This is a genomic window from Arcticibacter tournemirensis (assembly GCF_006716645.1).
Lineage (GTDB): Bacteria > Bacteroidota > Bacteroidia > Sphingobacteriales > Sphingobacteriaceae > Arcticibacter > Arcticibacter tournemirensis.
The window spans coordinates 3,630,859-3,688,529 of sequence record NZ_VFPL01000001.1; the positions used below are offsets into that span (position 1 = coordinate 3,630,859).

The window sequence follows — 57,671 nt, forward strand, 5'->3', positions numbered from 1 at the left end:
TCCTGTCCATTAAAAGTATTTTCACCAGCCAAACTATAATTAAAAGAAATCTTTTGGTACCACTTTTGTTCACCCACGCGGTCTTTCGAGTCGAATGGGTTGATCTGCTGCGTCAAACCGAGGTTAAACTGGGGTAATGTTAAGTTAACGGTTTTACTGGTCAAATCCTGTCTGTGACTCAACGAGGTAGAAAAGTTAAATAATCCATCGAACAGGTTGGTGGAATAGTTGATACTTGATGACATGGTATTCTGCACAAGGTTTCCGTAATTATACGTTCCACCGACCCGGGAGTTGGTGTTATAGGCGCTGGTTCCAAAATCGACGGAAGCCCCAAAGTTCGAACCAGGGCGGGCGGCCTGATCCTGTGTATGATGCCAGCTCACTCTAAAATCCTTGCTAGCCCGATTACTGGGAGTTCCCTCAATGCCATTCGGATCTTTTGTAGATGCATAATTAAAAGTCAGGCTGCCATTATACTTATAGTTCTTTTTATATCTTCCTACAGTGCTTATATCATAAGAGCCCTTGCTGTATAGGGTCCCGGTTATATCGGCGTCCCAGTAATCATTTATCCCGAGATACCATCCTATGCCCTGCATGTAGAAGCCACGGGTGGCATCTTCTCCAAAGGTAGGAAACCTGAAACCCGAAGAACGTTTATTGGTTTTAGGGAAGAATCCAAACGGCAGATAGGCGAAATAGATCGGAATATGTTCTATCTCCAGGTATGCCGATTTGGCAATAACCTGTTTCTCGGTAATTATACCTTTATCTATATGTATACCAAAATGGGTATATGGCTCGGGTAAACTGCAGGTGCTGTAAATACCATCTTTAAGGAAACCTTCGTTGAACTCATTCTTTTTAAACTGTCTGGCCTGGATATATCCTTCATCTGCTGAAGTTGCCGTGCCAAACGCTTTTCCTTTTTTTGTTTCAAAGTTAAAAATGAGTGAATCCGTGGTCACCGGAGCGTCGCTCCCCTGTTTGAAGATAGGCCGACCGCGATATACTGAATACTTATCTTTTTTTCCGCTGGCAAAAAGCATCTTACTTTTTTGTTCAATGCGGATATAATCGGCATCAAGCTCTAAATCTTCATAATAGATCCGCCCTTTCCCGTACAAATAAATAATACTTCCGTCAATACTAAACTTTATTGAATCTTCTGCCGTATACTTGATCTCAGAATTCAGGCCCGTAGCTGTTTTTACAGAAACCGAATCCATTCCAGCAGTATCTCTTTTAACAGAGTCTGTTTTTATGGTATCAGTGATGGAAGTGTTTAATCTTGATGGCGTTTGCTGAGCTGCGAGATTTAGTGCCGCAGACAATAACAAAACCAGAAATGTATTTTGCACAAAAAAGCTTCTGACTGATTTCAAAATTGATGATGAATATTATTTTTGCAATGATATATTACAGTCCAAAATTAATGAAAATAATGCCATTGAAAAGATTAGTTTGTGGTTTGACAGCTATGTTTCTTGTTTTTGCCCTTGTTTCATTCACTAATAACTCTGAAATCCCCCCCTATCGTATAAAGACCATAGTTATTGATGCAGGACATGGCGGAAAAGATGGCGCTACACGCGGACTGATAGCCAGGGAAAAGGATGTTGCACTGCAGGTGGCCCTCCGTTTAGGCAAGGCAATCTCAGAAAATATTCCGGATATAAAAGTTGTATATACCAGAACAGAAGACGTTTTCATTCCTTTATATGAGCGCATCGGACTTGCCAATAAGCTAAAAGCAGACATGTTTATTTCTATTCATTGCAACTCTATGCCTGCTAGTATGAGGAACAGGACCGCCACACGCGGTGTAGAAACCTTTGTTTCGGGTTTTGGACGACTGGGGGAACAGAACACCGCGATCCTTGAAAATGCTTCCATTCTTTTGGAGAAAGATTATGAGGAAAATTATGAAGGGTACGATCCTAAAGACCCGGAAAGTATTATTATTTTCTCTTTACTTAAAAATGCGTACAGGGATCAAAGCATCAGGCTGGCTACTATGATTCAAAATGAGTATGTAGCAACCGGGCGGATAGACCGGGGAGTTAAAGAACAAAGTCTCGCTGTGCTTGCCAAGGCTGGGATGCCCGCTGTATTGACAGAAATTGGTTTCATTAGCAATCCCGAAGAAGAAGAATATATGACTTCGGAGAACGGACAAAATGAGATTGTTACCTGCCTTTTAAAGGCGATACAGACTTATAAAAAACAGGTGGAGATTAATTAATTACGCACATTTGCCCTAACCGCGTAGTACCACGGTATTTTACATCGATTTTGGAGTAAGATACACCCAAACAAACCTTTTTTATCTCTGTATGATTCGTTCTTTTTGCGCAAAATTATTTCTTAATAATCAAAATGAACAAAAAGACATTAATCACAGCAGTCGTTCTTACCTTGTCAGTTCTTTTTTCAGGGAAGTTAATTGCCCAGTCTACTGGTACCGCAACATTAAATATTAAACTGGCCGATGCAAGAGCCATAGCGATTACCAACAACAAAATTGATCTGAACTTCGCGTCCACATCTGATTACGAAAATGGTGTCACCACGAACGTAATAAACCAAATTCGTGTAATCAGCTCGGGATCATTTCAGGTCAACGTAAAAAGTGCAACTGATAACCTCTCTCTTGGAGCAGACTTAATTCCGGCGAATACCATTACTGTAACGCCTACATTGAGTACTGGTGCTATTTCAGAACTTTCCTCGTTCTCTCAGAAATTAAGTTCAGCAAATCAGCAGATCATTAAATGTACAAAAGGTACAATGCCAATCTCCTTCAATATGGAATATAAGACCGAAGGCGGAGCTTATATTGGCAAGGCTGCCGGTACTTACAGTACTACTGTAACATACGAGATCTTACCTCTTTAAATTTATCTGGCTTAAGCTTTTGCAGCCTGGGACAGGTTGCAAAAGCTATATTGCGTTTATATGCTCACAAGCTGGAAGACTAGTTATTTACTGCTCTTTTTTTCTTTATGGTTTGTATCTCCCGCCCATTCGCAGGTGGGAATTACAGTAAGCCCAGGAAGGTTGTATTACCGTTTGCCGCCCGGCAGCCGGGGTTCCCAGAAAATCAATGTCGGCAATCCCACAACCAGGGAACTTGAGATAGGCATTTCGATAGGCGACTGGGATTATGATTCGCTGGGCAATAATATAAGTTATCCGGCAGGCTCCATTGCTAAATCGTGCTCTCAATGGATTCAGGTGATGCCTGGCTCGTATTTTTCTTTGCCTCCAAACCAGCAACAGAATCTGGACATCATGCTTTCTGTACCGGCAGATGCCGATGTATCTGTTCCCGTTCATACGGCAATGCTCTATATTACGCAACTGAATCCGTCGAGTGCAGGTTCTAATATAAACGGTGCTTCAATTAACATCACCGTAAGGATGGGCGTTAAACTATATCACTCTTTCGAACAGCAAGACAATCGTGATATTGAAATAATTGATTTCGCTGACAAAACCGTAGCCGCAGATAATAAAACAAAGACGCCCTCTTTGAGATGCCTTGATCTTTTGTTCAATAACACGGGAAAAACGTGGATCGAAGGAAAGATAAAATGGGAACTCCTCGATGAAAAAACCGGCGATAAGACAAAATTAGAACCTCTCGATTTTTATTCTATTCCGGGCGACAAGCGGACAGTAAGAAAAGTACTTCCGGGAGACTTAAAGAGAGGACGGTATAATGCAACTGCCATCATTAACTACGGCGAACGCGATGAACTGAAAGTGGCAGAACTTGAATTTGATTATTGAAAACTTTAAAACGCTTCTTCACAAAGATCAGTCAGCCATGCCTGGCATATCTGGCAGTGGCCCAGATGCTTTTGTTTGCTTCAAAAACTGACGCTCAAAGCCTCGCCGGATACTTGGGTGCACCGTGTACGCTGGAAACATACGCGGATATTATGAGCCCGTGTACGGCCAATAACTATATCTTCCTTCAGTATAATTTCGGTACAGGCAAGAGCTATTCAAACTGGACGTTAAAGGTAAAAGCAAAGGGCGATTTCACCAATGCCAAACATTCCGTTCCGGTTGAATATGTATCCCTGCGGTTTAACCGGGTGAGTACCGGAAATCCATCAGCATCCGCGATGGGAGTATCTTCCAATCCCCTTCCCCTGAGTACTTCCGACGTTACTGTCATCAATCGGTCCCCCGCTCCCTTGAATAGCTATACGGAACATGTGTTTGATATGATCCTGCAGGGAGGAAACCACTTGCTTGTTGAACCGGGAACCTATAGCACCACTATCACCTTCAGTGTAGTTGACGACAGAAATAAAACAGTTGCATCGAAGGACTTCCTTATATCATTCGTAATTAATTACAATAACAGTTGTTCCGGAATTAGTTTAGGGTCTTACTCTGGTAACCAGGTCTCGTTCTCTACTCTCAATGAACTAATGGCAGGAAAGACGGCGCAGGAATATCTTACTGTTCAATATGGAGCTTCGAATTCTACATGCCAGGGATGGAGTTTAAAAGTGCGGGCTCTCGGCAGTTTCAGCAACGGAAGCTATCAAATCGAACCGGAGCATGTGATGCTTCGTTTTAACAGGGTAAGCAGCGGCGGACCGTCGGCTTCTGCTATCGGCGTTTCTACAAATCCGGTAGCCTTAAGCACATCAGACGTTACCCTGATTGATCATTCACAGGCCGGATTCCAGAAAACCTATACGACACATACGTTTGATATGATTGTAGAGGGCGGGAATCATTTACTTACAGCATCCAACGGCGCTTACTCCGCCTATCTTCTTTTTACGTTGTATAATGAAAACAACCAGATAGTTTCTGAAACTCAAGTGAGAGCAATCTTTCAGGTCCAGTCGACAATGAACTATAGCTTTACTCTTCTGCTTCAAAATACAGCAGATCAGGTTTCCCTTGCTTTCAATACAACATCAGATATTGTTAACGGAATTTCTTTAACCAAGCTAAACGGACTAAAGATCACGGGATACTCGCCCTACCAGGTGATTGTGAAAACATCTTCAGAAGGATACAGTTCGGGCTCTTCCTCCTATATTCTCCCTGCAGAAGTTATTAAACTTGAGGTCACCCCTCCTGCCGGATATGCCGATATTGCATGCTATACTCATAATTTGTCGCCAACCGGGCAGGTATTCATTTCTAATCCAATGAGTAGTTCGACTTACCAGGTGGTGCAGTACAATCTTAGGTATTTTACCGACCCTTTAGATTCAAGGATTGTGTCGGTGCCGGAGGGTACCTACTCAAGTAACGTATTGTTTATAATAGTTCCGCAGTGATGGGTTACTCCTGATGAAAAAGATTGCAAGGAGACTTTTTCTGAGTTGCATACTGCCGATAAGCACGTGCAGCCTCTTCGCACAGCCAGGCGACGAAGTTATTATTATTCCTGATCATGCGATAACAAAGACAGCCGGAAATGAAGTTATCTCCTTTATATTAAAAATAAAGAATCAGCGGAAAAATGCCATCGACGGTACCCTTAACTGCTTACTCCCCGAAAAAGGCTTATCATTAATAACCAGACAGGGCATACGGGTGACAATTCCAGCCACCGACAGCATATTTGTTCCCGTGAAAATATATGCCCCGTCGAAAATCAGAGCAGGAAAAGAATATATCGTCCGTTTTTCTCTGAAAGAACAAAGCAGCGGGCAAATTCTAAGCGAGGGACATTGCAGCGTCATGATGAACACCAAAAGGAGCGTTTCGCTCTATGCATTGAGTACAGCCATCCAACTCGAAAACAACTCTGATTCGCTGATCATACCGGTCAGGGTTGTCAATAACGGGAATACAGCCGAAAATGTAACCGTGATAAGCTCACTGCCTTACACCACAGGTGGAGACGCATTTTATGCTACACGGCAATTTAACATAGCAGCGTTTAGTGATACGTTAGTTTACTTCAGAAAAAGAGTGACTCGAAGGATGCTGCAGGCCGAAGGTTTCGACGCTTCTATTAAAGGGTTCTATACTAACGGTGAACTGTTCGGAGTATCAGGCATAAAGATACAGAGCCCGCGGGTAGTGAGACGATTTAATGAAAGTGAATATCAGGATTCGTTTAACGGGAACTATCTATCACTCAGTGCAGAAAACACATTAAACCCATATAAGTCGTATGTCCTTGGAGCATATGGGAGCGCTTTGACCGAAGGAGGAAAGTTTATGTATAGTTTTAATGCTACTACATGGCGAAATTCGGGCAATACTCCTTTACTTCGCAATACATGGATAAACTATCAGACGGCAACAGTAGGACTAAAAGCAGGTAATATAGACAAAAGCGCTGAAATAAATCTGAACGGCAGAGGAGCGTCTTTCTTTATTTCCGATTCGTTGCACACCAACACCATTGAAGCTGGCTATGTCGAGAAGAACTATAACCTTATAGGGATATCAAACAAGGGAAGACTTGCTCCGGGAAACGCAGGGTGGTTATCATTTAGTCATAATAAGGACAAGTTTCGTTTGAACAGCTCTCTTATGTACGATAACAGTCCGTATACTTATTCAAAGAGTATCCTTTCAAGTAATACGGCCATTTATCAGGTACGGGGCAAGTTTAGAATGTCGGCGTCCCTTCATGGCGCGTATTCCGATTATTCGCTGATAAACGAACGGAGTAAGATCAGTGCAGCGGGCGACATCTTAGTGAACGGCAGAGTCAAAAAGTTTGAGTTTAGCAGCAGTAACTTCTTAAGTCTTCCATCTTACCCCGGAATGCGCAAGGGCACCACATCCCTCTCCGAGCGCGTAAACTGGATGTCGGGAAGCTTTTCAGTGTGGGGAAACTTGAATTATAATCGATTTGCTCCGCAGTATCCCTCAAACAACACCTTTAGTCCCAGGTATGAAAACCTGAAAACGGAGATGGGGATTTCAGGTCCGATTTCGCAGGGCGTGACCTTGTCTTTCGCACCGGCTTATGCACAGGATAAAAGCAATTCGTACTTCGTCGGCAACGAAAATACAGCTTCATCGCTAAAATCGTGGAATCTTAACACCACCCTCAACTGTGTTATTTCATCGAATCAGTATATTTCTTTGAATTCCGAATCAGGGATCTATCGTTCATCGTACAGCCCCGGGATGAAATATCATCTTAAGACTAATGTAAATTACAGGTACAAAGAGCTCGGAATTTTTTCTTCATTCCAAAAGGGAGCCTTCTACTTTGGAGAGCTGGTTAACGCTTATTCTATGAATAAAAACGACTATACGATGCTTAGTATTGGTCCGTCAATCCAGAAGGACCTGTTTCATGAAAAGTGTATGGTGACAGCTTCTGCTTCCTACATAAGAAGTAACATTTCAGGAAGCAGTCTTGCAGCAAACAGCAGAGTAGAATATGACGTTTTGAAGCATACCCGTTTATTCGCAGGGCTGGCCTATAACAGGCTTTCATACAACAATGACCATTATCAAACGAATAACCTTCAATTAGGTCTGGTACAAAAGCTGCCAACTCCTGGTATCGCTTTAAAGACGAATGTGCTGGATGTCTTTCTATATAAGGACGTTAATCAGAATAATACGTATGACGCAGGGGATTCGATTGCAGTCAATCAGCCACTGCTCATCAATCAGATCATGTTTCTTACCGGAAAAGACGGGAATATTCACTATAAAAACCTTCCCGCAGAGACCTATACTATCTCGACCCCTTATTTAAAGGGCTGGTACGCAGCCGACAGCAGGATTTACTTAAACAAAGATACCAGAACAGAGATAGCACTTCAAAAGACAGGAGCGCTGAGAGGACAGATTACGCTTTCGTTTTCAGAACTCAGTTTTGAGATACCACGCAGTAAGGCCGGGGTGGTTATCACGGTAACAGACAAAGAGGGACGCTCATATAACACGAAAACGAATGAGGACGGCGAGTTTAGCTTTTATCTTCCTGCCGGCAAATTCACAGCCAGCATAAACCCTGAGAACTTAAGAGCGGAAATCGACTGCCTGAATTGCCAGCAGTATGTGGATGTATCCCCCGAAAAGAGTACAACAGTTTCGTTTGTCCTCAAGGTAAGGAACCGGAAACTGGAGACAAAGAAATTCAAGTCTCCTGGTTTGAAGTAGAGCTCGCAACCCGCTAAGCGGAAATTGCTTCAGCTCTCAATTTATGCGAGACTTCTTTACCAAGGACTCTGTCGACTACTGAATGAACGATGTATAATACCGGTGTCATTAGCAGGGCGACAACAAATTTATAGCTGTAATTTACCAGGCCGATAGCGGCTACCATCTTCCAGCTCCAATGATACTGGGGGTTCAGATAAAATGCAATAAATATCACGACAAAGCTATCTACGAATTGCGAAACAACAGTAGAACCAGTTGCCCGAAGCCATAAAGATTTCTCGCCCGTTATCCGCTTTATGCGATGAAATATCAGAACATCGATAAGCTGTCCAAACAAAAAAGCAATAATAGAGCCAACAATGATCCACATGCCCTGACCAAAAATCCCTGCAAAAGCGAGGTTCATATTTAACGTACTCCCATCAATTTCCTGGTTAATCCAAAAATCGGCGGGAACAAGTTGAAGAGCAAACGCGATAATCAGGAATGCGTAGGCAATCAATATCGCCGTCAGCAACGAGAGAAAACGTACTTGCTTCAGTCCAAAATACTCATTAATGATATCCGTAGAAATAAAAACAAGCGGCCAGGTGAGTACGCCCGCCGACATGTTAAAAGACAATCCGGGAACGCCAAATAAGTCAATATCAAGCTTATTTATACCCAGTGAACCTTCTACTGTAAAAATCTTCACTCCAATAAATTCAGAAAGAAGAGCATTGCTTACAAAGAATGTTGCTAGGATGAGTAAAAGCCGGCTTTCAGCACTTTTGAACGTCATATTATTGAGAATATACCTCAAGATCGCCTTTTATAGCAACAAGAAGAAATTCATTTGGAATAATTTACTGATTGCCGACAAAAAAGCTCTGCTAAACTTCATTCTTAATGCAACTTTATTCGCCTGTATCCGTAAAAAGGGACGCAGTTTATATCCCGGAAGGCCGCTTGATTTTAGTAAGGAGAAATAAATTAAACCTACGAAAACAAAAAACAGGAAAACAAGCGTTATTACAATAATATAACCTGACATAAAAAACTCAATTAATGAGCATTTTAAAAGTTACTACTTTCCAGGCTTATTTGTTTTGGGAGAATATTGAAAAAAACCTTAATAATCTCGCCCTTCGGCTCTCTTCCATTCGCGAAAAAACGGATCTCATTATCTTGCCTGAGATGTTTAATACGGGGTTTACTATGAATGCCTCCTCTCTTGCAGAAGAAATGGGCGGTAAATCAATGCAGTGGATGAGACAACAGGCCAATCGCTTTGAATGTGTTGTTACTGGAAGTCTTGCAATAAAGGAAGAAGGGAAATATTATAACAGACTGATCTGGATGCGGCCCGACGGCACTTACGAAAAATACGATAAGCGGCACTTATTCAGGCCTGGAAAGGAGGATCTGGTATACACGGCAGGAAAAGAAAAACTAATTACAGAGCTTAACGGCTGGAAGATTTGTCCGGTAATTTGCTACGATCTTCGCTTTCCTGTATGGCTGAGGAATGAAGAGTCCGGTTATGACCTTATGCTGATCGTAGCTAACTGGCCTGAACGCAGGGCACAGCACTGGAGGACGCTAATAGCTGCACGAGCTATAGAAAACCAGGCTTTTATTATCGGAGTAAACAGAGTGGGCCACGATGGCAATGAGATATATCACTCTGGTGATTCGATGTGCATCGATCCGAATGGCAAGACTGTTTACTATAAACCCAATGATGAAGACCTCTACACGTTCTCCATATCAAAAGAAGAGGTGAGCAAAACAAGGAATGCGTTGCCTTTTCTTAAAGATGCCGATCCGTTCGATCTATTGTAGACCTGATTTAACGCTCAGCATTTAACAGGCTTTTATACTCTTGAAGGTGGCTGGAGGCCGAATCAGGCAAAACCGGGTACTGAGGTGACAATGAATCAAGCGTTTCGGTAATTATACTGATAACTGCAAGTCTCGTAAACCATTTATTATCTGCCGGAATGACGAACCATGGTGCATTTTCGGTGGAAGTGTTTAAAATAGCATCTTCATAAGCATTCATGTAATCGTTCCAGTAAGCCCGCTCCGCTATATCACCAGCCGAAAACTTCCAGTTTTTCTTTTTGTCGTCTATACGTTTAAGAAAACGCTCTTTCTGCTTCTCCTTTGACAGATGAAGAAAAAACTTAAGAACGACGGTTCCATTATCATTTAGATGCTTCTCGAAATGATTGATACTTTTATATCGGCTATCCCAAAAGCTTTTATTTATTTTGTTAAGGCTGGTATGACCAGGCAGATTCTCCTTTAAAACAAGCTCCGGATGCACTTTACATACAAGCACATTTTCATAATGCGAACGGTTGTGAATACCAATCCTTCCCTTTTCGGGTAAAGCTTTATAATGCCTCCGAAGGAAATCATGTTCAAGATCTTCAGAACTGGGTTGTTTAAAGCTAAACACCTGGCAGCCTTGCGGATTTACGCCGCTCATCACATGTTTTATAGCACTGTCTTTACCAGCCGCATCCAAAGCCTGAAACAGCACCAGCAGAGAATGGGAATTTTCTGCATAGAATTTGTCCTGAAGTGATGAAAGCTGCTCTTTATAAGAGGCAAGAAGTTCTTTTGATCCGTCCTTCCGGTATTCGCCGGTATATGAAGGATCGAGTTTTTTAAGTGAGAAGTCCTTGCCCTCTTCAATTTTAAATTTCTTGATAAAAGATTCCATTCTCTATATTTGATCAATACACAAGCGGGTGACAATCTGCCCATTAAACCTTTCTGCTCATTAAATGTTTCCTGTTCGTGCGAAACATAAACAGATGGAGGGCTTTGGGTTAGCACTGCTGCCTCTAAAAACAATTCGTTCTGAAGAAAATTTTTCTTATTGTTGTTCGTTTATTCACAATGTTCATTAGATCTAACAAAGGAATGCATGGATATTGTTTTTATTTAAAATATGTTTAAAGAAATTAAAAACAGGCCTCTTCGGTATACTGCCATTTTTCTATATTTCGTTATAATTTTCTTTTGCGCACTTGAGTTAAATTTTCTGGGGCTTTTCGGCTACTCGCCGACCATCAGAGATATTAAAGCTCCCAATATGAGAATCGCCTCTGAGCTCTATACAGCGGATGGTAAGCTTATTGGCCGCTACTATAAAGAAAACCGCACACCGGTAGAGTTCAACCAGATAACCAAATCGACCGTGAATGCACTCGTCGCGACAGAAGACGCACGCTTCTTCAGCCACTCGGGAATTGATATCAGATCGTTATTATCAAGCGCGTTATCTACTGTCTCAGGCGATAAAAGGGGAGCGAGTACTATTACTCAGCAACTCGCAAAAAATCTTTACAGAACGCGAAATAACAAACAACAGGGCCTTATAAAATACATCCCAGGGGTAAGAACAATAGTGTATAAGCTGAAAGAATGGCTTACTGCACTGAAACTGGAAGGACAATACTCAAAAGAAGACATCCTCCTTATGTATCTCAATACCGTCCCATTCGGGAATAACACCTTTGGTATCAAGACTGCCGCAAAAAAATATTTCAATAAGGAGACGGATAAACTGGAAGTAGAACAATCTGCCTTATTGGTGGGAATGCTCAAGGCAACCACCACATACGATCCTCAAAACAATCCGGAAAGAGCACTCGAAAGGAGAAATGTAGTTCTTTCGCAGATGGAGAAATACAAATATATTTCGCCCGAAGAATATAATAAATATAGCCGCCGCCCTATCGAAATCCATATCGGTGATGTTACAGAAGAGGACCGCGGCGACTCTTACCTTCGTTCTGCAGTAGCACGTTATCTTGATAAATGGTGTGACGAAAATGGATATGACTTGTATGAATCGGGATTGAAGATCTATACTACAATCGATTCTAAGTTACAGAAATATGCAGAAGAGGCGGTTGCAGATCACATGAAAATCTTGCAGAAAAGGCTGAATAATGCATGGGGCAATGAAAATCCCTGGAGGAATTCGGACGGAAAGGAAATTGAGGATTTTCCGCAAAAGGCAGCGCAACGCCTTCCCGTATATAACTTGCTGAAGAAGAAATATAATAATAATCAGGACTCCATCGATTATTATTTGAACAAGCCCAAAAAGATGAAGATCTTTAGTTGGAACGGCGACAAAACTGTTGAATATTCAACCATAGATTCAATAAAATACTATGCCAAGATCCTTAATACCGGGATGATGACATTGGATCCCTTTAACGGACATATTAAAGTCTGGATCGGCGGAATTGATTTCAACCATTTTAAATACGATCACGTTAATCAGGCGAAGCGTCAGGCCGGCTCGACCTTCAAACCATTTGCTTATCTCGCGGCACTGGAAAGCGGAATGAGTCCCTGTGATAAATTTATAGATAAGCCTGTAAAAATCCCTTACGTAGAAGACGATTCTACTAAATATTGGGAGCCTAAAAATTCGGATTACAGCTTTTCCGGACGGGAAATGAGCCTTCGCTGGGCGATGGGTAAGTCTGTCAACTCAATTACTGCTCAGATTACAGAAAAAGTAGGATGGGACAATGTGGTGAAATATGCTCACGAATGTGGAATTGAGAGTGAATTAAAGTCGGTTCCTTCTGTAAGCCTCGGATCAAATGATGTGTCAGTATTCGAGATGGTGAGGGCATACGGTACCTTCCTGAATAAAGGAACGCAAACCGAGCCTATTCTTGTAAAACACATAACTGATCATGATGGCAATATGATACAGGAGTTTAAGGCCGAAAAAAAGCGAAGCATCAGCGAAGAGATTGCCTGGCTTATGCTCTATATGTTCAGAGGCGGCATGGAAGAGCCTGGAGGCACTTCGCGCTCGCTGTGGGAATGGGATCTATGGAAGAAAGGCAACCAAATTGGCGGTAAAACGGGAACTTCGTCTGATTATGTGGATGGCTGGTATATGGGTATTACGAAAGACCTGGTGACGGGAGTATGGGTAGGCTGCGACGAAAGAAGTGTTCACTTCAGATCATCGGGTACAGGAGAAGGAGCCCATACGGCATTACCCATTTTTGGTAAGTTCATGGAAAAAGTATACCACGACGCTTCAACAGGCTATACTTACGGACCATTCCCCGGTCCTGAGGTGGAAATCACGCGCGATTACAAATGTCCAACCCCTCCTCCTCCGGTGGATACAATTGCGACAGACAGTTTGCAGGTCGATTCGCTGACCATAGGTGATACTATCAGGGTTGATGAACCAGCGTTAGAGCGTCCTGTAGAGAGAACACCGCCAACTACCATGGCACCGGCTGTGAAACCGGCTGAAATTGAAATTGAAGAAGACCCCAAAGAGGAGCGTAAAAGAAAAAGGGAGGAACGACGGGAGGCCAGACGACAAAAGAAAGAACAGCAAAACAATTAATAACTTTATATATTATCTACATAAATCCTCGTTATGCAGCAGTAAAACAGGGTTTATCGCATTTTCACGTATATCTGTAGCATTTTTAAAGCTAAGTATGTATTAACTAACAATAATATAAAGTATTTTAGAATATTCTAAGCCACCACATATGAGATATTTTGACTTATTAAGAAAAAACACAGCATACAGATTATTCTGCTTTGTACTTGTTTTTTTCCTGAGCGGGTTGGCAAGCCCGTCGTTCGGACAATATTTTGGGCAGAATAAGGTACGTTACAAAAACCTTAAATTTAAGGTAAACCAAAGTCCGCACTTCGAATTGTACTATTACTTAAAGAACGACAGCCTGGTTAAGCGTATGCTTCAGGAAAGTGAGCTCTGGTATGATCTGCATCAGCAGGTTTTCAGGGATACATTTTCAAAGAAAAACCCATTAATCGTTTATAATAACCACGCCGACTTTCAGCAAACAACTGCCATTGACGGCGATATCAGTGTGGGTACAGGCGGTGTTACTGAGGGCATGAAGAACCGGGTAGTAATGCCAATGATGCAACTGAATCAGCAAACCAGGCATGTATTAGGACACGAGCTGGTCCACGCTTTTCAATACCATTCACTCATTGAGGGTGATTCAACCAACCTCGAGAATATCGGCAATCTTCCGCTCTGGATGGTGGAGGGAATGGCAGAATACCTCTCCATAGGAAAAGTTGACGCTTTCACAGCGATGTGGATGCGTGATGCTTATCTGAATAAAGATATTCCAACACTACGTGACCTTACCGAAAGCAACCGTTATTTCCCCTATCGTTATGGACAGGCTTTCTGGACATACATAGGGTCGACTTATGGGGATACAATTATTGTTCCTTTGTTTAAAGCAACTGCTAAGTTTGGATATCAGATGGCGATACGCCGCACGTTTGGTTATGATGAACGAACGCTGTCTAATTTATGGCGAACAAGCATTGAGAACACATACAAACCCTTGCTGAAAGATACTTCACAGGTTCCTGTGGGCCGCAAGCTTATCGACAGTAAAAACGGCGGCGATATGAACGTTGCCCCTGCCATTTCACCCGACGGTAAATATGTTGCTTTTCTCTCAGAAAAAGAGCTGTTTAGCATAGATCTTTTCCTTGCCGATGCAGTCACGGGTAAAATCATACGAAAGCTCACGAGTAAGACAACCAATACGCACATTGATGAATTTAGCTTTATCGAATCGGCCGGAGCCTGGTCGCCCGATAGCAAGAAATTCGCATTTACCATATACAGCGAAGGGAGAAACAAGCTGCTCATTGTGGACGTTTCCAATGGAAAGGTGCTGATGACAGAGGGATTAGGCGATGTGAGGGAATTCAGCAATCTTGCATGGTCGCCCAATGGTGAAGATATCGCACTTACCGGCTTGAAGGAAGGTTTCAGCGACCTATATCTCTTCAACACGCGTACAAAACAGGTTACTCAACTTACAAACGACAAGTATTCCGACTATCAGCCTAACTTTTCTGCCGACGGCCGTTACCTGGTGTTTACCAGCGACCGGACGACCTTTGAGAAAGCCAAAGGCGTGGACATTACTTATAATCTTGCAGTGATGGACCTGTCGACGAAGACAGTTACTGATATTCCTGTATTTAACGGGGCTAACAATATGAATCCGCAGTTCTCCTCTTCCGGAGGGCAAATTTATTTTCTATCCAACCGCGATGGATTCCGCAATTTGTATCGCTATACACTCGAGAGCAAACAGATCGAACAGCTTACCGACTATTTCACCGGAATCAGCGGTATTACCGAATATTCACCCGCCCTAAGTGTTTCGAGGAATGACGACGTTCTGTATTCGTATTACAGGTATCAGAAGTACACCATCTTTAACGCGAAGGGCAGTGACTTCAAGCCAGTACCAGTTGCTGCAGACGCCGTTAATTTTGATGCGGGAACCCTCCCTCCTATTAAACAAACAGGAGTAGACCTTATTAATGCCAACCTGAATAATTTTAAGCGTTTCGAAACGATTACGGATGACAAGATAAACCCTGCAAAGTATCGCCCGCAGTTTAAGCTTGATTATCTTTCAAGTAACGGAGTGGGCGCATCAGTAGGAAGGTTTGGAACAGGTTTATCAAGTGGCATCCAGGGCATCTTTAGTGATATCCTCGGGCGAAACCAGATCTTCGCAACACTTGCAGTGAATGGTGAAATATATGATTTCGGCGGACAAGTAGCCTATGTCAACCAGCAAAGCCGCATTAATTATGGAGGTGCGGTGTCGCACATCCCCTATGTGTCAGGATACTATGTTAACCAGATACAAGAAGGCAATAACCCAAGTGGAACCGGCTATAACTACGTAAACGGATACGACATCATCAGAACATTTGAGGATCAGGTCCAGGCATTTGCAGCTTATCCGTTCTCCCGCATCTTCCGTTTTGAGGCAGGAACCGGGGCTTCCTATTACAGCTACAGGATTGACCGCTGGGCCGACTATTACCAGGCCTACGTTACTGAAAATCCCGATGGGTCGAAAACATACCAGGGAAGTGATTACTATCCCTTTGACTCCGACAAACATAAACTGTCGAAGGGTGATGCTCAGGCATATTATGGAACCAGCTTTAATGCCTTTACCATTTACCAGCTTAACGCTGCATTTGTTGGAGATAACTCCTATTTTGGTGTAACCTCTCCCCTAAGTGGTTTCAGATTCCGGCTAGGTATAGAAAGCTATATCGGTGATTATAATTTTAATGCTCTTACAGCCGACTTTAGAAAGTATACCAGAATTAAACCTGTCACTTTAGCTGCAAGGCTTTATAGTTATACACGTTTTGGAAAAGACCAACAAGCACTATATCCTTTGTTTATCGGCTACCCTTACCTTATAAGGGGGTATGAAGCCAATTCATTTTATAGAAGCGGGTCTGTAAATTCTTCTGCCTATATTGATCAATTGAGCGGGTCGAAAATAGCCGTAGGGAACTTTGAAGTAAGGCTGCCATTTACAGGCCCCGAGAAGCTTGCTGCTTTTCCGTCGAAATTCCTCTTTAGCGACTTAAATTTATTCTTTGATATTGGATTAGCTTATAACAGCAATTCCAAAATACATTGGACAACAGATGTTGATGAGAATGCGAATCCAGGTAATGGAGGCATTGGAAATGTTGGAGGTATCGGAGGTGTTTCGGGTATCGGAGGAGGTTTATCTTCCACTAACATCGTTAACCGTGCTCCTTCTATGAGCGCCGGCGTGTCCCTCCGCGTAAACATGTTTGGATATTTTGTGCTGGAGCCTTATTTTGCCATCCCATTTTCGCGTAAGGATGTTAATGGCGGTGTATTTGGTCTGACCTTTGCACCAGGCTGGTAAGCCCGGAAATAAAAAATGTTAAAAAAGCGGCTTATGCCGCTTTTTTTATTCGCACAGGCAGACTTGCAGATAATATCATTTTTTCATAATCCAGGCCAAGACTTAGGTCTAACCAGTCAGGATTTACGTCTCTCACTAACTTTTCTTTCTGGGCACGGGTAAATTTACTTATAAGATTGAAGCGCTGAAGAGCCGCATCTTCGGTCCTTAGCTCCTCAAAATAGATCAGCCTGCTTAACTGCCCCGGACTGTCAAAAAACAGGCTGGGCATTTGCCTGTAAAAACTGATCGTTTTGAGAAGATCTGCACTCATTCCTACGTGTAGAGAACTGCGGTTCCTGTCGGTAATTATATAAACATATCTTTTCATAACTAAAATCTTTATATATAGAAAATATTTACTAATTTTATTGGCATAAAGATACTAACAATATTAGCAAATACAAATTTATTTTAAAATGCGTAACATTTCCAACAACCTGCGCTACCTTCGCAAAAACAAAGGCCTGACACAACAGCAATTTGCTGATTTAATGGATATTAAAAGATCTTTAGTGGGAGCTTACGAGGAGGACCGTGCGGAGCCGCGTTACGATTTGCTAAAAAAATTCGCAGAGTTCTACGAACTAAGCATAGATGATTTAATCAATGAAAAGATAAATGACAAGTGGAAGCCGCGTTCGAAAGCCGATGCTTCCAACATTCGCGTGTTAAGTATTTCTGTTGATTCGCAGGACCGGGAGAACATTGAACTTGTTCCGGTGAAGGCTAGTGCCGGTTACCTCAATGGCTACGCCGATCCTGAATTTATAAGTGAGCTCCCCAAATTCAGCCTTCCAATTTTAAAACAGGGAACTTACCGTGCTTTCGAAATTAAAGGGGACTCTATGCTTCCGCTGCAACCTGGCACCATCGTTATCGGAGAATACCTGGAAAACTGGATCGATGTAAAGCCTGGAGAAACTTACATCTTTATTACTAAAACGGATGGCATAGTGTATAAACGTGCGGGCAACCGCTTTAAAGAGAATAAGTCGCTAAAATTAATTTCCGACAATTCCGTATACGATCCTTATACAGTACAGGCTGAAGATATTCTGGAAATATGGAAAGGAAAGGCCTATATCTCCACTAACTTCCCTGAGCCTACTCCTGAGCCGACCATGGAAAACCTTACTTCCATGATAACGCAGATGCAAAAATCAATTTCACAACTTCAGCAGGATAAAAATTAGCTTACCTTTAAACTATTCGACAAAAGTTGGTCTAATACAATAAACTCATACTCAAATGAAAAAGATTATTTTATTCATTGCCTTATTATGCGGAACGGCATCTTTAGCCCTGGCGCAACCCGGACAACAACGTACTACACCCGAAGAAAGGGCGACGCGCAACGTTGAAATGCTTGAAAAAAGACTTAGCTTAACGGCTGATCAAAAGGCTAAGATTCACACGATCGCACTTGAACAGGTTAAGGCGATGGACAGCCTGCGTACAGAAGCTAGAAACGCAGGAACAGACCGCCAGGCCATGTGGTCTAAAATGCAGTTATTGCAGCAGGAACACGACAAAAAGATCACTGCACTCCTGTCAGACGATCAGAAGAAACAATATCAGCAGGTAATAGAAGACAGGCAAAAAAGAATGAGAGGCGGACAAGGCCGTCCCAGCACGGAGAAACCTGCGGGAAATCAGAATTAGATAACTCAATTGGTTACCACAATAGAAAAGCGACTACTACGGTCGCTTTTTTTTGTAACACTCATTTGTACAATTGCAAGAGAACGTATAGACTTGTATAACCTTTATTGTAATACGCTTTGGGAATTGTTCGGGATAAGTGCACAGTGCCTGCACAGTGCACTCACTACGAAGCTTTCCAGAATAAGGGTAGAAGTATCATCCTACCGTTCTGTCTTTATTCGGTAATGAAATAAGGATATCCCCTTCCGGAATATTAATCTTTTCTTGCTCCTGCAAGGCAGCTTCAAAGTTTTAACAGGCTTACCCTGATTCATTTTCAATTTTTAGCCCTCAATTTTCAATTCTTGTTATATTTGCGTTTATGAGCATTTTATCAAACCGTATTAACAACCTGGCTGAGTCTGCAACCATTAAAATGGCAAAACTCGGTAGAGAATTAGCAGCTAAAGGCGTTGATGTAATCAGCCTTAGTTTAGGAGAGACAGATTTTTACACACCTGATTTTGTAAAAGATGCTGCGAAAAAGGCAATTGACGAGAACTATTCTTACTATTCGCCTGTAGCTGGCTATCCTGATTTAAGAAAGGCTATTGCTGAAAAACTGAAGCGCGAAAACAACCTCGACTATACCTTTGACCAGATCGTTGTTTCTACGGGTGCTAAACAGGCCCTTACCAATGTTATTCTCTGCCTGGTTAACCCGGGAGATGAAGTGATTATTCCTACTCCTTACTGGGTTTCATATTCTGAACTTGTGAAACTTGGAGAAGGCGAATCAGTATTTATAGATTCAACGATAGAAAGTGATTTCAAAATCACTCCTGAAGAACTTGAAGCCGCAATAACGCCAAAAAGCAAATTATTCATGTTCTCCTCCCCTAACAACCCGACGGGAACTGTTTATACATACGACGAGCTTGCGGCTCTGGTAAAGGTATTTGAAAAGTATCCTGATATTTATATTATCTCTGATGAGATCTATGAGCATATAAACTTCACCGGAAGACATGTATCTATTGCGGAGTTTGACAGTATTAAAGACCGCGTTATTATTATAAACGGGCTTTCAAAAGCGTATGCAATGACGGGATGGCGACTTGGCTTTTCTGCCAGCAACAAAGAAATTGCCAATGCATGTGATAAACTTCAGAGCCAGGTAACATCAGGAACATGCTCCATTACCCAAAGGGCTGGTGTTGCTGCCTATCACGGCAGTCTCGACAGTGTACATGAAATGCAAAAAGTTTTCCTCGAACGTCGTAATCTGGTATTCGACCTTTTGAAGGAAATCCCTGGAATGAAAGTTAATCTTCCCGGCGGTGCTTTCTATTTCTTCCCTGATGTGAGCTCTTTCTTCGGCAAACAAACCGAGGATGGTGAAGTTATTCAAAATTCGGACGACCTTGCATTATATATTCTGAACACAGGACATGTCGCTGTAGTGAGCGGAGATGCATTTGGTGATCCTAAATCCATAAGGATCTCATACGCTGCTTCGGAAGATAAACTGAGAGAAGCCGCTTTACGAATTAAAAATGCACTAGCTAAGCTTAAATGAAGGACTTGTTTAACCGGTTTGATGGACTCAATATCCTGATAATCGGAGATGTAATGATGGATTCTTACCTCTGGGGAAGCGTAGAGCGCATTTCCCCGGAGGCTCCTGTTCCGGTTATCTCGGTTAAGAAGAAAGAAAACAGGTTAGGTGGCGCCGCTAACGTAGCGCTGAATGTTCAATCCCTGGGGGCGACGCCTCTCATATGCTCTGTTATAGGAACAGATAGCGAGGGCGATAGCTTCTTACAGCTAATGGAAGCACAGGGTCTGTCGTCCGAGGGTCTTATCAGGTTGGACAGCAGACCTACAACGGTAAAAACCCGCGTTATTGGCCATAATCAGCAGATGCTTCGCATCGACGCGGAAACAGATGATGCCTTGATGGTTCCGGAGACTCAGACACTCCTATCGAAGGTCCTGGAAATTATGAATAAACAAAAGATTGATGCTATAATCTTCGAAGACTACGATAAAGGCGCCATTACGGAAGAGTTGATCAGCAGTGTGGTATCCGAGGCGAAACGAAGAAATATCATCACTGTTGTAGATCCGAAAAAGCGTAATTTCTTGTCATATAAGGGTGTCACCCTTTTTAAACCAAACCTGAAAGAGTTAAGAGAGGGCCTTAAAGTAGACGTCAACACCGCCAAAGCAGGCGACCTTGAAAAAGCCGCTGTAAACCTGCGTGAACAATTGAACAGCAGGATGATCATGGTTACACTTTCCGAGCTTGGTGTTTTCATCATGTCGGAAAACGGACAAAGAATCATCCCTGCGCATATCCGGAAGATTGCCGACGTTTCAGGCGCCGGAGATACGGTGATAGCAACTGCTTCACTTTGTCTGGCTGCAGGCCTTGATGAGTTTAAAACAGCTGCTATAGCGAATCTCGCAGGTGGACTTGTATGTGAGCATGTAGGCGTGGTCTCCATCAGCAAAGAACGGCTGCTAAAGGAACTGGATAAGGCGTTTTGAGTAGATTTGAGTTTTGAGATTTGAGGTAATAGTATCTGAGACTATAATAGCATCCACACGAGATCTCTGATGTTTCTTTCTATAAGAATAGTCTAAACCCCTCAAAACTCATATCTCACATCTCAAAACTTACTTACTCCTTATTGCCTCAACCGGATCCAGGCGGGAGGCCATAAAGGCTGGTATAATACCAGAGATCAATCCTATTGAAGTGGAGAGAATAAACATCAGAATAACCTTACTAACGTCAACAATGATGGTCAGGTCGGCCACCATTTTGAGAATAAAGGCCAGCATATAAACAATTCCCAGACCAATCAAGCCGCCCATAAGGCATAACAAAACTGCTTCTATCAAGAACTGGAGAAGAATAAAATAGTTCTTAGCGCCAAGCGACTTTTGTATACCAATGATATTGGTCCTCTCTTTTACAGACACGAACATGATATTGGCTATACCAAAGCCTCCCACGAGGATTGAAAAGATACCGATCGCCGCACCTGCGGTATTCAGGATCTTAAACATTTCATCAAGCCCCGCTGTGAGTATTGTCGATTTATTCAAAGCGAAATTATCGTCCTGAGTAGGGCTAAGCCGACGGACGGAACGCATCACTCCCCTCAGTTCGCTTTCCATTTCATCAACCGGAACTCCGGGTTTCCCCTTAACAGAAATTTCGGGATTGTAATTCGCATCCTGAACATTGATGATGTTCCGTGCGAAGTATAACGGCAAGAGAACCGTCTTATCGGCCGAAGTTCCCAACATATCCTCACCTTCTTCTTTAAACACACCAATGACCGTTACTTTACGGCCCATAACATTCACGACCTTTCCGGCGGCCAGCTGGTTGGGAAACAAGCCCTCGGCAATCGAGTGACCGATCACAGCAACGGCATTACCATTCTTCGACTCCGATTCAGAGAAGTAACGGCCTTCTTCCAATTCGAAGTTCCATGTTTTATAATACTCGTGGGTGACGGCAGAAACCTGTGCACCTTCGACTGTGTTACTCTTAAACTTAATAGTGCGGTTACCTGCATAAACCCAGTAAGATACAGCTTCGGCGTTGGTAGCCCTTTCTTTCACTTTTGCAAAATCGCGGAGAGTGGGTACTGGGCGGTTCATATACTTCCACCATGCATAATCGCCACCAAACTGCCATGGCCACTTTTGGATATAAATGGTATTGCTGCCCAGCTTATCGACACTGCTTTGAAGGTTATTACGGAGGGTATCAACGGCCGAGAAAACACCAATTATCGTCATGATACCGATCGTGATACCAATTAACGATAAAAATGTACGCAACTTATTCTGCCTTAACGACGAAAAAGCAAAACTAAAACTTTCACCTAAGAGCCTGAGGAATATCATACTTTCTTAAGATTGCAGGAATCGAAGAATGTTACACAAGTGGTACTTTTTACCATGATTGCGATCAACAAAAACAAACTCGGGTAAGTTAAGGTATTAGAATTAATTTTCACTAACTTTGCGCCCTAAAATATTTTTTATATATATGAAATTATCCCAGTTCAAATTCAATTTACCAGATTCTTTAATTGCTCATAGTCCTTCTGATCAGCGCGATGAAGCACGTTTAATGGTACTTGACCGAAACACGGGAGCTATAGAACATAAGATTTTCAAAGATGTTCTTGACTATTTTGAAGAGAAGGATGTAATGATCCTGAACAACACAAAAGTTTTTCCGGCCAGATTATATGGCAACAAAGAGAAAACAGGAGCAACTATCGAAGTTTTCCTCCTGAGAGAACTCAATAAAGAACTCCGTTTGTGGGATGTACTGGTAGACCCTGCACGGAAGATCCGCGTCGGAAATAAATTATACTTTGGTGATGATGATCTTCTGGTCGCCGAAGTGGTTGATAACACAACCTCGCGTGGGCGTACTATCCGCTTTCTCTTTGATGGCACAGATGAAGAGTTTCGCAGAAACATTGAAATTCTCGGTGAAACACCCCTTCCAAAATATATCAAACGGAAGGCTACAGCCGAAGACAAAGAGCGGTATCAAACCATCTTTGCTAAACACGAAGGAGCTGTTGCAGCCCCTACTGCCGGCCTGCATTTTAGCAGGGAGCTGATGAAACGACTTGAGTTGAAAGGCGTTGAATTTGCCGAGGTTACGCTACATGTGGGACTTGGTACCTTCCGTCCAGTCGAAGTAGAAGACCTGACCAAGCACAAAATGGATTCAGAGCAGTTCATTATAGAACAGAAGTCGGCTGATTTAGTTAATAATGCTATTGAGAACAAACGACGCGTTTGTGCTGTTGGAACTACCAGCATGCGAGCTATCGAGTCGGCGGTTTCGGCAAATAAAACCCTTAAAGCGGCAAACGACTGGACAAGCAAGTTTATTTTCCCTCCGTATGATTTCAGTATCGCTAATACCATGATCACTAATTTCCACACGCCGGAATCAACTTTGTTGATGATGATCTGTGCTTTTGGCGGATATGAAAATGTTATGAATGCGTATGAAGTAGCTGTAAAAGAAAAGTATAGATTTTACAGTTATGGTGATGCTATGCTGATCATATAGTATAAAGCCGCGTCTTTAAACCCTCATGAAGTTTTATGCGATTATCGTAGCCGGAGGTTCGGGCAGCAGGATGAATTCAGAAATACCTAAACAATTCATCCCGCTTCTTGGAAAGCCGGTTTTGATGCATACGATTGAGGCATTCTATTATTCCGACCTGAAGCCCCGGATCCTTTTGGTATTAAATCATAACTTTCATTCATTCTGGGATGAGCTTTGCCGGAAATATGATTTCTCAGTTCCGCATAAGGTAATAGAGGGAGGTACGGAAAGATTTTATTCGGTAAAGAATGCTTTAGATATGATACATGATGAATCTGCGATAGCTATTCATGACGCGGTAAGGCCTGTAATTGACAATGAACTAATTACGCGCTGCTTCAGCGAAGCTCTGATCCACAAGGCTGTAGTTCCCGTAATTGAAAGCAGGGATTCACTGCGAAAAAAGAACAAAGAAACTACTTCAGCAATTGCGAGGGAAGATATTCTAATTGTACAAACGCCGCAGGTGTTTGAGTCGTCTTTACTAAAAAGGGCGTATGAGCAGAATTACTCAAAAGATTTTACCGATGATGCCTCTGTTGTTGAGAAAGCCGGCGGGAAGATCCACATTACATCCGGCGACTTTAAAAATATAAAAGTTACCTATCCTGAAGATCTCGAAGTGGCGTCACTTTTTCTAAAAATACAAGCACAAAAAAAATCAGGTTTATAGCCTGATTTTTTTGTGCTTGTATTTTATAGGCTTACGCTGCGCCGCGTATAACACGCAGTAAAATAGCAATAATCGCTATTACTAACAGAATATGTATAATGCCGCCTGTAGCATATCCTCCGAAGAAACTCACAGCCCAGATAATTACCAGGATAACTGCGATTAAATAAAGTAGATTTCCCATAGTGTTATGTTTTAGTTCGTTATTAATTTAATTTTATATCATAAGAATAATAAAATTGAACTAATTGTTTATAATAAATGAAAATTCTTCGGGAAGATTAAGCTACAAGCAAAAAAGCCCTGCCAGAGGGCGGGGCTTTTAATATTCGTCTTCGTTAAAGAAGAAATCGTCTTTCGTGGGATAATCAGGCCAGATCTCTTCAATATTTTCATATGGTTCACCGTCGTCTTCAAGCGCCTGCAGGTTTTCTATCACCTCAACAGGAGCTCCTGACCGGATCGCATAATCTATCAACTCATCTTTAGTTGCAGGCCATGGAGCGTCTTCCAGGTGCGATGCTAATTCTAATGTCCAATACATATTTCTTAGAATTTATGATTTTTAAATTTTCGCAAAAGTATAATAAAAATAATAAGCTTTTAAAATAAAAATTACTGATGTCAATATCTCGGAACCCACTTAGTTTCTTCGATTTCGTTGTCTGCACACAGTTTTCGTGCCAACACAAAAAGATAGTCGCTCAAACGGTTAAGATATACTAAAATTATTTCATTAACTGCACTTTCCTCTGACAAATTAACAGTAACACGTTCGGCCCTACGGCAAATACATCGCGCGATATGGCAAAACGATACAACGGTAAGACCTCCTGGCAGTATAAAGTGTTTTAAGCCGGGCAGACTTTCTTCCATCTTATCTATCTGCGATTCGAGCAAAGCTACATCCTCCCATAAAAGATCAGGAACCTTCATCCTTGACTTTTCAGGGTCGGCAGCAAGAGCTGAACCAATGGTAAATAATCTATCTTGAATTTCTTTCAAAACCTCTTTCTGAAGATCTGAAATCTGCTGATCACGAATGAGACCAATATAAGAGTTCAACTCATCGATAGTGCCGTACGACTCTATACGTAAATTGTATTTAGGCACCCTTGTTCCCCCAATTAAAGAGGTATATCCCTTATCTCCGGTTTTAGTATAAATTTTCATACGAGCTTGATGCAAAAAAAAGAACTTTCGCCCCCTTTTTTATAAATGTGGAAAAATAGATAAATGTTAATTTCTAGCGTCTATATCCGGCAGGCATTAATAGGTTTTGTAAGCATACAGAAACTCATGGACTATATCCCTTCAAAATCAGTCCCCCTATCACGCAGTTTATTTAACCGGGGAGAGATTAGTTTGATATGTTCGTTAGGATAATCGTTTTCTATAAGGCCATCGCGCATTCTGACTATGCGGTGAGCATGCTGAGCGATATCTTCTTCGTGGGTCACCAGAATAATTGTATTTCCCTTTGAATGGATTTCCTCAAGCAGAGCCATAATTTCTACCGATGTTTTAGTATCAAGATTACCTGTAGGTTCATCCGCGAGAATAATGGAAGGGTTATTTATAAGTGCACGTGCCACAGCTACGCGCTGGCGTTGCCCTCCCGACAGCTCATTGGGCTTATGCTCAGCACGATTTCCCAGACCAACGTTTTCAAGAGCAACTTTGGCACGCTCTTCACGTTCACTCCTGCGAATTCCGGCATAAACAAGCGGAAGAGCCACATTATCGAGCGACGTTGACCGTGGCAGAAGGTTAAAGGTTTGGAATACGAAACCAATCTCTTTATTTCTCACTTCGGCGAGTTCATTATCACTCATTTCACTCACCCGGATGCCATTAAGCACATACTCACCTTTTGTAGGGGTATCGAGGCAACCTAATATATTCATTAGTGTAGACTTTCCGGAGCCGGAGGGCCCCATCAGGGCTACGAATTCGCCTTTTTCGATATGTAACGTTACTGATTTTAAAGCATGAATTACTTCTGCACCGATTACATACTTCCTGCCTACGTCAGTAATCGAGATGAGGGGCTGTTGTTGCATATAGATTAGATTTGGCTGATTGACTTTTGTTACAATGCTGAATTCAGGATTTATCAATCACTTTAGCAACCTTAAAGTATTGCCCATCGTGCACCGGAGCGTTTTGTAAAGCTTCTTCTGTTGTAATATCCATCTTCACCTTGTCGTCCCTAAAAACATTAACCTCATCGGTAAGATAAATAAGAGGCTCTACGCCGGTAGTATCCAGCTCATTGAGCTTCTCCATAAAACTGAGGATATTGTTCATGTCCTGCAGCAAGGATTTTTCTTCACTTTCGTTTACCTCAAGTCTGGCGAGATGAGCGATTTTCGCTATTGTTTCTTTATCAAGTTTCATTCTTTTCTAATCTTCCCTTTATAATGTCGTGTACTTTCCGGCCCAGCAAGTCAGCGTCGTCAACCGTTAATCCGGCTGTTTCTATCTGAGAATGTACACAAATATGGCAAATTCCCGGTCTACTTCCATATTCCGATCCATCATCCCACATTTTTTCCCACGCATTAGTTATGGAAACGGGTATAATAGGTATCTGATGCTCTATTGCCAATTTGAAGGGACCATTCTTAAACGTACTCAGTTGCGGCGGATACGTATCAGGGATTTTCCCTTCGGGGAATATCACCAGACTCATTCCGTTTCTGATATACTCATCAGCTCTTTTAAATGCCCTGAACGACGACATTTTACTCTCACGGTTTAATGGAATATCTACAGTTTTAAAGAACAGCCCTGTTACCGGGTTATTCAGCAGCTCTTCCTTGCCGAGGAATGCAAAATTTGACCTTACCATCAGCGTGATGGCCGTTATATCAAGGATTGAAGAGTGATTTGCGCAGATGATAAATTTCCCCGACCAGTCTATTGGTTTCTCAAACGAAAAGCGATAGAAAAACCCGACCGCGGCCGAAGTTACGAAGCCGAGTGACCGGCGTACTTTATTCAGCCCTGTAAAGCGCTCACGTTTCCGCGAATAATAATAAAGGAAGGGATAATATAGGATAAAAAAGAAGACCACACTGCCTATGTAGAGGTATCGATGTATCTGCTTTAAAAATCTCTTCATTAAGGTTCAAACTTAGATAAATTGCTTTTATCTGCAAAATACATAAACTGCATTTGAGAATCTCACCTCCGCTTCGCACCCGCTTCTGAAAGGGTTCGGAGTGGTAAGGGAGCACTCAGCGACCTCCTCTTGTCGTCTCTTGTGCATCTTCGATAAACACCCGGGAAGCATCGGAGCGAGCGGCAGTCTGCATCGAAGCTAGCTCCATACGGTTCTGAACCAGTATGCTCTAATGTGGTCTGGGGCTCTATCCAGGCAAGACTATTGACAATTCCAACGATTAAACGCAACGGAAAGATGCCCTTCCATCGGACGATGTTCTCTTTCAGTTTATTCCCGCGTGGAAAACAGTTTTATAAATGAAAAATATAAAAATTCCTTACTTTCGTCCAGTTATGGAAACAGTTGTAAGCGGTATACGAAGTACCGGAAAACTACATTTAGGTAATTACTACGGAGCAGTTAAAAGCTTCATAAAGATGCAGCATGAATATAACTGCTTTTTTTTTATTGCAGATTATCATTCTTTAACCACACACCCTACTCCGGCAGACCTTCACGGCAATGTAAAACAGGTTTTGGTAGAATACCTGGCGGCAGGAATAGATCCGGAGAAAGCTACTATCTATGTCCAGTCGGACATTCCTGAAATTCCCGAATTATATTTATTTTTAAATATGAACGCTTATATGGGCGAGCTCGAAAGAAGCACTTCGTTTAAAGATAAAGTGCGGGCAAATCCAAATAACGTAAACGCAGGGCTGCTCACTTACCCTGTATTGATGGCAGCGGACATTATCATTCATAAAGCCACAAAAGTACCTGTAGGAAAAGACCAGGAGCAGCATCTTGAAATGGCCCGTACTTTTGGGAACCGGTTTAACAGAATGTATGGTCACGATTATTTCCCCGAACCATATGCCTTCAGTTTTACTGAAAAGCTGGTAAAGATCCCCGGGCTCGATGGCAAAGGTAAAATGGGTAAGTCAGAGGGTGAGAATAATGCTGTTTATCTTTCAGACAGTCCTGAAATAATACGAAAAAAAGTAATGAAGGCGGTTACTGATAGCGGTCCCACCGCAGAGTTTCAGGAAAAGCCCGATTTCATTCAAAACCTGTTTGATCTCATGAAAGTCGTTTCTTCAGAAGACACCTATCAGCACTTCGATGAGCTCTATAATAAATGCCAGATAAGGTATGGCGATTTGAAAAAACAGCTTGCTGAAGACATGATTGTGGCAACAAATCCCGTACGGGAGCGTATCAACGATATTGCATCTGATACCGTGTACTTAAGAAAGGTTGCACAGCTCGGGGCTGAGAAGGCCAGGGCAAGCGCATCAAAAACGCTTCAGGAAGTAAGGGAGATTATTGGATTTAAGCATTTTTAACTGATTGAGGGCAGTATCCGGACTTAGGTTAAGCTGTTCAGTGCCTGCTAGTTTTAATTTTAATTTATTGTAAAATGCACATTGCCGTCGTAGGAAATATCGGAGCCGGAAAAACAACATTAACGGAATTACTGTCAAAGCACCTTGGGTGGGAACCTCACTATGAAGCAGTAGATAACAACCCTTATCTGGAAGACTTTTATAGTGACATGAAGCGATGGAGCTTTAACTTACAGATATATTTTCTAAACAGTCGTTTTAACCAAATTAAAGAGATCCAGAAGCAGGAGCTGAATATTATACAAGACCGCACTATTTACGAGGACGCTTACATATTTGCCGAAAATTTACATGAGATGGGATTGATGACAACCCGTGATTATGAAAATTACAGGGCAATATTTGATAATATGACGTCGTTCATTCACGCCCCCGATCTTCTCATTTATCTGAAAGCTTCGGTTCCTACGCTTGTAAATAATATCCAGCGGCGGGGTCGTGAGTATGAAGCGGGTATCCGGCTCGACTATCTTTCTAAGCTGAACGACAAATACAAAAAGTGGATTGATAATTACAAAGAAGGTAAATTGCTGATCCTCGACAAAGACAAGCTCGATTTTGCCAATAATCCTGAAGATCTCGGCTTTATAATTGACAGTATAGAGCGCGAATTGTACGGGCTTTTCTAGATCGTCTTTAATAAAAGTTTTACAGTAAAATATGGACACAAATAGTCATGCCTCTGCTGAAGTGCAGAATAACTTAACCAGGATACTGGGTATTATTCCGGCACGCTTTGCTTCGACCCGTTTTCCTGGTAAACCGTTGATTGACATTAACGGAAAAAGCATGATACAGCGCGTTTACGAAAGAGCATTGCAGTCGTTAAAGCTGGATGAGGTTGTAGTTGCAACGGATGACGAACGTATTCTGGTGCATGTAAATGATTTTGGGGGACGGGCTATTCTTACGTCGCAAGCTCACCAAAGCGGTACCGACAGGTGCGCTGAAGCAGCAGATAAGTTACCGGGATTTGATATTATCATCAACATACAGGGAGATGAACCTTATATCGATAGCCGGCAGATAGATCTTCTTGCAAGTTGCTTTGCCGACAGCGAAACGAAGCTGGCAACACTTGTAAAAAATATCACAACGGCTGAAGAATTAAATAATCCTAATTCGCCTAAGGTTGTATTAAATAAAAACTACGAAGCCCTGTATTTCAGCAGAGCAGCAATTCCATATATGCGCGGTAAGGGAAATGAGGATTGGGTTAATGAACATACTTTTTATAAGCATATCGGGATTTATGGCTATCGCAGGGATACCTTGCAAGCTATAACGAAGCTTCCGGTGTCACTCCTTGAGAAAGCAGAGTCGCTTGAGCAGCTTAGATGGATTGAGAACGGATATAAAATTAAAGTAGCCGTTACGGATATTGAAACCAAAGCAATTGATACGCCTGCAGATCTCGAAAACATCTTAAAAGATTCAGGCCAGGGCTTATAATTTAATGTTTAAATACCTTTTCGGGTTAACAAGGTATTTCTCCCAGCGGGTGCTGTCCATTCAATGAAATTTTTCAGGGGCCCCTGGTAAGGGCGTTCAATAATTACAAAGTTGGATAGTAATCAAGAAACAGAAGAAGCCGCTTTCTGCGGCTTCTAAAATAGGTTTCAGTTTACGACTTAACACCGGACAAATGCAGACGGCTGCTGTACATTCCGGATTTTGTATGGTCGTGAGTTTGGTTTGATGAGCTCAGTGTTTTTCAGGCATGATGTACTAAACCTGCATAGAAACTATACAGGCTTATAGGCAGACTTTAAATAACACGATTTAAAGGATCAAAATCAACACAAGAATAATAATGATGATCGCTCCTACTGAAAGATAAACACCTCCTCCGGTCATTGCACGTGCGGCGTTTTTCATCTCTTTTAATTCTTTTCTCAGTTCCTTACGTTCCTGGCGGCTCAGGTGCGACTTGTCCATCGCCTTAATTTCTTCAACTCTTCTTTTAATCTCTGCCACACGCTGCGCTTTTTGTTCTTCTGTCAACGTTACTTCTGTTTTTAGTTCCTTCCCGACTTTTTCAGTAGCCTGAACAGAACCAGATGATACACCCAGCATAAGAGCAGTGGCGAGAGAAAGCGTATAAATTATTTTTTTCATACTTAAAAGTTTTAATATTTCCCTTCTAACAATAAACTATGAGGAAGGTTTGTTGTGGTCGTTATTTAGGACAAAAATGCGGTCCGAAATAAAAAGCTAAAAGCAAATAGTTGACGACTGGCCGCTTAAACTTATCTTTAGGCCATGAATAAATCACTAATACTCATCCAGTGCAGAGATGAAGTAGGTTTGGTTGCTTTAATATCCGGAGTTTTAGCACATCATCATCTAAACATCACAGCAATGCGGGAATTTGTGGATGAAACGTCAAATCACTTCTTTGCCCGGATAGACTGTGTGGGAGCAGTACCCGAAGAAAAGCTGTTGTACGCTGCATTACGGGAGAAATTACCAGAACTTTCAGAGGTTGTTATCAATCCAAATCCGGAAAAACGCATAGCTATACTGGTTACAAAAGAATATCATTGCCTGGCCGACTCTCTGGTACGTAACCATTTCAACACCCTGGGAGCAAAAGTATGTTGTGTTGCAGGAAACTATGACCATCTTGAGTCGTTCACAAAAGGCTTCAATGTGCCGTTTCATCATGTAGATCATCAAAATAAATCAAAAGAGGAGTTTGAGAAAGAACTGCTCGACGTGCTTACACCCTATAAGCCAGACTATGTAATACTTGCAAAATTCATGCGGATACTATCTCCTGAATTTGTTGACAGGTTCCGGGGAAGGATTATCAATATCCACCACTCTTTTCTACCCGCCTTTATTGGAGCCAGTCCCTACCGGCAGGCATTTGAACGGGGTGTAAAACTCATAGGCGCGACAGCGCACTTTGTAACAAGCGACCTTGACGAAGGACCTATAATCATGCAAAGAACCATACCTGTAAATCATACATTTGGGGTTGCAGAGATGGTTAAGGCTGGTAAAGAAATTGAAAAAGCGGTATTAAGCAGGGCAATGCAACTCGTTTTTGAAGACAGGGTTTTTATTAATGGAAATAAGACCATCATTTTTGAGTAGAATAATGCTAATACTTCAATAGGCTATTTAACGAGCGCTAAAGTATACTTCCGTAAATCTTTTAAAACTTTTCTTTTTCCAACAGTCTTATTAAACTAAATACAGATCTATTATGGAAAATGATAAAAGAATAATACCTGGCAATGAAGAAGGTATAAAAACAGATACGGAATCGACGATAACATTGGAAAACGAAGCGGAAGCTAAACAGCATTTCCAGGTGGTTAAACGCAGACTATTAAACGTTTCGGGCTGGAAAGAAATCAGCAAAGCAGGTTCATCAGGATTTCAGTTAATAGATAACACCGGCGCGGAAGTGAACAGGCCAGCGCGAGAAGGTGATTATTTCAAAATAAATCTTCCTGCTCCGTCTACAGATAGCGGCGAAGGTTATGACTGGGTCCATATTGAGAAAATCGAAGAACAAGATGAACCTTCACAGCAGATGGAAGCAACTGCGATAAAAGTAAAGCCCTCTGGCAATCCCCAGAACAGCAGCCCTGACGTCTCCCACTTTTTTGAAGATAAAGCAAGCAGTACTTTTCGTGTAAAACGTGAGGGTTGTACAATCACAGCATCGGTACATGGTCGAAACGAAGCGCCTAATACTGAATCAGAAAACTTTTCTGATAAAATAAGAAATGCGATGGTTGCCATTGGTGCAATGCTTGGTTTTTCCAAAGCTCAATGGAAAAGTCTTGTAGAGGGTTTGATAAAAAAATAGAACGAAAAATCCGTCCGTGCTGCATGCAGGATAATTTTTAATATCTTGTACTAAATAATGTAATAAGTGAACACAAGTATGGGTTTGCTAACGCAAATATGAAAGAAACTGAAACCACATTTCTTCCTTCATTATTAGATAACGATTTCTATAAATTCACAATGCAGCATGGCGTAATAAAACTATTTCCCCATGCAAAAGCAAAATACCAGTTCATAAACAGGGGAAAGCATCTTTTTCCTGAGGGCTTTGCTACAGCCCTGCAGAATGCCGTAAATAGCATGGCTAATCTGCGTTTAACAGCGAATGAGAAGCAATATCTTGCTGCGACCTGCCCATATCTTGATCCTACTTATCTGGATTTCCTTCAAGGCTATCGTTACAACCCTGATGAGGTAAAAATTGAACAACATGGGACCGACTTATCGGTCAATGTAGAAGGACTATGGTACCGTACGATACTATGGGAAGTTCCACTGATGGCGATGATCTGCGAATTGTATTATCAGCTTAAACATCTTCAGCATATAAGCAATGAAGAGATCACCGCAATAAACAAAGAGAAGATCGAAAAATATGGCCTTCTTGGAGTAACGATCGCTGAGTTTGGCACGCGACGCAGGCATTCATATGCAGTGCATAGCCTGGTGGTTGAAGCTCTGAAAGAGTACGGAGGAAACACATTCGTGGGTACGAGTAATGTTCATCTGGCTATGAAGTATAACACAAAGCCAATAGGTACTCATGCACATGAGTGGTTTATGTTTCACGCCGCTAAATACGGTTTCAAAATGGCCAACTCTCTTGGCTTGGAACATTGGACAAACGTATACCGCGGAGACCTTGGCATCGCGCTTTCCGACACCTACACGACGGATATATTCTTCGAACAGTTTGACAAGAAGTTTTCAAAGTTATTTGATGGAGTTCGTCATGACAGCGGTGATCCGGTTGTATTTGCAGAAAAAACAATCGCGCATTATAAAAGCATGGGCATCGATCCTATGTCTAAAACCATTATTTTTTCAGATGCACTAAACTATGATAAGGTAGCGCATATTACAGAATTTTGCAGGGGTAAAATAGGAATGTCATTTGGTATTGGAACAAACTTCACGAACGATGTGGGCGTAACACCACTAAATATTGTGATTAAGATGACTGAAGCGTTTCCGGAAAATCAACCATGGATTCCTGTGGTGAAGCTCTCCGATGAGCGCGGAAAGTATACCGGCGATCAAAAGATGATACATTTGGCGAAAGAGATACTGGAGATAAAATGAGTAGCTCACCGCCGTACATCCTATGTCGTTACCAACATATACCCTCGGCTCACTTACAAAAACAACAGGAAGTCCTATAAATCACATCCCATTTGAATAGCAGGTCTATTGTATCAGGAGCCATATCAGGCAGTATAAAATGTTGAAAACGGCCTTGTTTTTCAGAATCAATTAAAAATACAGGTTTTGATAAACAATTCGCAAGAAACAAGGTTAATTTCACAAACCTTTTAAACTACGTTATTATGTCAAAATCGAAAAACGAAAGCAACGGTGGTATCACTGCATATTCTGTTAAGACCAAAACGAAAAATGTTCCGATGATCGATCCGGTCATTGATATAAAATCAGGCCGCTATATCGCAACAGGAAAGGATAGCGAAGGCAATAAAATGGCCGCAATTTTAGGAAAAGCTAAAGCCGAAGAGCATATCAAAAACGGAGACGCTAAAAAAGGCACAGGTTGGGATTAAGACACTTTTTCCTTTCATCCTTTTTTACCAGATTTGCTGTCGATGAATCGCATAGATCGCCTGTCAGCAATTCTTATACAATTACAATCCCGGAGGGTTGTAAAAGCAATTGATATTGCAGAACGGTTTAACATCAGTTTACGAACGGTATACCGTGATGTTAAGGCCCTGGAAGAAGCAGGTATCCCGATCATTGGGGAAGCAGGTGTTGGATATTCGCTAATGGAAGGGTATCGGCTTCCTCCAATTATGTTTACCAGAGAGGAAGCCACAGCATTGCTTACTGCCGAAAAATTGGTAGAAAAGCTCACAGACGCCTCGAACGGAGCTATTTACAAGTCCGCGATGTATAAGATCAAAGCGGTGCTGCGCAAGCCTGAAAAAGACTTACTTGAAAACCTTGACAGCTACATAGAAGTGCTGCAAACGCGGCCACAAAAACAAGCTAGTCAGCCCGGACTTAACATTCTTCAGACAATATTAAAAGCTATAAATGATAAACGGGTAGTTGACATATGCTATTTTGCGCATTATAAACAAGAAAGCACTAATCGCCAGATTGAGCCTATCGGTGTTTTTTATCTCGATAATTATTGGCATCTGGTTGCTTTCTGTCATATGAGAGAGGACTATCGTGATTTTCGAATGGACCGCATAAGAAGCTTATCGTTAACAAACGAGCCATATCAGCATCAGCATATTTCATTAAAAGAATATACAGAGCAAGAATATAAATGCCGCGATTTACTGTCTGTAGTCATTAGAGTAAATAAAAAAGCCGCCCGGCATCTGGCAGAACAAAAATATTATAACGGCTTTATATCCGAAACCGAGAAGGATGATAGTATTGAGATGTCATTTCTTACTGCTTTTCCTGAAGGCTTTGCAAGATGGTTTCTGATGTTTGCCGATGAAGCCGTACTGGTTGAACCCGTCTCTTTAAAGAACCGGATTGAAGAGATACTCTCAGTTATTTCTGTAAAGCTTCGAAGTCCTCAGTTAACTTGAACCTATTCAACGCGTGTTTCTTTAAATTTCACTACAGAGGTTCCGAATTAGCCTGTAGCATCATTCGATGATGCTTTTATTTTCTTTATGTTACTCCGGGCGTTAATGAAGGGGGCAGCAAAAATTTGCGCATTATGCAGCTGGCTCCTTATATCGCGCCAGAAGAGGTATGCCTGTTCGTTTAACGACCACACTTCGGCTCTGATAAGATCGCCTCTTACATAAGGGCTGTCAATATTCAGCTCGAGATTTTTTATATAATATCCGTCGGCATATTCATCAGAAAAGAGGTTCAGGTCATCCGACTTATTTTGATAAACGCCATTCTTATATAGTTTTATTTGCGCATAGTCGCCCTTCCCTTCTGATTCCTGAGCGCAGATTAATGGATAATACCCGGCATTCTTATAGATCAGGGATTTATCCTGGTACTTATATAGAACGGTATCCGGGTTGAAGGCCAGACGCGGCACTGTAGAGACCGCTTCATAAGAGCCATCTTTTGTATCGATGCTCAAAGTGTAAGTCCGGCCGGTTATTGCCCTGATCTGAGTAAAAGAATACCGCCCGGGTGCCTGTTCTTTGAGTAGCTCTTTATGATTTTCATTATCACTGAGGATCACATGAGCGCCTTCTAAAGGCTGATAACCCGTCGAATCAGAAATACCCCTGGTATAATAAAGTTTGACAACCTGCGTTTCGCGCTTATTTGTAAGCCATCCTTCTACCACCAGGACAGGTTTACCACCAGCGACTTCTATATCAATTACATCCTGGCAGGAAAGAGCCAGAAACGATACAATTAACAGAAGTAAAGAAAGCCAGAGCTTCATGATTAAAATTTAAAATTCCAGGTTACAGAAGGAATAACAGTCCCAAACATGGCAAAACGTACAGCTTCAAAATCAGACGGTTGTTGGTTATTTTGCCTAAGATATACAGAAAAAGCATTCCGCCGGTTCAGCACATTAAAAAGTGATACCACCCATTCACTGTAATATCTTTTGCCCCGGGGGGCCTTACGCCTGAACGTAGCCGACAAGTCCACCCGTTTATACGACGGTATCCGGTAGTTATTCCTGTAATTGCCGGAATTAAATTGAACGGGATAACCCTGTACTTCAAAGCGGTCAGCGGGCAATGTCACCGGAGTTCCTGAAGCATAACTATAAGTGCCTGAAAACACTACAGATGGGTTTAACTGATATACAGCAACCATTGACAAAGAATGGGTTTTATCAAACTTGGCAGGAAAATACTGTCCGTTGTTAATCCCGTCGAATTTCCTTTCCGTGCGGCTTAAAGTGTAACTAAGCCATCCATTTAGTTTTCCAAAGTGTTTTTTTGCATACAACTCGGCCCCATAAGCCCTCCCCTTACCAAATAACATATCGGCAGCCGGATTTTCGTTCATTACTGTTTCTGCGCCATCTATAAAATCAATCTGATTGTTTAGCCTCCGGTAATACACCTCGACAGACGTTTCGTATCTGTTTTCATTAAAGGTTCTGAAATATCCAGCCGAGAACTGATCTGCCGTTTCCGGCTTTATATTATAAGAGCTTGGGGCCCACATATCCAACGGACTTACTGACATGGTGTTCGACATTAGATGAAGATCCTGCGCTGTACGGTTGTACGAGATCTTCAACGACGCGTATCTGCCGGCCTGCAGTTTGAGAGATATCCGCGGCTGAAGATAGTGATATGTCTTTATATTATCCCAGTCCTTGAATACCCGTGGATCTACAGGCTCCTTTCGCTCTCCGGGCAGCCCCCGATAGTCGTAAACCGTCGTTTCCCCGTCTGCAATACTTTGAAATATCGAGTACCGTAATCCGTATTCTACAGCAAAAACCTCCGAAAATTGAATCTCATGGTCGCCATAAAAATTAAGCGCCGCTGATCTTTGACCAGGCATCTCTACCAGCCTGAAAATTGACTCATCGCCCACCGGTTCGGCTTTGCCGGGAATAAATTGGTGAAATGTCCCTTCGACTCCCATAAAGACCGTATTCTCTATATTGGGGTACCAGTTGAATCCGCTCTTCAGAATATAATCGTTGATACCAGCATTCCAGACAAAACTATTTGAAGGGCTATTTTCCGAGCCGAGACTATATTTATATTCGGAATAGATTACACTTGTGTTTAGAAAGAGCTTTGGATTAAACACATGATTCCATCGCAAAGCACCGGTACCGTTTCCCCAATTGAGCTTAAATATCGTATTCGCCTTTATTTTATCCCTTCCGAAATAGGCTGAAACAAAAAGCTTGTCGCGTTCTGATATGCTCAGGTTAAATTTCGCGCTCAGATCGTAAAAATAAATAGAGTTATTTTTGATATCCGGATCGGAGGACTGCCTTGTAATTAAGTCGGTATATGAACGTCTGGCGCTCACAATCATCGAGCTTTTATTCTGAATGACAGGCCCTTCTAAGGTGATCCTGCTCGCTATCAGCCCCAAACCTCCGGTCACGCCCCACTCCTTGTCGTTTCCGTCCTTTAATCGTGTATCCAGTACGGAAGATAAACGGCCACCGAATCGGGCAGGCATCTCCGTTTTATAAAGGCTGGCGTCTTTCACAGCGTCCGGATTTGCTACGGAAAAAAGGTTGAACAGATGAGAGGTAAAATACAGCGGAGCTTCATCCTGCATTACAAGATTCTGGTCAATTCCTCCACCTCTTACATTGAATCCCGAAGCACCGTCGCCCACTGAGCTTACTCCGGGTAACAGTTGGAACGATCGTATAAGGTCCGCTTCCCCTAAAAATGACGGCAACAGTCTGACGGAGCCAATCGAAAGCGGTGAGGCATGAACAGGTTTGTTGATATTACGATCGGCTGGGATTGAACTTACCATAACCTCATTCATTAAAGTCATGGACATTGCTAAGGCAATGTTCAAAACAGTATCACTTTCCAGATGCAATCGTTCCTCCTTTCCTTCATATCCCAGATAATAAAAACGAAACCTGTATTCGCCTGCCGGAACAGTAAGAGAGAAAAAGCCGTATTCATTTGACAAGGCTTCCCCTCCTGATTCAACCACGCTAACCAACGTACCTGAAAGACTCTCACCGCTCTCTTTATCCTTAACATAGCCGTTTATGGTTACCTTTTTCTGCGCCGAGGCAGCGAATACAGTAAACAGCATTATCGTTAAAAACAAAGCCCTTAAGGTGTTCATACCATCGTTCTGGTAAAGATTAACGCTAATATAAATTTCTTTTCACTTCCAGCGCCATAATAAAAAAATCTTCAAAACAATGGCGGCGTTTCGATTGTATAAAAAACATCCCTTTGAACGAATGCCTGGATAACAGGAAGGTATTGATCAATACTGCGAATAAGTTTACAACAGGGGTTCTAATACAACGATATAATGATCCTGAACAATTAAAGGTATTGAACAGACCTAAAAAAGATGAATATAGAACAAAGGGTTGAGCAAAAAACTGCATTATTTTCGGAAGAGGCCCTGCATTCCCTGGAAAAGACGGTCAGTAATACGATAAAAGATAATTTTAAAGAAGAGCTCCCGGAATACGAGAGCGGTGCGGAATATTCCCTGGATTACAGAAATAAAAATGCCTTGTCTGAAAAAATAACCGTTCAGAAATACTGGCGTCTGATATTTGTTGTAGTGTTTATTCTGTCGAAATTCTTCCTTCTTTTAGCTGTTTATTTCTATATAAAATACAAAGATATCCAATTTGAAAACCAGCGGCTCCAATATCAGATCGAGACAGAGCGGCTACAATAAAATTTTCCCTAAAAAATTTAAAGATAGTGTAACTTTACAGCACGACGATTCGTCTATTTATATATAGTTTTGAGTATCGTACAATGAAATCACTATCGCTATATTTATTGTCATTATTGGCTATCCTGACACTGTCAGTGAAGGCTCAGCAAGCAAATCTTACCTCCGATCAAAATCCCAGGTATAAAGAAAGCCAGCAACAATATATGAAAAACGCTGATTCCCTTACCAAAAATCAGGGCACTACGGTTCAGCAAACCTATAAAGCTTACGATTGGTACGAAGCCCGCCTTGAAAGGAGACAGCAACACCGCGAATGGCGGCATCAGGAAAACCTCAATAATGGTTATTACTATAATAACTACTGGCAAGGTTACTATAATCCATATAACTGGAGAAGCTCGGGCTTTTATATACAACCGTCGTTGTATTTCCGATGGAACAACGGCAGAGGACACTGGAGATAAATCCTATGTTCCAAAGAATAATCTTTTATCACAAACACATCATATGAATCTTCTTAAAACATTTTGTATCGGCGGTCTTATGGCCTCTGCCCTGTTTATTTCTTCGTGTTCAAGAACAGTTACCCGTATTGATAACAACCAGCAAATTGATATTAGCGGAGGCTGGAATAACACCGACTCAAGAATGGTCGCTGAAGAAATGACTAATACCATTCTTAATGCCAGCTGGCTGAACGATCATTTAGAACAAAAAGCCGGAAAAAAGCCTGTTGTTATAGTTGGAATGGTACAAAACAAGACACATGAGCACATCGATGCCGAGACATTTACTAAAGATGTAGAACGCTCTTTTATCAGTTCGCAGAAAATCAGACTGGTTCAGGGCGGAAAGAAGCGTGAAGAACTGCGCGGTGAAAAAGCTGACCAGCAAACAAACGCTTCGGTTTCTACTATGAAAAAATTCGGGCTGGAAAACGGTGCTGACTATATTCTTCAGGGCTCTGTAAACTCTATCGTTGATGCCCATAAAAGAGAAAAAGTAGTTTCTTATCAAGTAAATCTTGAGCTTACCAATATCGAAAGCAACGAGGTTGTATGGATTGGCGACAAGAAAATAACTAAGTACGTTAAGAATTAATCATTATCATGGTGCATGGAACATTTTAGGCTGTTCCATGCATTATTCCCCACTATGGTCCAAGCACCTGCAAAATATCTTTGCTTAGTTATTTTTAGCGCCCTGTTACTTCTGACAAGCAGTTGTACCACTTACCACGAGCAGATTAAGAACTATTATTCAAGTATTTCTGAAGGGGATTATGCTAAAGCAAACATCGAACTCGAGAAAAGCAAGCTTCTGCAGAAAACAAGAAACAGGCTGCTATACCTCTTAGAGAAAGGCAGGACTACTCACGCACTGGCTCAATACGACACCAGTAACCACTATTTCAACCTTGCTGATAAATATATCGAAGAAGTCCGTACGGATGCAGGAGATGCTTTAGCAGGCACACTTGTTAATCCCATGATGCAAAAGTATAAAGGAGAGGATTTCGAGAAGATTATGATCCATTACTACAAGGCTTTGAATTACCTGTATCTCGGCAAGAGTGAAGAAGCCATTGTAGAAGCACGTCGAATCACCTTGCAAAATCAGCAGTTAAACGACAAGTTTAACGATAAAAACAACAGATATTCAAAAGATCCTTTTTCTTTCATGCTACAGGGACTCATTTACGAGTCGGCGGCAGATATCAATAACGCATTTATTGCTTACCGAAACGCTGCCGAGGCTTATTTAAACAGCGAGAATCAAGAGTATTATGGGATTAAAATGCCCGAACAGCTAAAGAAAGACGTTTTAAGGACAGCCTCGCAGAATGGCTTCAACGATGAGGTAGGACGCTTCGAGAAGCTGTTGAACATGAAATATGAGGTGCATAAAGATGCGGAAGGCGGTTCTCTCGTAGTCTTTTGGGAAAATGGTCTTGCCCCGGTGAAAGAACAACAAGACTTTTTCTTCAGCCTGACAAAGGGCACTTCGGGGTTTTACTTTGTTGACATGAATGGCAACAACATACCTTTTGATTCGGGAGTAAGTTTTAATGCCGATCACTTAGAGGCAGCCGATCTGAACAATTTCAGAGTAGCTTTCCCCAGATATGCTCCCCGCCCCCCTTTGTTTAAAATTGCCACCATCCAGACGAAACAAGACAGCGTTGTTGCTGAGAAGGCCGAAGATATTAACGAGCTGGCTATATCGACATTAAAACAGCGTTTTGTAAAAGAAGCCTCTCTTGCCTTAAGCCGGATGGCCGTTAAAAAGGCAGCACAGATGGTTATAAAGGGGAAGGACGACGATAACAAGAAGAACAAGGAGCTGCGCGAAGGCATCGCTGCAGCAATAGACCTTTATAGTTTATTTTCTGAAAAGGCCGACACCCGAAACTGGCAAACTCTTCCATCGTCTATCTATTATGCGCGCATCCCGCTTCAAAAAGGGAAAAATGACGTCAAAATATTTTTACGTGATGCCCATGGTAAAGAAGAAATAAAGAACTTCTCCGTGGAAGGAACCGGCAAAATAACGTTTTATAACTACGCATCGCTAAAATAGTCCGAAAGCAAACAAATATTCGATATTTTCATTATCTGCTTATCAGATATTAACTTATGGATAGATTCAGCATTGACGTACCGAGTGGCGGGAGCACAGTATCATTTGATGTCATAGATTATGCTCATGACGACGATAACAGATGCAAGTTTGAAGTATTCAAAAACAACAGGCTTGTAGCAAGCTTTGAACCTGACTCCCGAGGCTTGCTACATGTATGTAAAAATCCCGGTGGCGTTGACGACGAAATACTCGAATACCTCGCTGAAAAAATTGAATCGTATAACTTTTAGAAATGATTCTTACTTAGCAGTTATTTCCTTTTAATAACATCCATAAGAAGTTCCGGCTCATTTGTAGTAATCATATCAACCCCTTCCTTCAAGAAAAACTGGAGGTCGTTAATATCATCGACAGTCCAGCAATTCGTACTTAAGCCCAATTTCCTTGCCTGGTCAATCATCTTATTCTCTTTTTTGAAAATGCTGTAGTGATAGTCTAGTCCATCTATTCCGTCGGCTTTCAACTGCTGAAGACTCTTGTCGCCACCTAAATAGGCCAGTTTAGCAGCCGGATCTAACTCCCTCACTCGTTTTAAAGCATCATAACTAAAGCTGATATAATATATCCATGCCTGAGCCTTGAGCGCGCGGACGGCTGAAACAGTCTTGTTTGTCACAGCAATAGTCATCTCGGGACTGATAACAGATGGCTTGATCTCCAGAAAGAGCCTGGTTGAGTTTTGAATGATCCCTTCTTTCAGATAGGCATCTAATGTTGGCAGCGGCTCAGAATTAGAAAGTTTAACCTTATGTAATTCTGAAGCGGCGGTACTCTCAATCCGGATACCCTGTACATCGGGATCATGATGAACAAATAGTACTGAATCGGCAGACATCCTCACATCAAATTCTGAACCCTCGCAACCCATTTGTATGGCTTTTTTTAATGCACCTATTGAGTTTTCAGTCTCGCCTGTATTCTTCCATGCACCACGGTGAGCTATCACTTTGTTTTTTATGAAGTTGTCTTTCACAATGACAAAATCAGCTTTATCATCACCCACCTGAATGGTAATATTATATTTTAAACCCTTTAATTCGACTTTCTTTTTCAATCTCAGCACATTGTCCTTACTTACGGCAAATAAGCCGGATGTATCCTTTAAAAGAATAGCTTTCTCATCAGCTCCGCCTTTTGTTACTATCGTCGCAATATTTTTACCGGTAAATGGTATCGCGTAATTATCGAGGTAAAATTGAACTGCTTTGTCCTGTGCTTTGCCGCTTCCTGAAAATAATAAGGCCAGACAAGCTATAAAAACTGCTTTCTTATTCATTGTAAAAAATGTACCTGTTGCCAGCAAATTTAATCTTTATTACTTCCTTTTAAAGACTGGAGTAAAAATAATCAACTTCCAACCAATTTTCTTTGAAAGACCCTGACGTGTCTCAGGAAATACATCGTCAGATAAAACTGTTCGCAACAATGCCGGTTTATATAGAACATCTTATACCTACGTTATGGAATCACCTATTTCAAGGCAGCTACATGGTATTGCCGACTATTCTTACGTTCCCCTGTCGTTTGCGGCACCCGAACTATTCGGGTTTAGGAAGGTAAAACAAGCAAAAACGTTATGCCGCCTTATCGGTGCGGGAGTGCTCGCATCTGCACTTACAACCAAAGCTGAATGGGGAATGTTAAAGGTTGTACCATTTAAGGTACACTTGCTCACCGATATCTCTATGGGAATTATTATAGCAGCCGCGCCTTTGCTCTTCGATTTTGCGGGCAACAAAAAAGCGAGAAATACCTTTATTGGACTTGCAATTACGAGTATTATAGTTCCGCTTCTAACAAAAAATGAGGAGATGAAGCACGGGTAAACTATTATTAATTATCTTTAATATTCATGATAACTAAAGTAATTCTAACGGCATGTGCGATTACTGTTCTGGTACTGATCCGTAGAGGCAAAAACTAAGCGTTAGTTTTACCGCCGGGTCATCTTTAACAGAAATAAGGCGGCAGCACTTGTAAACAGCAAAACAGTTGCTGTCTTCCTCCTTGACGGAGGAGAGAACCGGCTCCACCCCCCATACACGCCTGAGCCATATTTTAGGGGCCTGAATACGTTGCCATTTGTTAAAGGCACATGATCCGCTACTTTTAGATAACTCTCAATAACTTTAGCAGTGATATTGCGGCTAAGAGCAGGAAACAAAAAATGGGATAGCCTTAAGAATGTGGCTATACTCCCGATCGTAACCGACGGCTTTGGATTATGTGCGAGCTTTACTATAGCCACTGCCAGTTTCCGCGGATCGTAAACAGGAGGTGCGGGCTTTAGGTACCGACCCGTAAAATTAGCTGCATGTCTGATTCCCGGAGTATCTAAAAAGGCAGGAAACGCATCACAAACATAAATTTCAGGCCACTTGGTAAGCTCCCCTCTTAATGCCTCTGAAAAGCCTCTAAGCCCGAACTTGCTGGCCGAGTATCCTGTTGCGTAGGGCACCGGAAACCATCCGCCTATTGAAATATTATTTATAAGAATACCACGTTGCTGACCTATAAAATAAGGCAGGACAGCATGAGCCCCGTGAAGATACCCCATTAAGTTGGTCTTAATTACCTGGTCTAATATCTCTATCGGTGTGTCCGTAAACGATCCGGCGGCCAGAATCCCGGCATTGTTAACCCAGACATCAATACGACCATATATCTCAAATGCTGTTTTTGCAAGCAGAAGTACTGCGGCGGCATCCGTTACATCTGTCGTTATTGCAACAGCCGACTCTGCTCCTGTTTCATTACATTCCTCAACAACCTCTTCCAGAGCCATGGATCGCCTGCCGGCAAGTACAAGTTTAGCACCGGCCCGCGCAAATTCAACAGCTATAGCCCGGCCGGCGCCCCCCGATGCTCCTGTAATCACTACAGTTTTTCCCTTCATGCTCTGCTTATCCTTTGTATTCGTATATTTATTCATAGTTGTGATTGTATTTATCTTAATGCAATATCCAAGCCAAAGAGCTCTGTGGGATTAGCAGTTAAAAAACAAAAAAGGTTAGATATCATTTATCATAAAAACGACAATGAAAAACGCTTCTCAATATCTCTGGTGGCATACAGGAATTATTTATCAAATATATCCGCGTTCTTACCAGGACAGCAACGCGGATGGAATAGGTGACCTCCGCGGTATCATTGAACGTCTTGATTATCTGCAATGGCTGGGAGTGAACGTTATTTGGCTCTCCCCTGTCTATCCGTCTCCCATGGCTGATTTCGGCTATGATATTTCTGACTATACCGGCATACACCCGCTGTTCGGAACCATGGCTGATTTTGACGAGTTATTAGATGTTATCCATTTACGCGGCATGAAACTGATCCTCGATTTTGTACCCAATCATACCTCGGATAAGCATCCGTGGTTTGTGGAATCCAGGTCGTCGAGAGATAACCTAAAACGTGACTGGTATATATGGAAAGATCCCGGAGATGATGGTTCGGTCCCTAATAACTGGCTCAGTGTATTTGGCGGCAGTGCCTGGGAGTGGGATGAGCAGACCAGGCAGTATTATTATCATGGCTTTTTAAAAGAACAGCCCGACCTGAACTGGCGGAATCCAGAAGTACAGGATGCGATGTTGGAAGTGATGCGCTTCTGGCTGGAAAAGGGCGTCGATGGGTTCAGAGTAGATGTGCTCTGGCACTTAATTAAAGATCAGCAGTACCCTGATAACCCTCCAAACCCGGACTATCAGGCACATATGCCGACTTATGACCAGCTGTTACCGGTATATTCAACGGACCAGCCCGAAGTTCACGACATTATCAGCCGAATGCGCAGCTTACTCGACAGTTACGACGACAGGCTGATGATTGGAGAAATCTATCTGCCCATACAAAAATTAATGCTATATTATGGTGTAGATAATAAAGGAGCTCATTTGCCTTTTAATTTTCAATTAATCGATTTGCCATGGATTGCGCAGAAGATTGCGCGTGCTGTTGACGAATATGAGGCAGCTCTCCCTCCCGGCGGCTGGCCCAACTGGGTGTTAGGAAATCACGACCGGCCCCGCATTGCTACCAGGGTTGGAATTGAACAGGCCCGTATAGCGGCGATGCTGCTACTCACCCTCCGGGGAACTCCGACGATTTACTATGGCGATGAGCTAGGCATGCGTGATGTACCGATTCCATTTGAAGAAATTCAGGATCCGCAAGGATTAAATATGCCGGATAAAAACCTCAGCAGAGACCCTGCACGAACCCCCATGCAGTGGGATTGCAGTGCAAACGGTGGATTTAGCAGCGTCAGGCCCTGGCTGAGAGTTGACGAGGCCTTTGAACGTGAGAATGTGCAGGTTGAGAGAGAAGACCGGCATTCGATGCTTTCACTATATAAGCGACTCATAGAATTGAGGCAGAAAGAACAGTCTTTGATCACCGGAGCATATGAGCCAGTTGAGTGTAATGAACAAACCATTGCTTATATACGCAGAGAATCGGGGCATTCGGCGTTCTTTGTTTTACTTAATCTTAGTAACGGTTCGGCATGCTTTAATAACGAGAACAGAAGGATTAATGGCTTCGTTAATATTGCAACATCTCCGCACCTTGAAGGTCGAATGATATCCGGAAAAATTAACCTTAATGGAAATGAGGGTATCATTGTTCGTCTTGCTCAATAATACAATATACTGGCGTTGCGCCTCTACACCGGCTGAAATTCACTACAGGTTGTTGTTTTTTTCAACACATTTATAAGCCTACAGAACAAGCAAATACATACTAAAAAATTAACAATCAGCAAATTACAAAAAAAGGTAATTACTGGCAGGACTATGGATATCTGATAGAATATTAATTACAAATAACTATGAAAGAAATAAAAAAAATAGTCTTATCAGCCGCCTTACTAACAATGACAAGTGTTTCGGCGATTTACGCGCAAACGCAAACTACGGATAGTTCAGCCACTCAAAGTGCAGCAGCAACACAGCAGCCAGCTGCTTCAGGTGACGTCTTGCAGGCAATATCCCAATCTGGTTACAATACAATTTTCCGGACTTCCATCACCACTGCGGGGCTTGAAAGTACGTTAACCGGCGCGGGGCCATATACTGTGTTTGCACCGTCTGACCAAGCTTTTAGTGCAGGGTCCAAAGCCGACAGCCTTTTAAAAGATCCGGCAAAGCTGACGCCGGTTTTAAGAGGACATATAGTAAACGGAAAATACACAAAAGACGATATTATAAAAGCGCTTACAGCTGGTAAGGGTACAGCAACTATGACAACCATCGATGGCGGGACACTTACGTTAAAGGTAAATGCTTCAAAGAACCTTGAGTTATCAGATTCCGCCGGCAACACAGCACTTGTAACTGTTTTTGATTTACAGGGCACTAATGGTGTTGGACATGTAATTAACAACGTGTTACTGGCAAAGTAATCAAATCACATCCCTTATATATATAGCCTCTGCATCATGCAGGGGCTTTTTGTTTTGTGCCCAACTTTGTTTTCAGGCTTCAAACTTATTGAGGTTTAGAGTAAATAGCAGCATATAATATCTTCCAAGCCGGTTACTCCGGTTATCCATGATCGCATTATTGAGAATAGTACGTCCCACGCTGGTGTTCTGATCAAACATGTCAAAGCCCGTAAATCGCAATGCACCTGATTTATTTTTGAAGAACCGCCTTTCAATATAGGTGTTAAGAATGAACGGGTTTGTTTTACCCGTTCCCGAAAATCCCTTATTAATGTTCTTATCCGCCTCTATACCCAGTATCCATCCTGACAATAGATTCAATCTTCCACTGGCGCCAAGAGCCCAGGTGGAGAGTTCTTTGCTGTTATATTGATCGATATAAAAATTATTAAAAGTACCCATAGAATACCTGTTAATATTATAGGTATAAACTACTGAAGGGTAAAACTCAAGATGATCTCCCGGATTTATCTGCATTCTCATTGCCTGCGACATGATCAGATTACGGCCTCCGATCTTTTCAGAATTACTCATTGAAATATTATGATTGTAATTTACCGAGCCATTCAGGTCAACAACGTATTTCCTTTCGGAGATGGGTAACGAAAAATTATAAGAGCCCCCGATCATAAAGCTCCCGTTCACATTTTCAAAGAGCGTTTCCTGCGAAATAATATTATCGTCTTTATTAACCAGTATTGTATTTGCCACTACCTGATCCTGGATAAAAGTTCCGGCCACGCTGGCAAATAAGGTTTTTCCTGTTTCGATGTTAAAGCTGTTATAACTAATATCAACATTATGCCATAATTCCGATTTAAGAGTTGGGTTGCCTGTTACCGGATACTGCGGATTGGTGACATCTGTCACCGGTTGTAACTGGAGATAAGACGGCGGATTGCTACTGGCAGCATAGTTTATACTAAATGACTTCTCATTTGATATGAGATAACCATAGCTAAGCTCAGGGACTATATTCAGCCCCTCCCGGTTGATATCGATGTTCTTGCTGATTGACTCACCTTCCAGAAGCGTTGGCTGTATACTTACACCTACGGTGTATGAATGTTTCGCTCCATTATGTCTTAACGAAAGGCTTACAGTATTAGTGGTAAACGAATAAGCATAGCGATTGCTCAAAGAGTCAATCTTTCTCCTTATATCAGCTCTATGAGCTTCCCTGTCATTTATATAATTCGAATAACCGAAAGCATATCCCAGCTCTATCCTCGAGTTTTTATTCAGCGGTTCTATATAAGAAAGCCGGGCTGTTGTACTAAAACTTTGATTTTCATTTTTCAAAAATTGCCGCTGTACCGAATCACGTGTTAAGCTACCGGTTTTGTCATAAAAAAGCATCATGGCATTCGTGTTCTGTTCAGATGTATTATTGCTGCTTCTTAGGACTACTTCGGCGAAAAGGTTCCTTCCTGATTTTCCGAATTTATGATTGCCCACTATTCTGGAACTGATAAGGGGAGCTGAAGACGACATTCTTTCCAGGGTAAACTGTTCGAGACTATCGGTTATTCGAAAGTAATTTTGTTTACTTTGAGTTAAAAACGCATCTCTGTTCGTATTTCTTTTATTGAAATTAAACACCGGCGATACCTGTATGAAGTTCAAGCTGTCTTCATATTCCATAGTCCACTGGAATATATGGTTATATGCTACGCTCTTATTGTTTGTAGTGTCGTTGTTGAATATCAATATATTATCAGGATAGATATTCTGCCTGAAAGTTTCGGACCGGAGATCGTTCCTTATCTTCGAAAAGCTGTAGCTGCCGTAAGAGCTTATTGCTTTGTTATATTTCTCCCGGTAATTAAATCCCGTCGCACTGACGGTTGTAAGACCATTCATCGCAGAATTCAGGGCATATTCGGCCCCTGGCATCCCCGCATTATTGTTATTCAGATTTCCGTAAAACGCAGTTTCCCGATTATTATTGAAATAATTCCCCAAAGCAGAAAACTGATATCTCCCTTCATTACCATTGCCAGCAGAAGCATTTCCAAAATACCCCTTCCGCAGGTTTGCCCACGTTTTTATATTGATTATTTTCTGATATCGCCCGTCAGTCCCGCCAGTTAACCGGGCCTTATCACCATAGTCATCTATAACTTGTATCTTTTCGATCAGATTTGCTGGAATATTCTTTATGGCGGTTTCGACATCTCCTCCGAAAAAATCTTTCCCGTTTACCTTCACCCGTGTTACCATTTTCCCCTGGGCAATCAGATTTCCATCTCTGCTGATACTAATGCCTGGCAATTTCTTCAGCAGGTCTTCTGTAAAGGCATTTTCCCTCAAACGATAATTCCGGGCCTGGTACTCTATGGTATCTTTCTTTATAATGACAGCGCGCTTAGCGAGAATCGAAATCTGGTCGAGCTCATAGGACTGCGACTGAAGAATGAGAGGTTCCAGTAAAAATACACACCTGCTTCCATCAAAGTCGTAATCCTTTTCAATTGTCTGATACCCCAAATTACTAATAGTGAGCAGAAACCGGGGCCAGATAATTCCCGGAAGCACAAACTCTCCGTCATCAGAAGTTCGCACTGATACTGAATCATTGGTTGAAGTAAGCTTAACTGTCGCTCCTCCAATTCCTATACCGGAAGTATCTAGTACCATACCTCTTATTTCGTACCTGCCTTGAGAATACAAATAGCCGTTAAGAAGCAGTAAAGCAAACAGTGTGAAGAATGCCTTCATTCATGAACAATTAAATGACTCATCTGTACTACTACAGATCATTATATATGCATCAAACAATATTAACGCATATATTTAACTTATCATATCACAGCTCCTTATCTCAATTGCAGTGATGAGCTAGTGTTAATATAGATTTATATATAAGATGGTTGTCCTTTGTAATTGCTGAACTGATTGTGTACTGCCCATCATCTCATCTTCTGATTTTTTCATTCTTTTTTATTTTACGAGGATTACTACCTAAATGAAATAATAGCAAGAGGGAGGAAACGACATCCTTCCTGCTGCTCAATAAGGCAATTTCATCAGCGCAACATCTTTTGGCTAAAATAATGTTTTTTTTAACCTGATATATGACTGTTGAATTTTATTTCTAGCAATCAAGGAACAGTATATAATAAGATAAGGGATTTTGGAAGGGTAAGACAAGGCTCAGATCACATCAAAGCAATGATGACCTGACAATTCAGGTTTTTTCTCAGGAACAGAAGTGAAATGTTTTAACATAAAAAGGCCGGCATTTAGAGCCGGCCCTTTTTATGATAGGAAAGCTATCGGTTATACCCACCTCTTCCCCCACCGCGACTAAAGCTTTTATTCTGGCCGTCTGAGGGACGATCTTCGGCTTCTTTAACGGTGATTTTGCTTCCATTGTAATCGCCACCATTCATGTTCAGAATTGCTTCTTTAGCTTCTTCATCATTGGGCATCTCAACAAAACCAAAACCACGGCTACGGCCGGTTTCGCGATCTTTTATTATTCTAAGAGATTTTACATACCCGAAATCTCCAAAGACCGCTCTTAATTCTGCTTCCTCTACTTCGAAAGGAAGACCTGCAATAAATATCTTCATTAAAAAACTAAAATTTTTGCGAAGGTACAGCTTTTAATTGAACGAAAAGTAAGTATAATGCCATTTAACTCAGAAAAAACGTTTTGTATTCCCTGCTTCCAAACAGACGGGAACATTCATATAAAATATGTAAATTGTCCGCCTGTAAAACGTTCACAAAAAACGTTGAGGTTTATGGCTCTGAACTACGTCTGGATTGCTTTTTTTATCATTTCATTTATTGTCGCCCTAATTAAACTTATATTCTTCGGAGATACAGAGATCTTTCAGAAACTCGTAGAAAGCTTGTTTGATACTACCAAATCTTCTGTAATGGATATTGCCCTGCCGCTGGCGGGAACAATGGCATTCTGGCTGGGCATAATGAACATAGGAGAGAAAGCCGGAGCTATAAATTTTTTAAGCCGGATAGTAGGTCCATTTTTCAGCCGTTTATTTCCCGAAGTTCCCAAAAACCATCCTGCCACGGGACAAATGCTTATGAACTTTTCAGCAAATCTTCTTGGCCTCGACAATGCGGCAACTCCTCTTGGATTAAAAGCAATGGGAAGTCTTCAGGAGATAAACAAGTCTAAAGACACTGCGTCAAATGCCCAAATCATGTTCCTGGTTTTGCATACATCGGGATTAACGATACTGCCCATATCTATTATAGCTCAAAGGGCAATTCTTAATGCAGCTGACCCAACGGACATATTTATTCCATGTATCATTGCCACCTATGTTGCCACAGTTGCAGGACTGCTGATAGTTGCCATCTGGCAAAAAATCAATTTATTTAATACGGTAATAATAAGTTGGCTGGTGGGCCTTACCGCTTTTATTGGTCTTATTGTATGGTATTTCACGGTGTTCCTAAGCAAGGGCCAGATCAGCGAAGTATCAAAAGTTGTTAGTAACGTCTTGTTATTTCTCATTCCAATAACTTTTATTCTAGGTGCCTTAAGGAAAAAGGTAAATGTCTTTGATGCTTTTGTTGAAGGCGCAAAGGGTGGGTTCGAAACCTCCGTCAAGATTATTCCCTATCTGGTTGCCATGCTGGCTGCAATAAGTGTCTTCAGGAACTGTGGCGCATTGGGGTATATTGTCGATGGGTTCAAATATCTTTTCAGTCACTTTAATATGGATACCCGTTTCACTGACGCCTTGCCGGTTGCCTTTATGAAGCCTTTAAGCGGATCGGGGGCCAAGGCTATGATGATCGAAACTATGACTACTTTCCATCCCGATTCATTTGTGGGACGGCTGGCCTGCGTTTTTAATGGTTCTGCTGATACCACTTTTTATATTGTGGCTTTGTATTTTGGATCAGTAGGGATAAAGAAAAGCCGTTATGCTATAACAGCCGGATTATTTGCCGACCTCGCAGGAGTGATCGCAGCTATATTAATTTCATATTTATTTTTTGGATAACCTCAGTTTATATATTATATGTCAACACATACTATTGCCCTTATAGCACATGATGGGCGTAAAGCCGAAATGGTGGCTTTTGTAAAAGATCACTACGATATTCTAAAGGGAATGAACCTCGTAGCAACAGGCACTACGGGCTCCTACATTCAGCAGACAGGTCTTCCGGTAGTCCGCAAACTTAGCGGGCCACAGGGCGGAGACGCTCAAATTGCAGCAATGGCAGCCGAAGGAGATATAAAGGCTATCATCTTTTTCAGGGATCCTCTGGGGAAACACCCTCACGAACCTGATGTACAGATGTTGCTGCGGATATGCGACGTGCATAATGTTCCATTGGCTACAAACCCGGCCACTGCTAAATACCTGTTGCTGGGCATTGTGCGCGAGAATGACCCCGTCGAAGAATAAATCAGACGCTCTTTTAGTAAGAAACATTTACCGTTTAAAAGAGATATTATAGTGATAAAATGAAGAAAATGCTTAGTACAGGTCTTATCCTGGCATTCTGTATGGTGAAAGGACAGGATAGAATGACCCCGGAGTTATTATGGAAACTTGGCAGGGTTTCGGGAGAGACTATCAGCGCCGATGGAAAAAGTGTGCTTTTTGGCGTTACAAGGTATAACATGAACGAGAATAAAGGCGAACGCGACTTATATTCTGTTTCTGTGAATGGTGGCAGTGTCAAACAACTCACCAATGCAGCTGGAGGAGAAAGTATCGTTTACACCGATGCGAAAAACGGGCAGCTATTTTATCTCTATAAGGGGCAGATCTGGAAGATGAATGCCGATGGTACCTCTAAGCAACAGATCACAAACCATGAAGGCGGATTGAACAATGTCAGGTTTTCTCCTGACGGTAAACATATCCTGTTCTCTGCAGAGGTGCAGGTACTTAAAATTCTAGGAAAGGACCGCTATCCTGAACTTAGCAAGTCCGAAGCCTTCGTGTTTGATGATCTCTCTTATCGCCATTGGGATACTTGGGAAGATGGCAAGTTTCAGCATATATTTTATGCGGGTTTTAACGACGGAAAGATTGGTCTGCCTAAGGACATCATGAAAGATGAACCTTATGATTGTCCTCAGATGCCTTTCGGAGGCAGCGAAGATGCACTATGGAGTCCCGATGGAAAGTTCATCGTCTATGTTGCAAAAAAGAAGTTGGGGAAAGAATATGCAAAAAGCACGAATACAGATATCTATTTCTATGATCTGATTTCAGAGCGGACTACTAACCTTACCGAAGGAATTGGAGGTTATGATACAAATCCATCATTTAATAAAGATGGTTCACGCATGGCTTGGTTGAGCATGAATGAGGATGGTTATGAATCAGACAAAAACGACATTCTGGTTTATGACTTTAAGACACTTAAAACGCACAATCTCACCCGCGAATGGGATGGTACTGTAGCCTCATGGCAATGGAGTAACGATGGTTCCAAAATTTACTTCCTGGCTGCCGTAAAAGGAACAGAACAGTTATTTGAAATAAGTGGCATTTCTGATCTGAATAAATACAACATAAAAAACCTTAAACAGCTTACAAAAGGAGTTTTCGACATCAATAGCATTGTTGGTCAGTCTGGGAATAATTTGATTGTAAGCAGGACCGACATGAATCATGCTGCTGAATTATACCGGGTAGATTTAAGATCGGGAACACTCAGTCAGCTCACCTTTACCAACAAGGATATCTATGACAGTATTTCTTTAAGTAAAGTAGAAGAACGGCATATCAAAACCACTGATAACAAAGACATGCTGGCGTGGGTAATTTATCCGCCAGATTTTGATCCTTCCAAAAAATATCCTACCCTGCTATATTGCCAGGGAGGGCCGCAATCGGCCTTAACCCAATTTTATTCATTCAGGTGGAACTTTCAATTAATGGCGGCCAACGGCTATATCATTATCGCCCCCAACCGACGCGGAATGCCCGGCCATGGCATTGAATGGAATGAAGCAATCAGCGGCGACTGGGGAGGCCAGCCAATCCGTGATTATCTGTCGGCGATCGATGATATTATAAAAGAACCTTATGTAGATAAAAACAGGCTCGGAGCTGTGGGTGCAAGCTATGGCGGTTACTCTGTTTATATGCTTGCAGGCGTTCATGAAAACCGCTTTAAAACTTTTATTGCTCACGATGGTCTCTTTGACCTGCGTAGCTGGTACGGTACCACAGAAGAACTATGGTTCGCAAACAAAGATATAGGAGGGCCATACTGGGGGCCAAATCCGCCTGACAGCTATAAGCATTCAAGTCCAATAGAACATGCAGACAAGTGGAATACTCCTATTATGATCGTTCAGGGTGGAACCGACTACCGTGTTCCTGTAGAACAGGGGCTCGAAGCATTTCAACTTGCGCAGCTTAAAGGCATTAAAAGTCGGCTGCTTTATCTCCCTAATGAGAACCATTGGGTCGTAGGAGCACAAAATGCGATCGTATGGCAACGGGAATTCTTTAAGTGGTTGACAGAAACACTCCATTAACCGGTATTAATGGTACCGTACCCATCCTATAACTTACAATAGAGCATAAAAAAAACCGGCATGACCGGTTTTTTTATGCTCTATCAAGATCACTTAATCATTCCTTTTATTTAAGGTACTGGTATGCTGTTTAAGATAGCTTCCCAAAGTGTCTTCTTCATTAATTAGCTTCAAGGGGGTATTTAACGAAAGAATAGCATTTTTGTCTTTCTCGCTCTCAATCAGCCTTTCGTATAACTCTATAATCTTCTCAATAGCATTAAAATTTGTACCGGAGCTCATCGTGTTATTACTCGTATTATTTATAATAGCTTCATGATCAAAGTTTTTAATCGCATCAACACTGATCTCCAGAGCATCAGCAATCCTGTTCAAGGTATCGTCATCTATAGTTTCAGACTGTTCGAGTTTCGAAATCTTCTGCTGACTTAATGATAAGGACAAGGCCAGGCTTTCTTGTTTGATATTCTTTATTTCACGTAACCGTCTTACATTTCTTCCAAGATGAACGTTGTTCTTTTGTAACGAATTCATATAGTACTTTATTCTAAGTGAAAAACCAATCTATTACTTACTGCGTTTTTTACACCACAAAAAAAGACAATAGAATAGTAAAAAACCGATTGATAAAGTCCAAAAATCCGATAATGAGACCTATTATTCAGCGTACAAAACGCGTATACCACCAAACGTGACACCGGTCACTTTTTTTTCACTACTTTGGTCAGTTTTTTGATAAACAGAGGAGTGTAGAATTTAATCAACACAATTCCTCACAATTAGTACTATTTACACAACAATGGTAATTAATACTGACGATTATTAAGAGATATATAAATTAGTAAGGAATTAGTTCGAAGCTTTAAATACGATCATTTAAATACTTCAGAACCTTTACTGGTCTGATTAAGGTACTCGGAAGGTGTAAGGCCTTTTAGCTTCTTAAACACAGAAAAAAACGTACTTCTCGACGAAAATCCAGCTTCTTTGGCGAGACCTTCAAAGGTTAGATTTTTCCAGTTATCGTTATCAAAGCGTTCTACAATATAACTTATCCTGTAATTGTTAATAAAGTCGTTAAATCGTTGTTTGTAGTGATGATTTAAAATATAAGAAAGGGTACGCACCGGAATATTCAACCCCGAAGCAAGTTCATGTATGCTTATGCCGGGCTTTAGAAATACTTTATTTGAGATAACATATTCTTCAATCTTTCTGGCATAAGAAGCAAGCAAATCGGATGTCATGTACTCTCTGGCAATTCCCATGGCGTAAGAGCTATCTTTATGAACGCCGGCAGGTGTAACAACAGATGACGAAGGAGTCGGATCTTCAGCCGGCACTAATGAGAAGTCATCAAATTCTGCCTCTGGCGAAAAAACAGACTCTCTGTAATAATCGCTATAAAGTATTCTGGGATTAAAAAAAAGATAAATACTGAGAGAAAAGAAGCAAAAACTTATTATCGAAATTGAGATAAGCCTGCTATCTATTTTGAGGTCTAATAGGGACGCTATATTGCGGGATTGAAGCGCTATATATAAAAGCGAACTAAATACGGTAAATACAATGATCCAGGTATATATGGGCCGGAGGTGAGGATAACCAGAATATTTACGTATTGTGGATCTTCGGAAAATAAGATACCATTGCAGGAACATATAGACTATTCCCTGAATTAAACGAATTTTATAATATAAAAACGGAGAAATCACTGTTGCATCAGCTTTATACGTCGTTTTCATATCAAGAACTACTGCATCCGCGAGTCGTTCTATATCTTGGGGGGCAGCAAAAAGATAGGGAATATAATCCAGGAAAATGAGGCCGGCCAGGATAAAATGTATCCAGTCAGTCTTTCTGAAGCCAGTTTCGTTATATATAATTCCTCTTATATATAGAAAGCTCAATGGCGATGCCAGGAAGTAAAAGTGCCCGGTTATTTTAAATCCGTATGGAAACTGAGCTATTCTACCTGTCAGCACTAAAAGAAACAACAATACATACCAGGCAGTTAAAAACAGTATAACGCTTAACAGACGGTTAGTATGAACCTGACTCTTTGTTCTGAACAATATTATACTGCAAATAAAGCTGCAAAAAACCCCACCCAGCATAAAAACATCATAAAACTGATTCATACAAGGTGCTTAAATAAAAATCATGCTATATACCTAATTCATTACGCGAACTATAAGAACATTCTACGAAGCCTACCGGGCAATGTTTCAATTTTTGTTAATACAACCTACTATTACTTAAATATGGCATCGACAGCTACCGGTCTTATACCGACCTCTCAACCTGTTCTGATTTCAACCTAACTTATAAAGATTCTAAAAGCTTAAGCGTTGATACAAATGAAAACAGGGTAACCAAATCTAATTTTCCAACTAAAACATGGCATAGTTATTGCTTACGACGCAGATCCTACAAAAGGACTTTTTTTCAACAGAAGTATAATACCACAAAACCATGTATCTTACCACCACACCTCACTATACAGCCACTAAATTCTGTACTTGATATTGTCGTTTATAATCTATTATTCCGTGGGCTGCATACAGCGCATCAAGTAACTTTTCTTTCCTGAAGGGCTTTATAAGAAAGTCTAAAGGATATGTATTGATCGCTTTTTGTAAAACAACAACATCTGTTTCTGAAGACTGGAAAATGAATGGAATACTAAGATATTGGTTAATATA

Annotated in this window: 54 protein-coding genes (2 of these 54 only partly in view); 33 read left to right on the top strand and 21 right to left on the bottom strand. The window is 41.6% G+C overall.

Translation table 11 applies throughout. From position 1 onward, the window contains the following. Nucleotides 1-1,364 carry the 5' portion of a putative LPS assembly protein LptD gene (locus tag BDE36_RS15235; protein ID WP_235904284.1) on the bottom strand. The gene continues 1,282 nt to the left of window position 1, outside the view, so only the first 1,364 of its 2,646 coding nucleotides appear in the window; it begins with the start codon at nt 1,362-1,364; its stop codon lies off the left edge, out of view. 83 nt (nt 1,365-1,447) lie between these two features. Between BDE36_RS15235 and BDE36_RS15240 the strand changes: the two genes are divergently transcribed. From BDE36_RS15240 to BDE36_RS15260, 5 genes are all read left to right on the top strand, one after another. After that, the gene (locus BDE36_RS15240) at nt 1,448-2,248 is read left to right on the top strand and encodes an N-acetylmuramoyl-L-alanine amidase family protein (protein ID WP_394366861.1); all 801 of its coding nucleotides are present in this window, start codon (nt 1,448-1,450) and stop codon (nt 2,246-2,248) included. A gap of 134 nt (nt 2,249-2,382) precedes the next feature. Next, nucleotides 2,383-2,901 carry a hypothetical protein gene (locus BDE36_RS15245; RefSeq protein ID WP_141815563.1) on the top strand — a complete coding sequence of 173 codons (519 nt, stop codon included), beginning with the start codon at nt 2,383-2,385 and terminating at the stop codon, nt 2,899-2,901. Nucleotides 2,902-2,961: 60 nt separating this feature from the next. Then, nucleotides 2,962-3,798 (top strand): fimbrial biogenesis chaperone, encoded by an 837-nt coding sequence (locus BDE36_RS15250; protein WP_141815564.1) that lies wholly within the window; start codon nt 2,962-2,964, stop codon nt 3,796-3,798. Then, nucleotides 3,795-5,321 carry a hypothetical protein gene (locus tag BDE36_RS15255; protein ID WP_141815565.1) on the top strand — a complete coding sequence of 509 codons (1,527 nt, stop codon included), beginning with the start codon at nt 3,795-3,797 and terminating at the stop codon, nt 5,319-5,321. The genes BDE36_RS15250 and BDE36_RS15255 overlap by 4 nt, the downstream gene beginning before the upstream one ends. A 13-nt stretch (nt 5,322-5,334) precedes the next feature. Continuing rightward, nucleotides 5,335-8,127, top strand: coding sequence for a carboxypeptidase-like regulatory domain-containing protein (locus BDE36_RS15260; protein ID WP_141815566.1), 2,793 nt, complete (start codon nt 5,335-5,337; stop codon nt 8,125-8,127). 13 nt (nt 8,128-8,140) lie between these two features. Here BDE36_RS15260 and BDE36_RS15265 read toward each other — a convergent pair whose 3' ends face one another. Further along, nucleotides 8,141-8,911 carry a queuosine precursor transporter gene (locus tag BDE36_RS15265; RefSeq protein WP_141815567.1) on the bottom strand — a complete coding sequence of 257 codons (771 nt, stop codon included), beginning with the start codon at nt 8,909-8,911 and terminating at the stop codon, nt 8,141-8,143. 266 nt (nt 8,912-9,177) lie between these two features. On the opposite strand from BDE36_RS15265, the gene BDE36_RS15270 reads away from it, so the two are divergent. Continuing rightward, the gene (locus BDE36_RS15270; RefSeq protein ID WP_141815568.1) at nt 9,178-9,954 is read left to right on the top strand and encodes an amidohydrolase; all 777 of its coding nucleotides are present in this window, start codon (nt 9,178-9,180) and stop codon (nt 9,952-9,954) included. 7 nt (nt 9,955-9,961) lie between these two features. Here the strand turns inward: BDE36_RS15270 and BDE36_RS15275 are convergent, their stop codons facing one another. Then, a complete protein-coding gene (locus BDE36_RS15275; RefSeq protein ID WP_141815569.1) occupies nt 9,962-10,843 on the bottom strand; it encodes a polyphosphate kinase 2 family protein in 882 nt (293 codons plus the stop codon). Nucleotides 10,844-11,074: 231 nt separating this feature from the next. On the opposite strand from BDE36_RS15275, the gene BDE36_RS15280 reads away from it, so the two are divergent. Together BDE36_RS15280 and BDE36_RS15285 are read left to right on the top strand one after the other, a co-directional pair. After that, the gene (locus tag BDE36_RS15280; protein WP_141815570.1) at nt 11,075-13,522 is read left to right on the top strand and encodes a transglycosylase domain-containing protein; all 2,448 of its coding nucleotides are present in this window, start codon (nt 11,075-11,077) and stop codon (nt 13,520-13,522) included. A 151-nt stretch (nt 13,523-13,673) separates the two neighbouring features. Further along, nucleotides 13,674-16,907, top strand: coding sequence for a TolB family protein (locus BDE36_RS15285; protein ID WP_141815571.1), 3,234 nt, complete (start codon nt 13,674-13,676; stop codon nt 16,905-16,907). 31 nt (nt 16,908-16,938) lie between these two features. Here BDE36_RS15285 and BDE36_RS15290 read toward each other — a convergent pair whose 3' ends face one another. Beyond that, entirely contained in the window at nt 16,939-17,277 is a 339-nt protein-coding gene (locus BDE36_RS15290; RefSeq protein ID WP_141815572.1) for a GIY-YIG nuclease family protein, read from the bottom strand. 88 nt (nt 17,278-17,365) lie between these two features. Between BDE36_RS15290 and BDE36_RS15295 the strand changes: the two genes are divergently transcribed. The 4 genes from BDE36_RS15295 to BDE36_RS15310 all read left to right on the top strand — a co-directional run bounded on the left by BDE36_RS15295 (nt 17,366) and on the right by BDE36_RS15310 (nt 21,146). Next, the gene (locus BDE36_RS15295; protein WP_141815573.1) at nt 17,366-18,142 is read left to right on the top strand and encodes an XRE family transcriptional regulator; all 777 of its coding nucleotides are present in this window, start codon (nt 17,366-17,368) and stop codon (nt 18,140-18,142) included. 55 nt (nt 18,143-18,197) lie between these two features. Then, on the top strand, nt 18,198-18,611 hold the full coding sequence (locus BDE36_RS15300; protein ID WP_128767675.1) for a hypothetical protein: 414 nt from the start codon (nt 18,198-18,200) through the stop codon (nt 18,609-18,611). Nucleotides 18,612-18,975: 364 nt separating this feature from the next. Continuing rightward, complete coding sequence (locus tag BDE36_RS15305) at nt 18,976-20,172, top strand: pyridoxal phosphate-dependent aminotransferase (protein WP_202618138.1); 1,197 nt, start codon at nt 18,976-18,978, stop codon at nt 20,170-20,172. Continuing rightward, on the top strand, nt 20,169-21,146 hold the full coding sequence (locus BDE36_RS15310) for a bifunctional heptose 7-phosphate kinase/heptose 1-phosphate adenyltransferase (protein WP_141815574.1): 978 nt from the start codon (nt 20,169-20,171) through the stop codon (nt 21,144-21,146). Before BDE36_RS15305 ends, BDE36_RS15310 begins: the two co-directional genes overlap by 4 nt. A 129-nt stretch (nt 21,147-21,275) precedes the next feature. Here the strand turns inward: BDE36_RS15310 and BDE36_RS15315 are convergent, their stop codons facing one another. Continuing rightward, nucleotides 21,276-22,523, bottom strand: coding sequence for an ABC transporter permease (locus BDE36_RS15315; protein ID WP_128767677.1), 1,248 nt, complete (start codon nt 22,521-22,523; stop codon nt 21,276-21,278). Between the two features lie 145 nt (nt 22,524-22,668). On the opposite strand from BDE36_RS15315, the gene queA reads away from it, so the two are divergent. After that, complete coding sequence (gene queA, locus BDE36_RS15320) at nt 22,669-23,718, top strand: tRNA preQ1(34) S-adenosylmethionine ribosyltransferase-isomerase QueA (protein ID WP_128767678.1); 1,050 nt, start codon at nt 22,669-22,671, stop codon at nt 23,716-23,718. Nucleotides 23,719-23,743: 25 nt separating this feature from the next. After that, complete coding sequence (locus BDE36_RS15325; protein ID WP_141815575.1) at nt 23,744-24,433, top strand: 2-C-methyl-D-erythritol 4-phosphate cytidylyltransferase; 690 nt, start codon at nt 23,744-23,746, stop codon at nt 24,431-24,433. Nucleotides 24,434-24,464: 31 nt separating this feature from the next. Here BDE36_RS15325 and BDE36_RS15330 read toward each other — a convergent pair whose 3' ends face one another. From BDE36_RS15330 to BDE36_RS15355, 6 genes are all read right to left on the bottom strand, one after another. After that, nucleotides 24,465-24,617 carry a lmo0937 family membrane protein gene (locus tag BDE36_RS15330; RefSeq protein WP_128767680.1) on the bottom strand — a complete coding sequence of 51 codons (153 nt, stop codon included), beginning with the start codon at nt 24,615-24,617 and terminating at the stop codon, nt 24,465-24,467. Between the two features lie 138 nt (nt 24,618-24,755). Further along, on the bottom strand, nt 24,756-24,977 hold the full coding sequence (locus tag BDE36_RS15335) for a DUF2795 domain-containing protein (protein ID WP_002996718.1): 222 nt from the start codon (nt 24,975-24,977) through the stop codon (nt 24,756-24,758). 80 nt (nt 24,978-25,057) lie between these two features. After that, nucleotides 25,058-25,606: a cob(I)yrinic acid a,c-diamide adenosyltransferase gene (locus BDE36_RS15340; RefSeq protein WP_141815576.1), complete on the bottom strand. Its 549-nt coding sequence runs from the start codon at nt 25,604-25,606 to the stop codon at nt 25,058-25,060. A 131-nt stretch (nt 25,607-25,737) separates the two neighbouring features. Beyond that, entirely contained in the window at nt 25,738-26,496 is a 759-nt protein-coding gene (locus BDE36_RS15345; RefSeq protein WP_141815577.1) for an ABC transporter ATP-binding protein, read from the bottom strand. Between the two features lie 43 nt (nt 26,497-26,539). Further along, a complete protein-coding gene (gene gatC / locus BDE36_RS15350) occupies nt 26,540-26,833 on the bottom strand; it encodes an Asp-tRNA(Asn)/Glu-tRNA(Gln) amidotransferase subunit GatC (RefSeq protein WP_128767683.1) in 294 nt (97 codons plus the stop codon). Further along, nucleotides 26,823-27,560 (bottom strand): lysophospholipid acyltransferase family protein, encoded by a 738-nt coding sequence (locus BDE36_RS15355; protein WP_141815578.1) that lies wholly within the window; start codon nt 27,558-27,560, stop codon nt 26,823-26,825. Before BDE36_RS15355 ends, gatC begins: the two co-directional genes overlap by 11 nt. 395 nt (nt 27,561-27,955) lie before the next feature. Between BDE36_RS15355 and trpS the strand changes: the two genes are divergently transcribed. From trpS to kdsB, 3 genes are all read left to right on the top strand, one after another. Further along, a complete protein-coding gene (trpS, locus tag BDE36_RS15360; protein ID WP_128767799.1) occupies nt 27,956-28,951 on the top strand; it encodes a tryptophan--tRNA ligase in 996 nt (331 codons plus the stop codon). 74 nt (nt 28,952-29,025) lie between these two features. Further along, the gene (locus tag BDE36_RS15365) at nt 29,026-29,640 is read left to right on the top strand and encodes a deoxynucleoside kinase (RefSeq protein WP_141815579.1); all 615 of its coding nucleotides are present in this window, start codon (nt 29,026-29,028) and stop codon (nt 29,638-29,640) included. 31 nt (nt 29,641-29,671) lie between these two features. Then, nucleotides 29,672-30,463 (top strand): 3-deoxy-manno-octulosonate cytidylyltransferase, encoded by a 792-nt coding sequence (kdsB, locus tag BDE36_RS15370; protein ID WP_141815580.1) that lies wholly within the window; start codon nt 29,672-29,674, stop codon nt 30,461-30,463. Between the two features lie 330 nt (nt 30,464-30,793). Here the strand turns inward: kdsB and BDE36_RS15375 are convergent, their stop codons facing one another. Further along, complete coding sequence (locus BDE36_RS15375) at nt 30,794-31,129, bottom strand: OmpH/Skp family outer membrane protein (RefSeq protein WP_128767687.1); 336 nt, start codon at nt 31,127-31,129, stop codon at nt 30,794-30,796. 144 nt (nt 31,130-31,273) lie between these two features. Here BDE36_RS15375 and purU point away from each other — a divergent pair, with 144 nt between their 5' ends. The 5 genes from purU (at nt 31,274) to BDE36_RS15400 (ending at nt 35,601) form a co-directional block, all read left to right on the top strand. Further along, nucleotides 31,274-32,113: a formyltetrahydrofolate deformylase gene (purU, locus tag BDE36_RS15380; RefSeq protein ID WP_141815581.1), complete on the top strand. Its 840-nt coding sequence runs from the start codon at nt 31,274-31,276 to the stop codon at nt 32,111-32,113. Nucleotides 32,114-32,225: 112 nt separating this feature from the next. Continuing rightward, nucleotides 32,226-32,837 (top strand): hypothetical protein, encoded by a 612-nt coding sequence (locus BDE36_RS15385; protein ID WP_141815582.1) that lies wholly within the window; start codon nt 32,226-32,228, stop codon nt 32,835-32,837. 98 nt (nt 32,838-32,935) lie between these two features. Continuing rightward, nucleotides 32,936-34,120 (top strand): nicotinate phosphoribosyltransferase, encoded by a 1,185-nt coding sequence (pncB, locus tag BDE36_RS15390; protein ID WP_141815583.1) that lies wholly within the window; start codon nt 32,936-32,938, stop codon nt 34,118-34,120. A 245-nt stretch (nt 34,121-34,365) separates the two neighbouring features. Further along, nucleotides 34,366-34,593: a hypothetical protein gene (locus tag BDE36_RS15395; protein ID WP_128767703.1), complete on the top strand. Its 228-nt coding sequence runs from the start codon at nt 34,366-34,368 to the stop codon at nt 34,591-34,593. A gap of 42 nt (nt 34,594-34,635) precedes the next feature. Next, nucleotides 34,636-35,601: a helix-turn-helix transcriptional regulator gene (locus BDE36_RS15400; RefSeq protein ID WP_141815584.1), complete on the top strand. Its 966-nt coding sequence runs from the start codon at nt 34,636-34,638 to the stop codon at nt 35,599-35,601. 47 nt (nt 35,602-35,648) lie between these two features. On the opposite strand, the gene BDE36_RS15405 is transcribed toward BDE36_RS15400, so the two are convergent. After that, nucleotides 35,649-36,434, bottom strand: coding sequence for a DUF4249 domain-containing protein (locus tag BDE36_RS15405; protein ID WP_141815585.1), 786 nt, complete (start codon nt 36,432-36,434; stop codon nt 35,649-35,651). 2 nt (nt 36,435-36,436) lie between these two features. Beyond that, nucleotides 36,437-38,797 carry a TonB-dependent receptor gene (locus tag BDE36_RS15410; RefSeq protein WP_141815586.1) on the bottom strand — a complete coding sequence of 787 codons (2,361 nt, stop codon included), beginning with the start codon at nt 38,795-38,797 and terminating at the stop codon, nt 36,437-36,439. A gap of 237 nt (nt 38,798-39,034) precedes the next feature. Between BDE36_RS15410 and BDE36_RS15415 the strand changes: the two genes are divergently transcribed. From BDE36_RS15415 to BDE36_RS15435, 5 genes are all read left to right on the top strand, one after another. Continuing rightward, entirely contained in the window at nt 39,035-39,373 is a 339-nt protein-coding gene (locus BDE36_RS15415; protein WP_141815587.1) for a hypothetical protein, read from the top strand. Nucleotides 39,374-39,456: 83 nt separating this feature from the next. Then, entirely contained in the window at nt 39,457-39,840 is a 384-nt protein-coding gene (locus BDE36_RS15420) for a hypothetical protein (protein ID WP_141815588.1), read from the top strand. A gap of 43 nt (nt 39,841-39,883) precedes the next feature. After that, nucleotides 39,884-40,477 (top strand): penicillin-binding protein activator LpoB, encoded by a 594-nt coding sequence (locus BDE36_RS15425; protein WP_128767709.1) that lies wholly within the window; start codon nt 39,884-39,886, stop codon nt 40,475-40,477. A 15-nt stretch (nt 40,478-40,492) separates the two neighbouring features. Continuing rightward, on the top strand, nt 40,493-41,956 hold the full coding sequence (locus BDE36_RS15430; protein WP_235904283.1) for a COG3014 family protein: 1,464 nt from the start codon (nt 40,493-40,495) through the stop codon (nt 41,954-41,956). 56 nt (nt 41,957-42,012) lie between these two features. Next, entirely contained in the window at nt 42,013-42,249 is a 237-nt protein-coding gene (locus BDE36_RS15435) for a hypothetical protein (RefSeq protein ID WP_128767710.1), read from the top strand. A 20-nt stretch (nt 42,250-42,269) separates the two neighbouring features. Here the strand turns inward: BDE36_RS15435 and BDE36_RS15440 are convergent, their stop codons facing one another. Further along, on the bottom strand, nt 42,270-43,295 hold the full coding sequence (locus BDE36_RS15440) for a glycerophosphodiester phosphodiesterase (RefSeq protein ID WP_141815589.1): 1,026 nt from the start codon (nt 43,293-43,295) through the stop codon (nt 42,270-42,272). A gap of 184 nt (nt 43,296-43,479) precedes the next feature. Here BDE36_RS15440 and BDE36_RS15445 point away from each other — a divergent pair, with 184 nt between their 5' ends. After that, nucleotides 43,480-43,845 (top strand): hypothetical protein, encoded by a 366-nt coding sequence (locus BDE36_RS15445; RefSeq protein ID WP_141815590.1) that lies wholly within the window; start codon nt 43,480-43,482, stop codon nt 43,843-43,845. 107 nt (nt 43,846-43,952) lie between these two features. Here BDE36_RS15445 and BDE36_RS15450 read toward each other — a convergent pair whose 3' ends face one another. Further along, the gene (locus BDE36_RS15450; protein WP_141815591.1) at nt 43,953-44,951 is read right to left on the bottom strand and encodes an SDR family oxidoreductase; all 999 of its coding nucleotides are present in this window, start codon (nt 44,949-44,951) and stop codon (nt 43,953-43,955) included. 106 nt (nt 44,952-45,057) lie between these two features. On the opposite strand from BDE36_RS15450, the gene BDE36_RS15455 reads away from it, so the two are divergent. Continuing rightward, nucleotides 45,058-46,665, top strand: coding sequence for an alpha-amylase family glycosyl hydrolase (locus tag BDE36_RS15455; protein ID WP_141815592.1), 1,608 nt, complete (start codon nt 45,058-45,060; stop codon nt 46,663-46,665). A 188-nt stretch (nt 46,666-46,853) separates the two neighbouring features. After that, nucleotides 46,854-47,426: a fasciclin domain-containing protein gene (locus BDE36_RS15460; RefSeq protein WP_128767715.1), complete on the top strand. Its 573-nt coding sequence runs from the start codon at nt 46,854-46,856 to the stop codon at nt 47,424-47,426. 72 nt (nt 47,427-47,498) lie between these two features. Here BDE36_RS15460 and BDE36_RS15465 read toward each other — a convergent pair whose 3' ends face one another. Both BDE36_RS15465 and BDE36_RS15470 read right to left on the bottom strand, forming a co-directional pair. After that, on the bottom strand, nt 47,499-50,189 hold the full coding sequence (locus tag BDE36_RS15465) for a TonB-dependent receptor (RefSeq protein ID WP_141815593.1): 2,691 nt from the start codon (nt 50,187-50,189) through the stop codon (nt 47,499-47,501). Between the two features lie 554 nt (nt 50,190-50,743). Continuing rightward, the gene (locus BDE36_RS15470) at nt 50,744-51,046 is read right to left on the bottom strand and encodes an RNA recognition motif domain-containing protein (RefSeq protein WP_128767717.1); all 303 of its coding nucleotides are present in this window, start codon (nt 51,044-51,046) and stop codon (nt 50,744-50,746) included. A 174-nt stretch (nt 51,047-51,220) separates the two neighbouring features. Here BDE36_RS15470 and BDE36_RS15475 point away from each other — a divergent pair, with 174 nt between their 5' ends. The 3 genes from BDE36_RS15475 to BDE36_RS15485 are packed head-to-tail and all read left to right on the top strand — an operon-like array spanning nt 51,221 to nt 54,966. Further along, complete coding sequence (locus tag BDE36_RS15475) at nt 51,221-52,459, top strand: nucleoside recognition domain-containing protein (protein ID WP_128767718.1); 1,239 nt, start codon at nt 51,221-51,223, stop codon at nt 52,457-52,459. A gap of 18 nt (nt 52,460-52,477) precedes the next feature. Continuing rightward, entirely contained in the window at nt 52,478-52,870 is a 393-nt protein-coding gene (locus BDE36_RS15480; RefSeq protein ID WP_141815594.1) for a methylglyoxal synthase, read from the top strand. A 59-nt stretch (nt 52,871-52,929) separates the two neighbouring features. Then, a complete protein-coding gene (locus BDE36_RS15485) occupies nt 52,930-54,966 on the top strand; it encodes a S9 family peptidase (RefSeq protein ID WP_141815595.1) in 2,037 nt (678 codons plus the stop codon). Nucleotides 54,967-55,059: 93 nt separating this feature from the next. Here the strand turns inward: BDE36_RS15485 and BDE36_RS15490 are convergent, their stop codons facing one another. From BDE36_RS15490 to BDE36_RS15500, 3 genes are all read right to left on the bottom strand, one after another. Continuing rightward, a complete protein-coding gene (locus tag BDE36_RS15490) occupies nt 55,060-55,500 on the bottom strand; it encodes a helix-turn-helix domain-containing protein (RefSeq protein ID WP_128767721.1) in 441 nt (146 codons plus the stop codon). Between the two features lie 338 nt (nt 55,501-55,838). Beyond that, on the bottom strand, nt 55,839-57,107 hold the full coding sequence (locus tag BDE36_RS15495) for a helix-turn-helix domain-containing protein (RefSeq protein WP_141815596.1): 1,269 nt from the start codon (nt 57,105-57,107) through the stop codon (nt 55,839-55,841). A gap of 357 nt (nt 57,108-57,464) precedes the next feature. After that, nucleotides 57,465-57,671 carry the final stretch of a response regulator gene (locus tag BDE36_RS15500; RefSeq protein ID WP_141815597.1) on the bottom strand. Its footprint extends 213 nt past the window's final position, so 207 of the gene's 420 nt are visible here — the last part of the coding sequence; its start codon lies beyond the right edge, outside the window; it ends in the stop codon at nt 57,465-57,467.

Excerpts from the sequence above, each read along its gene's own strand:
- BDE36_RS15460 (WP_128767715.1), top strand. The coding sequence starts at position 46,854 with ATGAAAGAAATAAAAAAAATAGTCTTATCAGCCGCCTTACTAACAATG.
- BDE36_RS15315 (WP_128767677.1), bottom strand. The coding sequence starts at position 22,523 with ATGATATTCCTCAGGCTCTTAGGTGAAAGTTTTAGTTTTGCTTTTTCG.
- BDE36_RS15375 (WP_128767687.1), bottom strand. The coding sequence starts at position 31,129 with ATGAAAAAAATAATTTATACGCTTTCTCTCGCCACTGCTCTTATGCTG.
- BDE36_RS15405 (WP_141815585.1), bottom strand. The coding sequence starts at position 36,434 with ATGAAGCTCTGGCTTTCTTTACTTCTGTTAATTGTATCGTTTCTGGCT.
- BDE36_RS15305 (WP_202618138.1), top strand. The coding sequence starts at position 18,976 with ATGAGCATTTTATCAAACCGTATTAACAACCTGGCTGAGTCTGCAACC.
- BDE36_RS15420 (WP_141815588.1), top strand. The coding sequence starts at position 39,457 with ATGAAATCACTATCGCTATATTTATTGTCATTATTGGCTATCCTGACA.
- BDE36_RS15495 (WP_141815596.1), bottom strand. The coding sequence starts at position 57,107 with ATGAATCAGTTTTATGATGTTTTTATGCTGGGTGGGGTTTTTTGCAGC.
- BDE36_RS15280 (WP_141815570.1), top strand. The coding sequence starts at position 11,075 with ATGTTTAAAGAAATTAAAAACAGGCCTCTTCGGTATACTGCCATTTTT.
- BDE36_RS15340 (WP_141815576.1), bottom strand. The coding sequence starts at position 25,606 with ATGAAAATTTATACTAAAACCGGAGATAAGGGATATACCTCTTTAATT.
- BDE36_RS15240 (WP_394366861.1), top strand. The coding sequence starts at position 1,448 with ATGCCATTGAAAAGATTAGTTTGTGGTTTGACAGCTATGTTTCTTGTT.
- BDE36_RS15425 (WP_128767709.1), top strand. The coding sequence starts at position 39,884 with ATGAATCTTCTTAAAACATTTTGTATCGGCGGTCTTATGGCCTCTGCC.
- BDE36_RS15490 (WP_128767721.1), bottom strand. The coding sequence starts at position 55,500 with ATGAATTCGTTACAAAAGAACAACGTTCATCTTGGAAGAAATGTAAGA.
- BDE36_RS15335 (WP_002996718.1), bottom strand. The coding sequence starts at position 24,977 with ATGTATTGGACATTAGAATTAGCATCGCACCTGGAAGACGCTCCATGG.
- kdsB (WP_141815580.1), top strand. The coding sequence starts at position 29,672 with ATGGACACAAATAGTCATGCCTCTGCTGAAGTGCAGAATAACTTAACC.
- BDE36_RS15395 (WP_128767703.1), top strand. The coding sequence starts at position 34,366 with ATGTCAAAATCGAAAAACGAAAGCAACGGTGGTATCACTGCATATTCT.
- BDE36_RS15310 (WP_141815574.1), top strand. The coding sequence starts at position 20,169 with ATGAAGGACTTGTTTAACCGGTTTGATGGACTCAATATCCTGATAATC.
- BDE36_RS15275 (WP_141815569.1), bottom strand. The coding sequence starts at position 10,843 with ATGGAATCTTTTATCAAGAAATTTAAAATTGAAGAGGGCAAGGACTTC.
- BDE36_RS15295 (WP_141815573.1), top strand. The coding sequence starts at position 17,366 with ATGCGTAACATTTCCAACAACCTGCGCTACCTTCGCAAAAACAAAGGC.
- BDE36_RS15430 (WP_235904283.1), top strand. The coding sequence starts at position 40,493 with ATGGAACATTTTAGGCTGTTCCATGCATTATTCCCCACTATGGTCCAA.
- BDE36_RS15345 (WP_141815577.1), bottom strand. The coding sequence starts at position 26,496 with ATGCAACAACAGCCCCTCATCTCGATTACTGACGTAGGCAGGAAGTAT.
- BDE36_RS15450 (WP_141815591.1), bottom strand. The coding sequence starts at position 44,951 with ATGAATAAATATACGAATACAAAGGATAAGCAGAGCATGAAGGGAAAA.
- BDE36_RS15485 (WP_141815595.1), top strand. The coding sequence starts at position 52,930 with ATGAAGAAAATGCTTAGTACAGGTCTTATCCTGGCATTCTGTATGGTG.
- BDE36_RS15245 (WP_141815563.1), top strand. The coding sequence starts at position 2,383 with ATGAACAAAAAGACATTAATCACAGCAGTCGTTCTTACCTTGTCAGTT.
- BDE36_RS15470 (WP_128767717.1), bottom strand. The coding sequence starts at position 51,046 with ATGAAGATATTTATTGCAGGTCTTCCTTTCGAAGTAGAGGAAGCAGAA.
- BDE36_RS15285 (WP_141815571.1), top strand. The coding sequence starts at position 13,674 with ATGAGATATTTTGACTTATTAAGAAAAAACACAGCATACAGATTATTC.
- BDE36_RS15465 (WP_141815593.1), bottom strand. The coding sequence starts at position 50,189 with ATGAAGGCATTCTTCACACTGTTTGCTTTACTGCTTCTTAACGGCTAT.
- BDE36_RS15440 (WP_141815589.1), bottom strand. The coding sequence starts at position 43,295 with ATGAATAAGAAAGCAGTTTTTATAGCTTGTCTGGCCTTATTATTTTCA.
- BDE36_RS15355 (WP_141815578.1), bottom strand. The coding sequence starts at position 27,560 with ATGAAGAGATTTTTAAAGCAGATACATCGATACCTCTACATAGGCAGT.
- BDE36_RS15435 (WP_128767710.1), top strand. The coding sequence starts at position 42,013 with ATGGATAGATTCAGCATTGACGTACCGAGTGGCGGGAGCACAGTATCA.
- trpS (WP_128767799.1), top strand. The coding sequence starts at position 27,956 with ATGGAAACAGTTGTAAGCGGTATACGAAGTACCGGAAAACTACATTTA.
- BDE36_RS15300 (WP_128767675.1), top strand. The coding sequence starts at position 18,198 with ATGAAAAAGATTATTTTATTCATTGCCTTATTATGCGGAACGGCATCT.
- BDE36_RS15415 (WP_141815587.1), top strand. The coding sequence starts at position 39,035 with ATGAATATAGAACAAAGGGTTGAGCAAAAAACTGCATTATTTTCGGAA.
- gatC (WP_128767683.1), bottom strand. The coding sequence starts at position 26,833 with ATGAAACTTGATAAAGAAACAATAGCGAAAATCGCTCATCTCGCCAGA.
- BDE36_RS15290 (WP_141815572.1), bottom strand. The coding sequence starts at position 17,277 with ATGAAAAGATATGTTTATATAATTACCGACAGGAACCGCAGTTCTCTA.
- BDE36_RS15410 (WP_141815586.1), bottom strand. The coding sequence starts at position 38,797 with ATGAACACCTTAAGGGCTTTGTTTTTAACGATAATGCTGTTTACTGTA.
- purU (WP_141815581.1), top strand. The coding sequence starts at position 31,274 with ATGAATAAATCACTAATACTCATCCAGTGCAGAGATGAAGTAGGTTTG.
- BDE36_RS15250 (WP_141815564.1), top strand. The coding sequence starts at position 2,962 with ATGCTCACAAGCTGGAAGACTAGTTATTTACTGCTCTTTTTTTCTTTA.
- BDE36_RS15445 (WP_141815590.1), top strand. The coding sequence starts at position 43,480 with ATGGAATCACCTATTTCAAGGCAGCTACATGGTATTGCCGACTATTCT.
- BDE36_RS15330 (WP_128767680.1), bottom strand. The coding sequence starts at position 24,617 with ATGGGAAATCTACTTTATTTAATCGCAGTTATCCTGGTAATTATCTGG.
- queA (WP_128767678.1), top strand. The coding sequence starts at position 22,669 with ATGAAATTATCCCAGTTCAAATTCAATTTACCAGATTCTTTAATTGCT.
- pncB (WP_141815583.1), top strand. The coding sequence starts at position 32,936 with ATGAAAGAAACTGAAACCACATTTCTTCCTTCATTATTAGATAACGAT.
- BDE36_RS15475 (WP_128767718.1), top strand. The coding sequence starts at position 51,221 with ATGGCTCTGAACTACGTCTGGATTGCTTTTTTTATCATTTCATTTATT.
- BDE36_RS15325 (WP_141815575.1), top strand. The coding sequence starts at position 23,744 with ATGAAGTTTTATGCGATTATCGTAGCCGGAGGTTCGGGCAGCAGGATG.
- BDE36_RS15265 (WP_141815567.1), bottom strand. The coding sequence starts at position 8,911 with ATGACGTTCAAAAGTGCTGAAAGCCGGCTTTTACTCATCCTAGCAACA.
- BDE36_RS15480 (WP_141815594.1), top strand. The coding sequence starts at position 52,478 with ATGTCAACACATACTATTGCCCTTATAGCACATGATGGGCGTAAAGCC.
- BDE36_RS15455 (WP_141815592.1), top strand. The coding sequence starts at position 45,058 with ATGAAAAACGCTTCTCAATATCTCTGGTGGCATACAGGAATTATTTAT.
- BDE36_RS15260 (WP_141815566.1), top strand. The coding sequence starts at position 5,335 with ATGAAAAAGATTGCAAGGAGACTTTTTCTGAGTTGCATACTGCCGATA.
- BDE36_RS15270 (WP_141815568.1), top strand. The coding sequence starts at position 9,178 with ATGAGCATTTTAAAAGTTACTACTTTCCAGGCTTATTTGTTTTGGGAG.
- BDE36_RS15400 (WP_141815584.1), top strand. The coding sequence starts at position 34,636 with ATGAATCGCATAGATCGCCTGTCAGCAATTCTTATACAATTACAATCC.
- BDE36_RS15365 (WP_141815579.1), top strand. The coding sequence starts at position 29,026 with ATGCACATTGCCGTCGTAGGAAATATCGGAGCCGGAAAAACAACATTA.
- BDE36_RS15385 (WP_141815582.1), top strand. The coding sequence starts at position 32,226 with ATGGAAAATGATAAAAGAATAATACCTGGCAATGAAGAAGGTATAAAA.